Raw genomic sequence first — 57,391 nt, forward strand, 5'->3', positions numbered from 1 at the left:
GCGGGGGCCGGGCCCCGGGGGGGCGGGGGGGGGGGCGCCCCCCCCCCGGGGGGGGGGGGGGGCCCCCCCCCCGGCCGGCCCGGGGGGCGCCCCGCCCCACGCACGCGGGAACGTCAGCACTTCTCGCGCAGCGAGTGCAGATGCTCGCTCGAACGCCGGGCGAAGCTGAGGGAATCGGCCGGGTTGTCGTGTTCGGCCTGCCAGTGGTGGGCCGACCGCTCGCCCCGCAGCCGGGTCACGGCGGAGATGAACCGCTGGTAGTCGATGTCACCGTCGCCCACGTCGGTCATGCGGTAGCCGTAGGTGTTCGCCGGGTCGCTCACCCCGTCCTTGACGTGGAAGAGCGGGTAGCGGTGCGGCTGCCTGAGGACGTAGTCGAGAGGTTCGAACGGTGTGGGCGTGCCGTCGGGCCTCTTGGAGAAGCGGAACTGGCCCGAGTACGCCCAGAAGATGTCCATCTCGAGGAACACCAGGTCGGGGTCGGTCTCGGCGAGCAGGACGTCGTAGAGACGGACCTTGGGATCGTCGGTGGCGAAGGAGAACTCCTCGGAGTGGTTGTGCTGGTAGAACTTCATGCCGCGGGCCCTGGCCGCCGCGCCGTAGGTGTTGAACTCCTCGGCCGCGCGCTTCCACGCGTCGACGGTGGAGCCGTAGCGGAACGGGCCGGAGGCAGTGCCGATGTGCCTGAGGCCGAGGGCCTGGGCGTCGTCGAGGACCTTGGTGAGGTTCTGGGCGAAGGTGTAGGCGTTCGGGTCGTCGGAGTAGTAGCCGACGTGGCTGCCGATGGGCGACAGGCCGTGGTCGCGGGCCAGCCGCTTGAGCTGCGCCAGGGTGATGGGGCCGGCCGAGCCCTGCGTGTATCCGGCGAACTCCACCTCGTCGTAGCCGTACTTCTCCAGTTCGGCGAAGACGGGCGCGAAGCCGAGTGTGGAGACCTTGTCCCGCAGGCTGTAGAGCTGGATGCCGAGCCGCCCGGGAGGCAGGACCGGCCGGCCGCGGCCGCCGGACGTCGCGCCGGTCGTCGTCGCGGCAGCGGGAGTGGCGGCCGCGGGAGTGGCGGCGGCTCCCAGCAGGGCGGCGGCGGCGCCCGCGGCCACGCCGAGCATGCCTCGTCTGGTGAGGCGGTGGGTGAGTTCGGGGTCGGGCTGGGAGATGCGGCTCATGCCTGGAACTCCTCGTGGTCGGAGGGCGTTGTCAGTGGTGAGTGCTTCACTTGTGACCGGTCAGGAGAGACCGGCCAGGCGCAGCAGCAGGGACTTCACATCGGCGGCCGCGACGCGGTCGCCGATGGCGCGGGGGGTGGAGCAGATGAGGAGCGGACCGTCGTCGTCGCTCGCGGGGAGGCGGCCGTGGCTGCCTCGAATAGGTGACGGGTCGAGGGGCACGACCGCCATGCGGTAGCGCATGCCGAGCTTCTTGCGCGCCAGGGCGGTGGCCGCCTTGACCTTGACATAGGGGTCGAGCGGGTCCATGAACAGCTCGGCCGGGTCGTAGCCGGGTTTGCGGTGGATCTCGACGAGCCGTGCGAAGTCGGGTGCGCGGGCGTCGTCGAGCCAGTAGTAGTACGTGAACCAGGCGTCCGGCTCCGCGACGGCGACCAGCTCGCCGGAGCGCGGATGGTCGAGGTGGTGTGCCTTCTTGCCCTCGTCGTCGAGGAGCTCGCCGACGCCGGGCAGATCGGCGAGGACGGCCCGGGTGGCGTCCAGGTCCTCGGGACGGCGCACGTAGACGTGGGCGATCTGGTGGTCCGCGACCGCGAAGGCACGGGACGCCGTCGGGTCGAGGTACTCCATGCCGTCCTGGGTGTGCACGTCCAGCAGTCCGGCGCGGCGCAGGGCGCGGTTGATGTCCACGGGCCGGCTCACCGGGGTGATGCCGTACTCGGACAGCGCGACGACGGTACGGCCTTCCGCGCGCGCCTCGTCCAGCAGCGGGGCCACGGCGGCGTCGAGGTCGGCGGCCGCCTTCAGGGAGCGCGGGTCGTCGGGGCCGAAGCGCTGGAGGTCGTAGTCGAGGTGAGGGAGGTAGCACAGGGCCAGGTCGGGCCGGCGGGTGCGCAGGACGTGCCGGGTGGCGTCGATGATCCAGCGGCTGGAGACGAGGTCGGCGCCGGGGCCCCAGAAGTGGAAGAGGGGGAAGGTGCCGAGCTTTTGGGTGAGTTCGTCGTGCAGGGCCGGTGGCCGGGTGTAGCAGTCGGGCTCCTTGCGGCCGTCGGCGTAGTAGACCGGACGGGGGGTGACGGTGATGTCGGTGTCGGCGCCCATGGCGTACCACCAGCAGATGTTGGCGACCGTGTAGCCGGGGTGGGCCCGGCGGGCGGCGTCCCACAGTTTGTCGCCGGTGACCAGACCGTTGTGCTGGCGCCACAGCAGGACGTCGCCGAGTTCGCGGAAGTACCAGCCGTTGCCGACGATGCCGTGTTCCGACGGGAGGGTGCCGGTGAGGAAGGTGGACTGGGCGGCGCAGGTGACGGCGGGCAGGACGGTGCCGAGCGGGGCCAGGGAACCGGTTCGGGCCAGCGTTTTGAGATGGGGCATGTGGTCGAGGAGACGGGGGGTGAGACCGACGACGTCGAGGACGAGGAGGGGGACGGGGCGTTCCGGTGCCGCGGCGGCCTCGCGGGCGGCCTGCGGGGGGTCAAAGGTCATGGCAGCTCCTTCAGGCCGAGGTCGGTCAGCAGGTCGCGGGCCAGGGCGAGTTCGGCGGCGATGCCGTCGGCGAGCTGGGCCCGGCCGCGGGGGCGCAGCTCCGGCGGGAGGGCCTGCCAGGTGTAGGTCTCGACCTCGAGGTGGCGGGTGAGCGGGTGCGGTCCGCCGACGAGTGAGGTCAGGGCCTCCTTCAGGACGGGGAGGGTGGAGGTGAGGGGCGCGGCGGGAGCGGCGTGCAGCGGGACGTGGAAGTGGGCGCGCCAGGGCGAGGTGTCGGGCAGGGCGCCCTCGGCGAGGGCCTGGCCGAGGTCGTCGGTGCCGTGCCGGCCGGTGGCGACGGGGGTTCCTCCTGCGGGGACGGAGCGGGGTGAGGGGGAGGTGCGCGTCTGGTGCAGGAAGCGGGGTTCGTCGAAGGCGGCGAGGGCCTCGCGGACGGCGGGGAGGTGGGGGTGTTCGGCGTGCAGGGCGGCCGACAGCTGGGCTTTGACGACGGGGAGGCGGGCCGCGGTGAGCGCGTCCAGGGCGGCGTGCGGGTCTTCGAAGGAGGTGGCGAGGTGGCAGGTGTCGACGCAGACGCCGATGCGGGGGTGACCGACGGCGGTGAGCGGGGCGAGGGCGTCGCCGGTGGTCTCGACGATGCAGCCGGGCTCGGGTTCGAGGCCGACGCGGACGGAGCGGCCGGTGAGGTCCGCGAGGGCGTCGAGGCGTTCCGCGAGGGTGAGCAGGGCGGCGTGCGCGGCGTCGGCGTGGGCGGTGGTCCAGGTGGTGCGCCAGCCGAGGGGCAGGGTGGAGATGCTGCCCTCGGTGAGGTCGTCGGGGAGGAGACCGGTGAGGACACGGGCCAGGGCCGTGGTGTGGTCGAGGCGCTCGGGGTCGGCCCAGTCGGGTTTGTACACCCGGTACTTGACCTGCCCGGCGCCGAAGCCCTCGTAGGGGAAGCCGTTGAGGGTGACGACCTCCAGGCCCCGCCGGTCGAGTTCGGCGCGCAGGCCGCGCAGGGCGGCCGGGTCGGTGTCGAGGGCGAGCGCGGCGTCCTTGGCGAGCCACAGGCCGATGCCGAGCCGGTCGCGGCCCAGGCGGCGGCGGACCGGCTCGCAGTGGTCGCGCAGTTGCCCGAGCACGCCGTCGAGGCTCTCGGCGGGATGCACGTTGGTGCAGTAGGCGAGATGGACGGTGGTGCCGTCGGGGTGGCGGAAGCGCATCGCTCACTCACCGCCGCGCAGCACGGAGTTGCCCTCGTGGGTGGGGCCGGGAACGGTCGCCTCGACGGTCAGCCGGCCGCTGAGACCGTAGAAGGAGACGGGGTTGCGCCACAGGACCAGGTCGACGTCGTCCTCGGTGAAGCCCTCGGCCAGCATCAGGTCGGCCACACCGCGCGTCTTGAGGGGGTCGCTGCGGCCCCAGTCCGCGGCGGAGTTCACCAGGACCCGCTCGGGCCCGTGGGCGCGCAGGATCGCGACCATGCGGCGTTCGTCCATCTTGGTGTCCGGGTACACCGAGAAGCCGAGCCAGCAGCCGCTGTCCTTGGCCTCCTTCACGGTGGTCTCGTTGAGATGGTCGACCAGGACGTGCTCCTCGGGCAGCGCGGACTCCCGGACGGCGTCGAGGGTGCGGCGGAGTCCGGCGAGTTTGTCGCGGTGCGGGGTGTGCACCAGCGCGGGCAGTCCGTGGTCGGCGGCGAGCTGGAGCTGGGCGGCGAGGGCGGTGTCCTCCGCGGGGGTCATCGAGTCGTAGCCGATCTCGCCGACGGCCACGACCCGGTCCTTGACGAGATACCGGGGCAGTTCGTCGAGGACGGGGACGCAGCGCGGATCGTTCGCCTCCTTGGGGTTGAGGGCGAGGGTGCAGTGATGGGCGATGCCGTACTGGGCGGCCCGGAAGGGTTCCCAGCCGAGCAGGGAGTCGAAGTAGTCGAGGAAGGAGGCGGGCGAGGTGCGGGGCTGGCCGAGCCAGAAGGACGGTTCGACGACGGCGCGGACCCCGGCCGCGTACATGGCCTCGTAGTCGTCGGTGGTCCGGGAGGTCATGTGGATGTGGGGGTCGAAGATGCGCATCAGGACTCCTTGCCGTGGGGGTGGCCCGGGTCTTGGGGACATGTCCCGTGCGGCGGGGGCACGGGACCGGCGGGGTCGGCGGGACCGACGGGGCCGGCCGGGTCGGTCAGGGCGAGGACGCGGTGCAGGTCCGGCGGTACGGGACGGTCCGCGGCCGTGCGTTCGGCGGCGTAGTCGCCGAGCATGCGGGCCAGTTCGCCGTCGGCGCGGGCCCGGTCCGCCAGGTCCGCCACCGCGTCGACGGGCACCCCCGTGAACAGGCACTTCAGGACGGCGTGGCGCCAGGCGTGGGCGTCGAGGTGGCGGGCTGCGTAGGGGCCGACGGCGGCCGCGAGGAGCCGGGTGTCGTTGGTGCGCAGGGCGTCCTCCAGCAGCGGCAGGGCGTCCGGGCCGGACACGAGGTGCGGCAGGGCGTGCAGCACGGCCCGGCGCTCGTCGGCGGTGCCCTGGAAGTACGCCCGGCTCAGGGCGGCCGGGTCGGCGCTGGCGGCCCGCAGGATGAGCACCCGCGCGGCGTCCGCGTGCCGGCCGCCGCAGCGACGGCCGGCCTCGGCGAGACGCAGTTCCCACACGGAGATCGGACCGTGGGCCCCGGGATGGGCGGCGGCCTCGTCGAGGGCCCGGAGGAACCAGGCGCGGGCCGGTTCCGGCAGGTCGGACACCAGGTGGTCCTGGAGGGCGTCGAGGGGGGTGAGGGCAAGGGCCAGGACAGGGGACAGGGCGGTGGACGTGCTGCCGGGGGCGGTGGTGGTTCCCCGGTGTGACGGTGGCGTGGTCGCCGGGGTGGCGTGGCGGTGGGTCATGGGGTGCTCCCTTCCGGGGTGGCGGAGGGCTCGCCGGGTGGTACGGGCGAGGGGGCCGCCGGGGCCGCCGGGGGCGGCGGGAGCGGCGGGAGCGGCAGGTGCGCGGTCGGCTGTGTGGGGCGTTCGGCGTGCCGGCCCGCCTCCTCGGGGGCGGGCGGGCGACCTGCGGGTGGGCCGGAGCGGCGGCCGTCCGGTGGGGTGGTTGGGCGGCCGTCGGGTGAGACCGAGGCGCGGCCCTCGGCGGAGGCGGCCGGACGGCCGCCGGGTGAGACCGAGGCGCGGCCCTCGGCGGAGGCGGCCGGACGGCCGCCGGGTGAGACCGAGGCGTGGCCGTCGGGTGGGGTGGTCCGGCGGCCGTCCGGTGGGGCGGGTGTTGCCGCGTGGCGGAGGAAGGGGAGGGAGAGTTCGGCCTGCCGGGGTCCGGCGTGGGAGTGCCGGGGCAGTTCGACGACGGTCAGGCCCCGGTATCCGGTGGCCCGGAGCGCGGCGAGGACGGGCGGGAAGTCGATCTCGCCGTCCCCGAACGGGAGGTGCTCGTGGACACCGTGGCGCATGTCCTCGATCTGCACGTGCCGCAGCCAGGGCGCCGCGGCGCGCACGCAGTCGGCGGGAGGCAGCGGTTCGAGGCACTGGCAGTGACCGATGTCGAGGGTGAGTCCGAGCGGCTCGGGGTCGCCGAGAAGGAGGCGCAGACGGTGGAAGTCGGAGAGGGTGGCGAGGAGATGACCCGGTTCGGGTTCGACGGCGAGCGGGACGCCGGCGGTGCCGGCGGCCTCCAGGACGGGGGCGAGGGTGTCCGCGAGCCGCTGCCAGGCGGCGTCCCGGTCGGTGCCGGGCGGCAGGGTGCCGCTGAAGCAGTGCACGGCGTGGGCGCCGAGGTCGCCGGCGATCCGGACGGCGCGGATCAGCAGATCGACCCGGCGGGCCCGGTCGTCCGGGTCGGGGTCCAGGAGGGAAGGGCCGTGCTTGCGGCGCGGGTCGAGGACATAGCGGGCACCGGTCTCCACGGTCACGCCGAGCCCGAGCGCGTCCAGCCGCCGCGCCACGTGCCGGGTGCGGGTGGCGAGGTCCGGCGCGAGCGGATCGAGGTGCATGTGGTCGAGGGTCAGTCCGACGCCGTCGTAGCCGAGGTCGGCGAGGAGGGTGAGGGCGTCGTCGAGGCGGAGGTCGGCGAGGCCGTTGGTGCCGTAGCCGAAGCGGAGGGAGGCAGGGGTGCGGGTGCCCTCGGGAACGACGGCGGGGGCCGGGTGCCGTGGGCTCACGTGACGCTCACCCGCTTCGCGAACCGTCGGGCGAGCGGCGCGAGGGCCGCCGTGAACAGCGCCGTGCCGATGGTTCCGGAGCGGGCGGCGAGGGCGGACTGGAGGGGGATCGTCGCACGGATGCCGGCTCCGACGGCTCGTTGGGTGAGAGGGGGTGACGGGTTGAGTGCGGCATGGAGGTAGGGGCGGGCGACGGTCGCCGCGTAGGCGGCGGTGAGAACCGCGGTCGTCGCGGCGGGAAGGCCGGGGTGCCGTTGACGCGGAGCCGACCGGGCGCGCGGTGCGCGGCGGTGCAGCAGCCAGGTCAGGGCGCCGGTGGTGGCCAGGGCGGCGAAGGGGGCGGCGGGTGTGCCGTCGCGGGTCTCGTGCCGGGACACCGTCGTGACCGCGAGGGTGTGTGTGCTCAGGAGCACGGCCGGGGGGAGGGCCGGGCGGATCCGGCCTCCGGTGGCCGCGGCGCCGAGCAGGAGGTCCAGGCCGCGCGCGGCGGCCATGGCGAACGGGCCGGCGGGGGTGTGTTTCAGGAGGAGGTCGTAGGACCAGACGGTCGCCGCGAGGGGGGTCGCGACCGCCAGGGCGGGGCGGCCCGCTCCGGCGGCCAGGGCGAGGCCGGCGGCGGTGAGGGCGCAGGCGGCGCCCAGCGCGGCGGCGGGCCGGACCCGGCCGGAGGGCAGCGGGCGGTGCGGGCGCTCGGCGGCGTCCTCGTCCCGGTCCGCCCAGTCGTTGAGCGCCATACCGGCCTCGTAGAGACAGAGGGAGGAGGTGACCGCGAGGACGGTGCGGCGATCGGGTCGGCCGGTGGCCGCGGCCGCTCCCGCGAGGGCGTCGCCGGGGACCGTGAAGAGGGCCGGCAGGCGCAGGAGTTCGGCCCAGGCACGCAGGTCGGGGGTGCCGGGGGTGATCGCCTGGCCTGCGCTCATCGTCCGTCCTCGTCGCTCAGCCGGCGGGCGAAGCTCTCCAGTGCCGCGTACTGCTCCGCCAGGGACGCCGGCGCGTCTCCCACCGGGTCCTTGAAGAAGAAGGCGAGTTCGGGGCGGGGGCCAGCCAGGCCCTGTTCGTGGGCGCGGGCCAGGAGGCGGGCCAGGTCCAGGACGAGCGGGGCCGCGAGGGCCGAGTCACAGCCCTGCCAGATGGTCTGGAGGACCATGCGGGTGCCGAGGAAACCGTCGAAGGCGATGTGGTCCCAGGCGGTCTTCCAGTCGCCGAGGGCGGGCACGTCGTCGATGTGCACCCGGCCCTCCGGGACCGTGCCGAGGGTGTCGGCCAGGACGCGTTCCTTGCCGGCGTTCTTGGCCGCGGCGGCCGCCGGGTCGGCCAGGGCGGCTCCGTCGCCACCGCCCAGGAGGTTGGTGCCGGACCAGGCCCGCACGGCGAGGGCGCGCTGGGCGAACATCGGCCCGAGGACGGACCGCAGCAGTGTCTGCCCGGTCTTGCCGTCGCGGCCGGCGTACGGCAGACCGCTCGACGCGGCGAGGGCGGCGAGGGCGGGGTGGTGCAGACCGGTGGAGGGGGTGAAGTTGGCGTACGGGCAGCCGGCGCGCAGGGCCGCCGCGGCGTACAGGGAACTGGGCGGAAGGGCGGGGCCGGTGGGGGCGGCTTCGGTGGAGGCGACGTTCACCACGACGGCGCGGGCCAGGCCGTGGCGTCGTACGAAGTCGCGCAGGTCCGCGGTGAAGGCGGTGATCAGCTGTTTCTCGTCGCGGGTGTCGCCGGGGAGGGGGCCGCCCGGTCTGATCGCGGCTTCGGCGGCGGCGAGTTCGGCCTCGACGGCGGCGGGGAGGCCTGGCGGGAGGACTCCGCCGGCGGCGAGTTGCTCCGCGCGCTTGGGCAGGGGGCAGTCGAGCGTGTCGTGTCCGCCGAAGACGAGGGAGGACAGGGCGGGCAGCGCGCTGTCGGCGAAGGCCGGTGTCTCGGTGACCAGGCCCGTCGGCGGGCGCAGTCCGGCGGTCAGGGCGGCGCAGCCCGCCACGACGGTGGTGGCGACGGAGCCGCGGGCCCCGATCAGCCAGACGCCGACGCGAGGGGGGAGTGGGCGGGGCGCGGACATGGGCGGCCTCCTTGTCGTGCACGAAGCTGGGCGCGGAGAGGTGATCGCGGGGAAACGGGGAGCTGGGCGCGGAGAAGGGGGGCGTCACCGGGAACGGACGTGAAGAGGGCAGGGGCCGAGAGGGCGGCCGGGGCGGGCGCCGGCGCGGAGTGGGGTGCCGAGCCGGGCGGGTGACGGCGGGCGGAGGTCCGGCGTCCTCCGCCCGCCGCCGTTCCGGTCGCCCCCTCCTCAGGGGGCGGGGCGCCCTAGGAGGGCAGTTCCTTCAGCTGGATGTCGCGGAAGGAGACATGGTCGGCGGCGCCGTGGTTCTGCAGGCCGATGTAGCCGTCGGTCAGGCTCCGCTCGGGGTCCTTGTTGGTGAAGTCGTTGATCCTGACTCCGTTGAGGAACACCTGGAGGCGTTCGCCCTGGACCTTGATCTCGTAGGAGTTCCACTGGCCGGGCGGGCGCAGGACCTGGTCACGGGCCTTGGTGTTCGCCGACTTGAACGAGTAGACGGAGCCTGTGGTGCGGTCGGCCGCGTCCGTGGCGTCGATCTGGATCTCGTAGCCCTTGTTCACCGCGGACCAGGGGTCGTCGGAGGCCGGGAAGCCCACGAAGATCCCGGAGTTGTCGTCGCCCCGCATCTTCCAGTCGAGCTTGAGCGAGTACGACTTCAGCTCCTTGGCCTGGTACCAGAGCAGGCCCATGCCGCCCTCGGACTCCATCACGCCGTCCTTGACGACGAACCTGCCGGGGCCGGCCTGCTTCCAGCCGTCCAGGGTCTGGCCGTTGAAGATCTTCCGGTAGTCCTTGCTCGGCTTGCAGTCCGCCTTCACCTGGCCGGTGGCGTACTGCAGGCCGCCGAGCAGATGGCCGCGGAAGGCCTCGTCGGCGTACGACTCCTTGGTGTGACCGCCGCCGGTGTAGAAGGACCGGCCGCCGCCGTAGTTCTGGCACCAGGCGATCGGGTGGTCGCCCTTCATGGTGCCGCCGCTGTAGGTCGTCTCGTCGAGGGTGGCGAGGACCTTGGCCCGCTCGCGCGGGTTGGTGCGGTAGTTGTACCACTCGTCGGTGCGCTCCCAGGTGTCGCCGAGGTGCGCGGTGGACGGGTGGTCGTGGTCCTCGACGCGGACGGTGGCCTTCTGGATGGCCGGGTGCGAGTCGAAGTAGGCGCCGACGAGGCCGCCGTAGAACTCCCAGTCGTACTCGGTGTCGGCGGCGGCGTGGATGCCCAGGTAGCCGCCGCCGTTCCTGACGTAGTTCTCGAACGCTTTCTGCTGGTCGGCGTCGAGGACGTCACCGGTGGTGGACAGGAAGGCCACCGCGTCGTACTTGGCGAGGTTGGCGGTGGTGAACTGCCGGGCCTCCTCGGTCGCCGTGACCGAGATGCCGGCCGGGGCGCCCAGCTCCTTCAGCGCGGCAATGCCCTCCGGGATGGAGTCGTGCCGGAAGCCCGCCGTCCTGGAGAAGACCAGGACCTTCTTGCCGGCCGTGAACGGCTCGGTGGAGAACTCGAAGTCGTCCACGTCGTACAGCGCGCCCTCGCCGCCCCGGAAGACCAGGTAGATCTCCGTGGTCTTCCTCGGCAGCGACCGCAGTGGCACGTCGACGTCCTGGAAGGTCTCCCAGCCGCCGGTCGGCGGGATGTACGCCGAGCCGTGCAGCGTGCCGGTGGGCGAGCCGGTACGCAGTTCGACGAAGCCGCCCGCGCCGCCGGAGGAGGCCCGCACGGTCATCTTCTTCTGCCCGTCGAACTTGTAGGGGCTGAAGGAGATCCAGTCGCCGTCGTGGATGTCGCCGACGGTCTTGCCGCCGTTGGCGCCGGTCTTGTCGATGACCGACACGCCCGACTGGGTGCTGAAGTGCTCGCCCTGGCGGTGCAGCGGCTGCAGGACGGTGCGGGCGGTGCCGGTCAGCGCCTCCTGGCCGTTCGCCCCGCCGTCGGTGTAACTGGCGCCGACGACGCCGTAGATGTTGGCGTTGGGGTCGTGGCCGCCGTCACCGGGGGGCGGCGTCAGGGTGCCCTCACAGCCCGTCTCGCTGGTCAGCTCGTGGGCGTGGGAGTCGTGGCCGAGGCTGTAGGCGACCTTGACCCTGGCGCAGTCGATCCGCTCCTCGGGGTCGGTGACGGTCACCTTGAACGGCACGGGCTTGCCGAACTCGGCCAGGGTACCGTTGCCCGGGACGTCGATCCGCACCTTGGGCTCGGTGTTGCCGACCACGATCCGGACGCTCGCGTTACCGGTGTTGCCCTCGGGGTCCTCGGCGGTGAAGGTGGCGCTGTAGGTGCCGGCTTTCTTGTACCGGTGGGTGGGGTTGAGACCTTCGCCCTTGGTGCCGTCGCCGAAGTCCCAGCCGTAGGTGAGGTCCGTCGAGTCGGCGTCCTTGGCGGAGCCGGTGAAGGAGACCTTCAGGCCGGCCGCTCCGGACGTCTTGTCGGCGCTCGCCTCGGCGATCGGGGAGAAGCCGTCCTCGGCGTTCTCGATGCGGTACAGCGCGGAGTGCTCGTCGCCCTGGAACCAGGAGACGCCGTAGTCGAGGACGTAGAGCGCGCCGTCGGGGCCGAACTCCATGTCCATGATCTGGGTACCGGTCCACGGGAAGTCGTTGATCTTCGCGACCGTGCCGTCGGGTCCGTCCTCGGTCTGTTCGATCCTCTTGATCCAGCGGCGGCCGAACTCACCGGCGAAGAAGTCGCCGTCGTAGGCCTCGGGGAACTTCACGCTGGAGTCGAGGTCGGGGTCGTAGCGGTAGACCGGGCCCGCCATCGGGGACTCGGAGCCGGTGCCGAACTCGGGCAGGGAGCCGCCGTCGTACGGGATCCACGCCGCCTGCGCGGGGGGCAGGTCGACCAGGCCCGTGTTGTGCGGGGAGGTGTTCTTCGGGGCGGCGCAGTCGAACTTCTCGCCGGACTCCTTGGTGGCGAAGTCGTAGTCGACGTAGGCGTCGTTGTCACCGGTGCAGAAGGGCCAGCCGAAGTTGGCGGGCTTGGTGACCTTGGCGAACTCGACCTGCCCCGCCGGACCCCGGTTCGGGTCGGCGGCGCCGGCGTCGGGGCCGTAGTCGCCGACGTAGACGGTGCCGGTCTTGTCGTCGACGCTCATCCGGAACGGGTTGCGGAAGCCCATCGCGTAGATCTCGGGACGGGTCTTCTCCGTGCCCGGCGCGAAGAGGTTGCCCTCCGGAACGGTGTACGAGCCGTCCTCGGCGACCTTGATGCGCAGGATCTTGCCACGCAGGTCGTTGGTGTTGGCGGAGCTGCGGCGGGCGTCGAAGGCCGGGTTGCGGTTCGGGCGGTCGTCGATCGGGGTGTAGCCGTCGGAGGCGAAGGGGTTGGTGTCGTCGCCGGTCGACAGGTACAGGTTGCCGTCCGCGTCGAAGTCGATGTCGCCGCCGACGTGGCAGCAGATGCCGCGGGAGGCGGCGACGTCGAGGACCTTCTTCTCACTGGCCTTGTCCAGCGTGCCGTTGGCGTTCAGCACGAAGCGGGAGAGGCGGTTGACACCGTCGAACTTCTTGAAGTCCTCGGCGGTGCCGGTCTCCGGGGCGTCACCCGCGGGGGTGTCGAGCGGCGGGGCGTAGTAGAGGTAGATCGCCCTGTTGTTCTCGAAGTCCGGGTCGATGCCGACGCCCTGCAGGCCCTCCTCGTCGTGGCTGTAGACGTCGAGCTTGCCGGCGACCTTGGTGACGCCGCCCTGGTCGGTGAGGCGCAGCGTGCCGTCGCGCGAGGTGTGCAGGACGCTGCGGTCCGGGAGCACGGCGAGCGACATCGGCTCGCCCGTCTCGGGCTCGCCCTTGGCGAGCGGAACCTGCTGGAACTGCCCGTCGGCGGCTGCCGGTTCGTCGTGCTCGGGGTGGCCGGGGTGGGCGCCGGCCACGGTCGCCGGGGTGCCCACGGCCAGCAGCAGGCCGGTGAACAGGGCGAGACCGGTGCGAAGTCGGGGTCGACGCCTCATGGCGTTGGTGGATGTGAGTCTGCTTCTGTGCACGAAGTCCCTCCGGGAACGGGGTGGGGCCGTATGGAACAGGTGCGAAGACATGTGGTGCGTGCGGGCGCCGGGGTGCGCCGTCACCCCGGAGGCGTGGGTGTCCTGAACACTTCAAGGACGGTAACCGTGTCCTTCCGGGGCGAACACCCCTTTGACCGGGATCAGTCGGCCTTTTCCTCGACTCAGGACAAAGCGGGATTCGGGCAGGCCGGGTCCAGGGACCGGCGGGTGTGCCGGTCCCCGTCCCCGACCTGCCGTCGGGCGCGGCTCAGCTGTTGAACGCGGCGTCGAAGGACGCGCTGGGCGGCTCGAAGTCGTAGGCCTTGAGGTGTTTCAGTGCCTCGGGGGCGCCCTGGAGCCGGTCCATGCCGGCGTCCTCCCACTCCACGGAGACCGGGCCGCGGTAGTCGATCGAGCGCAGCATCCGGAAGACGTCCTCCCAGGGGACGTCGCCGTGGCCGGCGGAGACGAAGTCCCAGCCGCGGCGCGGGTCGCCCCAGGGCAGGTGGGAGCCGAGGCGGCCGTTGCGGCCGTCGAGGCGCCTGCGGGCCTCCTTGCAGTCCACGTGGTAGATGCGGTCCCGGAAGTCCCACAGGAAGCCGACCGGGTCGAGGTCCTGCCACACGAAGTGACTGGGGTCGAAGTTGAGGCCGAAGGCAGGCCGGCGGCCGATCGCCTCCAGCGTGCGTACGGTCGTCCAGTAGTCGTAGGCGATCTCGCTCGGGTGGACCTCGTGCGCGAACCGCACGCCCTCCGCGTCGAAGACGTCGAGGATGGGGTTCCAGCGCTCGGCGAAGTCCTCGTAACCGCGCTCGATCATGGTGTCGGGGGCGGGCGGGAACATGGCCACCAGGTGCCAGATGGCGGAGCCGGTGAAGCCGACGACGGTGTCGACGCCGAACGCGGCCGCCGCGCGGGCGGTGTCGGCGATCTCGGTGGCGGCCCGCTGCCGGACGCCCTCCGGTTCGCCGTCCCCCCAGATCCGGGCGGGCAGAACGGCCCGGTGGCGTTCGTCGATGATGGCGTCGCAGACGGCCTGGCCGACGAGGTGGTTGGAGACGGCCCAGCAGCGCAGGCCGTACTTGTCGAGCAGGGCCCGCCGGGAGTCCAGGTACGCCGGGTCGGAGAGGGCCTTGTCGACCTCGAAGTGGTCGCCCCAGCAGGCGAGTTCGAGGCCGTCGTAGCCGAAGTCGCGGGCCAGCCGGCAGACCTCCTCCAGGGGGAGGTCCGCCCACTGGCCGGTGAAGAGTGTGAACCTGCGCGGCATGCTGCGAGCCTCCTCAGTCGGCGATCGGGGTGTAGACGGAGTTCTTCGCGGCGCTCTCCTCGACCGCCGCGAGGACGCGCTGGACCTGGAGGCCGTCGGCGAAGGAGGGCTGCGGCCTGCTGCCCTCGGCGATCGCGTGGACGAGGTCGCGGGCCTGGTGGACGAAGGTGTGCTCGTAGCCGAGGCCGTGGCCCGGCGGCCACCAGCCGTCCAGGTAGGGGTGGTCGGGCTCGGTGACGAGAATGCGGCGGAAGCCGGCGTGGCTGCCGGGCTCGGTGGCGTCGTGGAACCACAGCTCGTTGAGCCGCTCCAGATCGAAGGCCAACGAGCCCAGTTCACCGTTGAGTTCGAGGCGCAGGGCGTTCTTGCGGCCGGTGGCGTAGCGGGTCGCCTCGAAGGAGGCGAGGGCACCGGAGGCGAAGCGGCCGGTGAACACGGCGGCGTCGTCGACGGTGACCGTCCCGGTGGCGGTGCCGGTGCCGGTGCCGGTGGCCGGACCCCCGGTCGGTCCGCCGGGCAGCGGCCGCCGCCGTACGAACGTCTCGGTGAGCGCGGAGACCCCCGCCAGCCGCTCCCCCGTGAGGTGCTGTGCGAGGTCGACGATGTGCGCGCCGAGGTCGCCGAGGGAGCCTGATCCCGCCAGTTCCCGGCGCAGTCGCCAGGTGAGCGGGAACTGGGGGTCGTTGAGCCAGTCCTGGAGGTACGACACCCGGACGTGCCGCAGGCGGCCGAGCCGACCCTCGGCGACCATGCGCCGGGCCAGCGCGGTGGCGGGAACACGACGGTAGTTGAAGCCGACCATCGACAGCCGGCCCCGTGCCGCGAACGCGGTCTCGGCGGCACGTGCCATGGCCTCGGCCTCCTCGACCGTGTTCGCGAGCGGCTTCTCGCACAGGACGTGCTTGCCGGCGGCCAGCGCGGCGAGCGCGATCTCGGCGTGGCTGTCGCCGGGGGTGCAGATGTCGACGAGGTCCACGTCGTCGCGTGCGATCAGCGCCCGCCAGTCGGTCTCGGTCGTCGCCCACCCGTGCCGGTCGGCCGCCGCGCGGACGGCCGCGGCGTCACGGCCGCAGAGCGCGGCGAGCACCGGGCGCAGGGGCAGGTCGAAGACGCGGCCGGCGGTGCGCCAGCCCTGGGAGTGGGCGGCGCCCATGAAGGCGTAGCCGACCATGCCGACGCGGAGCGGGGGTTTGCCGGACTCCGCGCCGGCCTCCTCCGGTCCCGCTGACTGCTGCGGCTGTTCCATGCAGGTGTCCTCCTCGTCGTCGTGGCGCGGTGGGGTGGGGCCTGCCTGCCTGCCGGGCGGGTGGCTCGGGGCCGGCCGTCGGTCGGTGTGCGCCTCGCGCGCCGGACCCGACCGCGGTACGGCCCCCGGCGCCGCGTTCCGCGCGTGCGGCACGTGCCGCACGCGCGGCAGGCGGCCGACGCGGCAGCGGGTGCTACGCGGGGCACGCCTCGCGCAGGGGCACGCGCCGCCTGCGGCCCGCCCCGCGCGAGGGCACGGTCGCCGGGACGCGCATGCCCCCGGACGCCCCCGCCGCGAGCCGTGGGCCTCTGCCCCGCGCCCCTCCCGTCGGGCGGAGCCCATGTCTCACCGGAAGCCGGTGGACATGTACTGGTCGACGTTCTCCTTGTCGACCACCGCCGAGTAGAGGGTGATCGATGCGGGGATCTCGTACTCGGCGAGGCCTGTGACGCCCTTGCCCTGGCCGAGGGCACGGGCGAGGTCGATGGCGGAGGCGGCCATGGTGGGCGGGTACAGGACGGTGGCCTTGAGGACGCCGTCGTCCTGCTTGATCGCCTGGAACGCGGAGAGGGCGCCCGCCCCGCCGACCATCACGAAGTCGTCGCGGCCGGCCTGCTCGACGGCGCGCAGCGCGCCCACGCCCTGGTCGTCGTCGTGGTTCCACAGTGCGTCGAACTTCGACTGCGCCTGGAGGAGTTGGGCCATCTTCGCCTGTCCCGACTCGACGGTGAAGTCGGCTGCCTGGCGGGCCACCTTCTTGATGTTGGGGTAGTTCTTCAGGGCGTCGTCGAAGCCCTGGGTGCGCTGCTTGGTCAGTTCCAGGTTGTCCAGGCCGGCCAGTTCGACGACCCGGGCGTCGGACTTGCCCTTGAGTTTCTCGCCGATGTAGTGGCCGGCGTTCAGGCCCATGCCGTAGTTGTCGCCGCCGATCCAGCAACGGTACGCCTGCGGGGTGTTGAAGATCCGGTCGAGGTTGACGACGGGGATGCCCGCGCGCATCGCCTTCAGGCCGACCTGGGTCAGGGCCTTGCCGTCGGCGGGGAGGACGACCAGGACGTCGACCTTCTTGTTGATGAGGGTCTCGATCTGACCGATCTGCTGGGCGGTGTCGTTGGAGCCCTCGGTGATCTCCAGGGTGACGTCGGAGTACTTCCCGGCCCGGCTCTTGGCGTTGTCGTTGATGGCGTTGAGCCAGCCGTGGTCGGCCTGCGGTCCGGCGAAGCCGATGGTGACCTGCTTGCCGGGCTTGTCGTCCGCGGCCGGCCGGGTGTCGGCGGCAGGTTCCTCGTCCTTGGGGTCGTTGCTCGTGCAACCGGTCAGGAGTGCACCGGCCGAGACGGCGGCGGTCCCAAACAGCAGACCTCGGCGACTGGTGAGGCGGCTCGGAAATCTCATCGGCTCTGGCATGGCGGTGAACCCTTTCCTCAGGTCGTGCTCGCGGTACGGCGCTGGACCAGCACGGCGGCGACGATGATCGCGCCCTTGGCGATCTGCTGGACGTCGCTCTGCAGGTTGTTGAGGGCGAAGATGTTGGTGATCGTGGTGAAGATCAGGACGCCGAGCACGGAGCCCACGATGGTGCCGCGGCCCCCGCTGAGCAGGGTGCCGCCGATGATCGCGGCGGCGATGGCGTCGAGCTCGTAGAGGTTGCCGTTGGTGTTCTGACCCGAGCCGGACAGGATGATCAGCAGGAAGGCGGCGACGCCGCAGCACAGTCCGGACAGCAGGTAGAGGTAGAGCCGCTGGCGGCGCACATCGATGCCGGCCAGGCGGGCGGCCTCCGCGTTGCCGCCGACCGCGACCGTGCGCCGGCCGAAGGTGGTGCGGTTCAGCACGAGCCAGCCGATGATCGTCACGACCGCGAAGACCATGACGAGGGGCGGCACGCCGAGGACGTACGCGTCGCGCTCGCCGAGGTCGAGGATGCTGTCGGAGGTGACGATCTGCGTCTTGCCGTCGGTGATCTGCAGCGCGAGTCCGCGGGCGGAGGCCAGCATCGCCAGGGTGGCGATGAACGGGACCATCCCGCCGTAGGCGATGAGGAGGCCGTTGACGAGGCCGCAGCCGAGACCGACGAGGACGGAGGTGAAGAGGATGCCTCCGAAGCCGTACTCCTGGGTGGCGAGCGTGGTCGCCCAGACGGAGGCGAGGGCGACGATGGCGCCGACGGAGAGGTCGATGCCGCCGGAGGTGATGACGAAGGTCATGCCGACCGTGACGACGCCGATCACCGAGGCCTGGGTGAGGACGAGTTGGAGGTTGCGGGTGTCGAGGAACTCGTCGGGTCTGGTGATGCCACCGATCACGACGAGCGCGGCGAGGACGCCGAGCAGTGACAGGGTGCGGACGTCGGCGCGGGCCACCAGGGCGCGCCAGGCGGGGGGTTGGGCCTGGGGCACCTTGTCGGTGCTGTCCCGCGGCGGGGAGACGGGCTGCGTCATGAGGCCGGACTTCCTTCCATGACGAGGTCGAGTACGCGGTGTTCGTCCAGTTCGCGGGCGGGCGCGGTGTGGACCACGCGTCCCTCCCGGAGCACCAGGACCCGGTCGGCGAGGCCGAGGACCTCCGGCACCTCGCTGGAGACGAGCAGCACGGCGAGGCCTTCGTCGGCCAGTCGGCGGACGACCGCGTACAGTTCGGCGCGGGCGCCGACGTCGACCCCGCGGGTGGGTTCGTCGAGCAGCAGGACGCGGCAGCCGCGCAGCAGCCAGCGGGCCAGGACGGCCTTCTGCTGGTTGCCGCCGGACAGGGTCCGTACCGGTAGGGACGGGTTGTCGGGGCGCAGCGACAGTTCGCGGGTCGCCGCGCGGGCCGCGCCCCGTTCGGCGCCGCGGTCGATCCAGCCGCCGCGCGAGAAGCGGGAGAGGGAGGAGACGGAGACGTTGCGGGTGACGGACTCCAGCATCAGCAGGGCCTGGGCCTTGCGTTCCTCGGGGGCGAGACCCAGGCCGGCGCGCACGGCGGCCCGCACACTGCCCGGCCTCAACGGCTTTCCCTCCACCGCCACTTGACCTGCGGTGGGCCGACGGGCGCCGTAGATCGTCTCCAGGATCTCGGAGCGGCCCGAGCCGACCAGCCCGGCGAGTCCGACGATCTCCCCCGGCCGCAGGTCGAGGTCGAGCGGCTCGAACTCGCCCGCCCTGGCCAGCCCGCGCACCTCCAGCAGAGGCTTCCCGCCCGTCGCCGGCGCGTCGGTCGCCGGCCGCTCGGGGAAGACGTACTCGACGTTGCGGCCCGTCATCAGCGCGACGACCTCGCGGGTGGGCGTCGACTTCGCGGGCAGCCCGCCGGCCACCGCCCGGCCGTCCTTCAGCACGGTGACGCGGTCGCCGATGCGGCGGATCTCCTCCAGGCGGTGGGAGATGTGGACGACGGCCACGCCGTCCGCGGTCAGGTCACCGACGATGCGGAAGAGGTTGTCGACCTCGTCCGGGTCGAGGGCGGCGGAGGGTTCGTCCATCACGATCAGCCGGACGTCGTGGGAGAGGGCCCGCGCCATGGAGACGACCTGCTGCTGGGCCGCGGACAACTCCCCCACCAGAGCGGCCGGATCGATCTCCGCGTGCCCGAGTCGCCGCAGCAGGGTCTCCGTCGCCCGACGGGCCGCCCTGGTGCGGACGACGAATCCCGCGGCGGTGGGTTCGTGGCCGAGGTGGACGTTCTCCGCCACCGACAGGTGCTCCACCAGGTCGAGTTCCTGGTAGATGGTGGCGATGCCGAGGCGCATGGCGGCGATCGGCGAGCGCAAGGTGACCGGTTCGCCGCGCCAGCGGATGGTGCCGCCGTCGGGCTGGTGGGCACCGGCCAGCACCTTGATGAGGGTGGACTTGCCGGCCCCGTTCTGGCCGAGCAGGCAGTGCACTTCACCGGCCTGGACGTCGAGGTCGACGCCGTCCAGGGCCCGGACGCCGGGGAACGACTTGGTGATGCCGGACATGCTGAGCAGCGGTGGTTCTGGTGCCATGTGGATTCCCCTCGGCGGGCGTGCGGGCCGGAGTCAGGGCAGAACGCCGGGAACCAGGCGCTCTTGAGGTGGCGCGGGCAGGGGAGGGCGAGGCGGGGCAGGGCGGAGCAGGGCGCTGTGCCGGTGGTGCCGTACGAAACGGGCTGGCGGGTTCGTCGGAGGACTGGGGCGGACGGCCGGTACGAACGGTGGCTACGCGGGTGAGAACAGGTCGCCGGTACGAACGGAGTGACTACGCGGGTGAGAACAGGTGGTCGCTGATGAGGCGGGCCGCGCCGATCACGCCGGCGGTGGGGCCCAACTCGCCCAGGACGATGGGCAGATTGCCGGTCGCCAGGGGCAGCGACTGGCGGTAGACCTGGGTGCGGACGGCGGCCAGCAGGGTGTGGCCGAGGCCGGTCACCCCGCCGCCGATCACGACCAGGCCGGGGTTGAAGAACGAGACGAGTCCGGCGATGACCTGCCCGACCCGGTTGCCGCCCTCACGGATCAGGTCGAGGGCGGTGGCGTCGCCCGCGGCCGCCGCGGCGGCGACGTCGACGGCGGTGAGGCCGCCGTTCGCCTCCAGCCGGGCCGCGAGTTCCGCCGACAGGCCCTGCTGGGCCGCTTCCATGGCGTCGCGGGCCAGGGCCGCGCCGCTGAAGTGTGCCTCCAGGCAACCGCGGTTGCCGCAGGCGCAGGGCCGGCCGTCGGGCACCGCCTGGATGTGCCCGATGTCGCCCGCGCTGCCGGTGGTGCCGCGGTAGACCTGGCCGCCGACGACGATGCCGCAGCCGATGCCGGTGCCGATCTTGACGCACAGGAAGTCGGCGACGGTGCGGGCGACGCCCGCGTGCTGCTCCCCCATCGCCATGAGGTTCACGTCGTTGTCGACCATGACCGGGCAGCCGAGTTCCTGGCTGAGCGCCTCCCGCACGGGGAAGCCGTCCCAGCCCGGCATGATCGGCGGCGCGACCGGTACGCCTTCGGGGAAACGGACCGGCCCGGGGACGCCGATGCCGGCACCGTCGAAGCCCTCGGCGAGTCCCGTCGCCTTCAGCTTCGCTGCCATGGCGAGCACTTGCTCGAAGACCGCGACCGGTCCCTCACGTACGTCGAGGGGCTGGTTGAGGTGTCCGAGCGTCTCCAGTTCGGCGTTGGTGACGGCGACGTCGACCGAGGTCGCACCGATGTCCACGCCCAGGAAACGGAGTTGGGGATTGAGCCGGACGTTGTGCGAACGGCGGCCGCCGCGCGAGGCGGCGAGCCCGTCGGCCACGACCAGCCCCGTCTCCAGCAGCCGGTCCACCTCCACGGCCAGCTTGGACCGCGAGAGGTCGACCTGATCGCCGAGCTGCGCACGGGAGTTGGGACCTCCGTCGCGCAGCAGTCGCAGCAGCCGGGCCTGATGGGCGTTCGCGGGCCGTGCCGTCATGCGTCTCACGAACCCCTCCCCGCCTCGGTCGGCCGCCTGGTGTCGTGCTTTCGAGGGGAACGTAGCAGCGGTCACCGGGAGTGGGAAGAAGTCGTGCACGGATTGCCGTCAGCTTTCTCCACTCACTGGACAAAGAAGTACCCCGCGGCATGTCGACGGCACGCAGGGCACGGGGGCGCGGAGGCAGCGGCAGGGAAGGCAGGGGCAGGGGAGGCAGGGGGTGACAGCGGGGCCGGTCCTGGCGCTGTTGCCGGTCTCCGGGCCCCTGGTGTCGGTCCGGGCGCGGGCACGGGACGGACCCGGGCGCGGGACGGACCCGGGCGCGGGACGGACCCGGGCGCGGGACGGACCCGGGCGCGGGACGGACCCGGGCGCGGGACGGACCCGGGCGCGGGACGGGGCAGGTCCGGGTGCCGTCGGGGCGCGGGCACGGCGCCCGGCTGCGCCCCCTGGCGGGCGCCGCGGATCACTGTGGGCAGGGCAGCGCGGAGCCGACCACGTCACGCTGCACGCCGCCGCCCGGATCCGCGGCACCGCCCGTCACGGGCAGCGTACGACCTGCCCCGCGTACGACAGGTTGCCGCCGAAACCGAACAGCAGGACCGGATCCCCGCTGGAGATCGCGCCCCGCTCCACCAGCTTGGAGAAGGCGAGCGGGATGCTCGCCGCCGAGGTGTTGCCCGATTCGGTGACATCGCGCGCGACCACGGCGTTGACGGCGCCGATCTTCGCCGCGAGGGGCTCGATGATGCGCAGGTTCGCCTGGTGCAGCACGACGGCGGCCAGGTCCTCCGGGGCGAGGCCGGCCCGCTCGCAGGCCTGCCGGGCGAGCGGCGGCAGCCGGGTGGTGGCCCACCGGTAGACGCTCTGCCCCTCCTGCGCGAACCGGGCCGGCTGCCCCTCGATGCGCACGGCGTGCCCCATCTCGGGCACCGACCCCCACAGCACGGGACCGATCCCGGGCTCGGTCCCGACGGGGCAGGTCTCGACCACGGCGGCGCCCGCCCCGTCGCCGACGAGGACGCAGGTGGTGCGGTCGGTCCAGTCGGTGACCTCGGACATCTTGTCGGCGCCGATGACGAGCGCGCGGGTCGCGGCGCCCGCGCGGATCGTGTGGTCGGCGGTGGCGAGCGCGTGGGTGAACCCGGCGCACACCACGTTGACGTCCAGGGCGGCCGGTCCGGGGATGCCGAGCCGGGCGGCGACCCGGGCGGCCATGTTGGGCGAGCGGTCCACCGCGGTGGAGGTGGCGACCAGGACCAGGTCGATGTCCGCGGGGGTGAGACCGGCCGCCGCGAGCGCCTTGGCGGCGGCGTGCCCGGCCAGCTCGTCCACCGGCTCGTCGGGGCCGGCGATGTGGCGCGTGCGGATGCCCACCCGGCTCCTGATCCACTCGTCATTGGTGTCGACCAGTTCCGCCAGGTCCTCGTTGGTGAGTACCTTGGCGGGCTGGTAGTGACCGATGGCGGTGATGCGCGAGCCGTTCATTGGGGGGTCCCCCTCGTTGCCTTGGGTAGCGGGATCCACCAGTCTGATCAGTGACTCACGGGTACGCGGGTACGTGAAGCGACAGGAAACCGGCACCGGGCTTGTCGGCTTCCCGCTATCCCCTGCCGGCGGTGTGCACGTGCCGCGGTGCGGGCCGCAACCCGACACACCGCACGTGCAGGACAATGGGATCATGAAGGTCACCTCGTGGCACGACGGCACGGTGGCCCACGGCGACTTCCGCAGCAAGGGCCGTTTCGGCCACCAGCACGTACAGAACCGGGGCTGACGACATGGGACGAGTCACCGAACGACGCAAGGTGCTCCGCATCCGCGACGGAGCGGTCTCCAGCCGCCCGGACACCCTGGTCGCGGAGGAGCCGCTGGAGATACGGCTCAACGGCAGACCCCTCGCCATCACCATGCGCACGCCCGGCGACGACTTCGCCCTGGCCGCCGGGTTCCTGGTCAGCGAAGGCGTCCTGGCGGAGGGATCCGACCTGCAGAACATCGTCTACTGCGCCGGGGCGACCGCGGACGGGTCGAACACGTACAACGTCGTCGACGTACGGACCGCACCCGGCGTCACCGTCCCCGACATCACCCTGGAGCGGAACGTCTACACGACCTCGTCCTGCGGCCTGTGCGGCAAGGCCAGCCTGGACGCGGTGCGCACGACGACCCGCTGGCCCGTCGCCGACACTCCCCCGCTCCGCGTCGCACCGGAGCTCCTCGCCGTCCTCCCCGACCGGCTGCGCGCGTCCCAGCGCGTCTTCGACAGCACCGGCGGCCTGCACGCGGCGGCCCTGTTCTCCGAGGACGGTGAGCTGCTGGACGTCCGCGAGGACGTCGGCCGGCACAACGCGGTCGACAAGCTGGTCGGCCGCGCCCTCCAGAACGACGGCCTGCCGCTGTCCCGGGCGATCCTGCTCGTGTCGGGCCGGGCCTCGTTCGAGCTGGCCCAGAAGGCCGTGATGGCGGGCATCCCGGTCCTCGCGGCGGTGTCGGCGCCGTCCTCCCTCGCGGTGGACCTGGCGGCGGAGACGGGACTGACGCTGGTGGGCTTCCTGCGGGGCAGTTCCATGAACGTGTACGCGGGCGAGGACCGCATCGCCCTGCGGACGGCGGCCGCGCGGGGCTGAAGGGCGTTGCACGAGGCTGTGATCAAGCAGCCTCGTGCAACACCCTTCAGGGGGTGTCCGACAATTCCCGCCGGGCGCGCGGTGTGCCGCCTCACCGCCGGTCCGTCCCCGGGTCGGTGGCCGAGGAGCGTGACGTCGGGGCCGCCGCCACGGCGTCGGCCGCCCCCGCCGCCGTCTCCGCCCCCGCCTCGGCCCCCGCCTCGACCTCCGCCTCCCCCTCCGCCTCCGGGTCGTGCGAGCGGCGCTTGGCGATGACCGCGCAGACCATGAGCTGCATCTGGTGGAACAGCATCAGAGGCAGCACGGCGAGGGAGGCGTGCGCGCCGAACAGGACGCTCGCCATGGGCAGGCCGGAGGCCAGGGACTTCTTGGACCCGGCGAACTGGATCGCGATCCGGTCCGCGCGGCCGAACCGCAGCGCCTTCGCGCCGTACCAGGTCAGTGCGAGCATCACGGCGAGCAGTGCGGCCTCGACGGCCAGCAGTGCGGCGAGCCGGGCCGGGCCGACCTGGTGCCAGATGCCCTGGACCATGCCCTCGCTGAACGCGGTGTAGACGACGAGGAGGATGGAGCCGCGGTCGACGTAGCCGAGGACCTTCCGGTGCCGGGCGACGAAAGCGCCGATCCAGCGGCGCAGCACCTGCCCCGCCGCGAAGGGCACGAGCAGTTGCAGCACGATCTTCACGAGGGAGTCCGTGGAGAAGCCGCCGCCGCTGTTGCCGAGCAGGGCGGCCGCGAGCAGCGGCGTCACGACGATGCCGACGAGCGAGGAGAAGGAGCCGGCGCAGATCGCGGCGGGCACGTTGCCGCGGGCGATCGAGGTGAAGGCGATCGAGGACTGGACGGTCGACGGGACCAGGGTCAGGAACAGCAGCCCTTGGTAGAGGGGCTCGGTGAGGACCACCGGGACGAGGCCTCGGGCGGCCGTGCCGAGCAGCGGGAAGACCACGAAGGTGCAGGCGAGGACGGTGAGGTGCAGGCGCCAGTGCCTGAGTCCGTCGAGCGCCTCCCGGGTGGACAGGCGGGCGCCGTACAGGAAGAACAGGAAGGCGATCGCGGCCGTGGAGGCACCGGAGGCCACGTCGGCGGCGGCGCCGCGGGCCGGCAGGAGCGCCGCGAGGCCGACCGTCCCGAGCAGCAGCAGGATGTACGGGTCGATCGGCATCCGGCTCGGCCGGCGCAGGCGTTTCACGGTGCTCCACTTGCTCGTTCGTACGGGTGTTGCGGGGCGGGAGGTCCCCGTCCATCGTCCTCCCCGGCCCCGTGATCGGGAATCCGGTACACCGCTCTCACTGTGATCGCGCGCCATGATGACCGGTACGGTGGCCGGTGTGTACGAGCCGTCCCAGCTGCGCACCTTCCTGGCGGTCGCCCAGACCCTGAGTTTCACGCAGGCCGCCCGGCGGCTCGGGCTGCGCCAGTCGACCGTCAGCCAGCACGTGCGCCGCCTGGAGGACACCACGGGGCGGACCCTGTTCACCCGGGACACGCACTCGGTGGAGCTGACCGAGGACGGCGAGGCGATGCTGGGTTTCGCGCGCCGGATCCTGGAGGTGCACGAGCAGGCGACGGCGTTCTTCACGGGAACGCGGCTGCGCGGCCGGCTGCGCTTCGGCGCGTCCGAGGACTTCGTGCTGACGCGGTTGCCGGAGATCCTGGAGGGCTTCCGGCACGACCACCCGGAGGTCGATCTGGAGCTGACGGTGGAGCTGTCCGGCACGCTGCACGAGCAGCTCGCGGCCGGGAAGCTGGACCTGGTGCTGGCCAAGCGGCGCCCCGAGGATCCGCACGGCGAGCTGGTCCGGCACGACGAGCTGGTGTGGATCGGCGCGGACCGGCTGCGGCTGCACCCGGACCGGCCGGTGCCGCTGATCGTCTTCCCGCCGCCGGGGATCACCCGCGCCCTGGCCCTGGAGGCGCTGGAGCGGCAGGGGCGGGCGTGGCGGATCGTGTGCACGAGCGGCAGCCTGAACGGGCTGATCGCGGCGGCCCGCGCGGGCCTGGGCGTCATGGCGCACTCGCGGGGCCTGATCCCGCCGGGCCTGGTACGGGTCCCGGAGCGGGCGGGCCTGCCCGAACTGGGCCGGGTGGAGTTCGTCCTGGTGCACGGGCGGCGGCGTACGGCGGCGCAGGGAGCGGCCGACGCGCTGGCGGCGGCGATCCTGGCGGGCGGCGACCGCCTGCACCGGCGCGGGGCCCGTCCGGCGGATGCGGACCGGGCGCGCGAGCGGCCCTAGGATCTCTCGCTGGGATCATGCCGGGCTCGCGGACCCCGCTCCCTCATCCGGCCTGATCCCAGCGAAAGACCCTAGGCGTATCGATCACGAGCGTCGTCGGCACCGGCGGGCCGCCGGCTCCTCGCGCCCGGTCCCGGCGCCGTAAGCGGGTCGGGCGGATTCGGTGGAGATTACGGGACCGAAACTTACTCTTCCGTCAGTTTTCTGTCCGACCCTTCCGCATGTGAGCCCATTTTCCCGCACTGACCAGCGCGGACGAGAGCGTCGCCCGCTTTCCGACCCCCTCCCGTGCCGCGTGGGCGTGGGGTAGCTTTCACGGCGCTGTGCGGCCATGAGAAGCGGGGTGCGGGGTTTGCGCGAGTTCACCAACCCTCCGTCGGCATCGGCACCGCCGGTGGGCGGTCTGGCCGACGTCGTCTTCGAGCACGCCCAGGACGCCCCGCGGCACGTCGCGCTGGGCCGCAAGGACGAGCGGGGCGGCTGGCGGGACGTGACCTGCGCCGAGTTCCGCGACGAGGTCCTCGCCCTCGCCAAGGGGCTCCTCGCCGAGGGGGTCCGGTTCGGCGACCGCGTCGCGATCATGTCCCGCACCCGCTACGAATGGACCCTCTTCGACTACGCCCTGTGGACCATCGGCGCGCAGGTCGTCCCCGTCTACTCGACCTCCTCGGCCGAGCAGTGCTTCTGGATGCTGTACGACTCCGAGGTCACCGCCGCGGTCGTCGAGCACGAGGAACACGCGATGACCATCGCCACCGTCATCGACCGCCTCCCCCGGCTGCGCCGGCTGTGGCAGCTCGACGCCGGGTGCGTGCAGGAGCTGTACGACGCCGGCGCCTCCATCGAGGACGAGGTGGTGCACCGGCACCGGGAGGCGGTGACCCCCGAGTCGACCGCGACGGTCATCTACACGTCGGGGACGACCGGGCGCCCCAAGGGCTGTGTCATCTCGCACGGCAACTTCATGTTCGAGGCGGACACCGTCATCGAGCGCTGGGAGCCGGTGTTCCACTCCCGGAAGGGCGACGAGGCGGCGACCCTGCTGTTCCTGCCGCTCGCGCACGTCTTCGGCCGGATGGTGCAGATCGCCGCGATCCGCGGCCGGGTCCGCTTCGGCCACCAGCCCCAGCTGCAGGCCGCCGCCCTGCTGCCCGACCTGGCCGCGTTCCGGCCGACGTTCTTCCTCGCCGTGCCGTACATCTTCGAGAAGGTCTTCGACGCGGCGCGCCGCAAGGCCGAGCGGGAGGGCAGGGGCGGGGCGTTCGAGAAGGCCGTCGAGGTGGCGGTGAACCACGCGGAGGCCGTCGAGGCGAAGGCGTGGGGCATCGGCCCCGGCCCCTCGGCGGGCCTGCGCCTGCAGCACCAGCTGTTCGACAAGCTCGTCTACTCCAAGGTGCGCGCGGCCATGGGCGGCCGGGTCCGGCACGCCATGTCCGGCGGCTCGGCGATGGACCGCAGGCTCGGCCTGTTCTTCGCCGGCGCGGGCGTGCAGATCTACGAGGGCTACGGCCTGACCGAGACCAGCGCGGCCGCCACCGCCAACCCGCCCGGACGCACCCGCTACGGCACCGTCGGCCAGGCCATCCCCGGCATGACCGTGCACATCGCGGACGACGGCGAGATCTGGCTGCGCGGCGACAACGTCTTCCAGGGCTACCTCAACAACCCCGAGGCCACCGCCGAGGCCCTGCACGACGGCTGGCTCGCCACCGGCGACCTGGGTTCCCTCGACGAGGACGGCTACCTCACCATCACCGGCCGCAAGAAGGAGATCCTCGTCACCTCCGGCGGCAAAAGCGTTTCACCGGGCCTGCTGGAGGAACGTGTCCGGGACCACCCGCTGGTGAACCAGTGCATCGTCGTCGGCAACGACCGGCCGTTCGTCGCCGCCCTGGTCACCCTCGACCAGGAGGCCGTCGAACACTGGCTCCAGATGCGCGGCAAACCGCAGCCGGCACCCGCCGAGCTGGTGCGCGACCCGGACCTGGAGGCGGAGGTGCGCCGGGCCGTGGTGACGGCGAACACGCTGGTCTCGCAGGCCGAGTCGATCCGCACCTTCCGCATCCTCGCCCAGCCGTTCACCGAGGAGCACGGCCTGCTGACCCCGTCCCTGAAGCTGAAGCGCAGGGCGATCGAGAACACGTACGCCGACGAGGTCGACGCGCTGTACCGGACGTGAGCCCCGGCCGACGGATTCCGGGGTCAGGAATGCACGACGCCCCGTGATCGTTGACCATGGGAGTACCACTTGACGGACAACCGAAGGATCAAGAGCTCGTGAGCAGCAAGGTCCCCCCGATCATCCTGAACAACGGCGTCGAGATGCCCCAGCTGGGCTTCGGCGTCTGGCAGGTGCCGGACGACGAGGCCGAGCAGGCGGTGGCCACCGCGCTGGAGGCCGGGTACCGCAGCATCGACACAGCGGCGATCTACGGCAACGAGGAGGGCACCGGCAAGGCGCTCGCCGCCTCGGGCGTGGCCCGCGAGGACCTCTTCGTCACCACCAAGCTCTGGAACAGCGACCAGGGGTACGACGCGACGCTCCGCGCGTTCGACGTCTCGCTGGAGAAGCTGGGCCTCGACTACGTCGACCTGTACCTGATCCACTGGCCGCTGCCGGCCCGCGGTTCCTACGTCGACACCTACAAGGCGTTCGAGAAGCTCCTCGCGGACGGCCGCACGCGGGCCATCGGCGTCTCGAACTTCCTGCCGGAGCACCTGGAGCGGCTGCTCGCCGAGACCTCGGTCATCCCCGCGGTCAACCAGATCGAGCTGCACCCGCACCTCCAGCAGCACGCCTCGCGCGAGTTCCACGCGGAGCAGGGCATCGCCACCGAGGCCTGGTCCCCGCTGGGCCAGGGCAAGGGGCTCCTGGAGGTGCCGGCGATCGTCGCCATCGCCCGCAAGCACGACCGCACCCCGGCCCAGGTCGTGCTGCGCTGGCATCTCCAGATCGGCAACATCGTGATCCCGAAGTCCGTGACGCCGTCGCGGATCAAGGAGAACATCGAGGTGTTCGACTTCAGCCTGGACACCGAGGACCTGGCCGCGATCAGCGCGCTGAACGAGGACCGGCGCATCGGTCCCGACCCGGCCACGTTCGACATCGGCTGAGCCCGCACCGACTGGGCCCGCACCGACTGGGCCCGCGGCCCGCGCGTGCCGGAGGGCGCCCCTGTTGTCGAGGGGCGCCCTCCGCGCGTCGGCTGGGCTGTCCGACCGGGCGTACGACGACGGTGTTGACGTCGACTCCCTCGGGCCGGCGGATCGCCCGCCCCACGGAGTCGGCGATCTGGTCGGCGGTCAGCAGGTGCCCGGGCGGCAGGCTGCCGTAGCCGTCCCAGAACGGGGTCTCCACCCGGCCCGGCGCGACCAGGGTGACGCCGACGCCCCACTCGGTGACCTGTCGGCGGGTGTTCTCGGCAAGCCCCGTCACCGCCCTCCCCCACTCTCGGCTCCGCTCGAGCGGGCGGTGCCCCCGTCGTCGCCCCGTAGGGGTTGCCCGGGGTGGGCACGAAGCCGGCGACACTGCCGATCGGCACGATCCGGCCGCGGGTCTCCTTGAGCGCGTCGACGGAGGCGCGGACGAGGAGGGCGGGACCCAGCACATCGGTCAGGACCATGTCGGTCCAGCCGGCGGGGTCGGCGACGGAGTCGTGGGTGGCCGTGCCGGCGTTGGCGACGACCGTGTCCAGCCGGCCGAATTCCTTGAGCGTACGGTCGACCGCCGACTGTACGTGGTCGTAGTCGGACGTGCTGCCGACGACCGTCAGCAGCCCCTCCGGCTCACCCAGCTCCGCGGCGAAGGCGCGCAGCCGCTCCTCGCCGCGGCCCGTGACGGTGACCCGGTGTCCCGGTGTCCCGGTGTCCCGCTTCCAGCAGGCGCCGCACGACGGCGGCGCCGATGCCGCTGCCGCCGCCGGTGATGAGGGCGACGGGCGCGGCCGTCGTGTCCGGAGAGCTGTTCATGGTGGGTACCCCCCGTGCGTTGCGCGAAGGGCACCGAGTGCATCACTTGAAGCGCTCTCCAAATCAAGTCCCTTTTCTTTAGAGCGACTTGACCGCGGTGTGCACCGAGTGGGCGGCCAGCACGAACACGTCCGGCCGATGGTGCACGCCCGCCGGGTCCTGCGGGTCGAGCAGCCGGTCGAGCACGGCCCGGTCGTCCGCGTCGAGCGTGTCGCCGAAGACGTCCCGGAGCCGGCCCAGGGAGGCGGCGATGTAGGCGCGGGCCCGGTCGGAGGCCGGAGCCGGCAGGTCGAGCAGGAAGCTGCGGGTGCGGATGTGCTTCAGGCCCGCGGCGCTCAGCAGCGCGGCCCAGTCCTCGGTCTCCTCGACGGCTCCGGGCAGGTCGGCACGCATCCGGGCGAACCACTCCGCCTCCAGTGCGTCGAGCCGTGCCTCCAGGCCGGGACGGCCGAATCCGAGGTCACGCGGCAGGAACCGGCTCGGCAGACCGCCCTCCATGACGGCCAACGTGCCGCCGGGCGCCAGCCGCTCGGCGAACGCGGCGAGGGCGGCACGCTGGTCGCCCAGGTGGTGCAGGCTGCGGCCGGCCCAGATCAGATCGGCGGGGTAGTCCAACTCATCCAGCACGCCTGGCAGTTCACCGGCCAGGATGCCGAAGCGGTCGGCGTGCCCGAGTCGGCCGGCCCGTGCCCGCGCCCGCTCGAGGAGCGGTGCGGAGCCGTCGACGGCCATGACCCGCGCGCCGGGGAACATCTCGGCGAAGAGACAGGACACCACGCCGGGGCCGCTGCCCGCGTCGACGATCAGCCCCGGTTCGGTCACCTCTTTCCCGAGCCAGGACAGGGCCTTCTCGTACAGGGGCATGAACAGCTCGGCCTGGGCCTCCAGATGCGGGGCCATCTCGGCCCAGTCGATCTCGGTGCCGTCCCCGTGACCGTGACCGTGCCCATGCCCGTGCCCCGGACCGTCGTGCCCGTGCTGTCCGTGCTGCTGTTCGTTCTGTTCGTGCTGTTCGTGCGCCATGGTGGTCAGCCTCTCGTCCGTGGTGCCGACAGCGTGCGTCGACGCACCGGCCGGAGGCCATCTCTGTTGCCGGGACGGCAAAAAACGGCAGCCAGTTTCCCGGAGAACGCTGGTTCCCGGGGAACGCCGACCGGCCGCTCCCGGTGGACGGGAGCGGCCGGTAGCGCGCCGGGGGTCGGGTGGTGCGCCCCCGGCGGGTCACGCGGTTACGGCAGCGGCGGGTACGCGTTCTGCATCAGCTGCTGGAACTGCGCGGAGAACCAGTGCCCGGAGACCGGCGCGTTGGGCAGGGCGCCCGACAGGCTGTTGCCGTTGCGCGGGTTGCCCGTGTACGTGGGGTCGCACATCCGGTCGAAGCCCTTGCCCTCGTCGTTCGGGATGGCGCTGCTGGAGCCGTCGGACTCGCCCGGCGGCTTCATCCAGACGTAGGCGTCGATCCCGGCCGCGGGGGCCGCCTGCGGACGTTCACCGAGACCGGCACCGGCCTGGTTGCACCAGTTGCCGATGTGGATACGGCGGTCGTAGCGGCCACCGTTGACGTAGGTGTCGACGCTGGTCGTGGCGCCCGGTCCGGCGGGCCGGGCGGAGCCGCCCCAGCCGTTGCGGGAGGTGTCGATCAGCATGCCGATGCCGGAGTTGAAGCCGGCCGTCACCAGCTGGTTGCGGAAGCCCTGCGCGAAGGACAGCTCGTCGACGTAGCGGTTCCAGTCGACCCACTTCGACTCGCGGACCGACTTGCCGGCCACGTTGTCGTTGATGGTGAAGTTGTTCTCCTTCAGAGCGCTGTAGTTGGCCGTGTTGGTGATGAAGCCGTGGACGTCGTTGACGGTGGCACCCTCGGTGGTCGCCGCCTCCTTGAAGAGGGCGGCGCTGGGGGCGAAGTTGTCGTCCCAGCCGATCCAGCCGTGGTGTCCGGCGTCGATGTAGTTGTAGACGTTGGGCACGTCACCGAGCTTGTTCAGGGCGTAGCCGACGCCCTTCTGGTAGTTGCCGTTGGCCTTCATCACGTCGCACTGCGGGGTGGCCGTGGGCCGGCTGCCGGTGTTGGTGACGAGGTTGGGCAGCGAGTCGATCTCGATGGTGGTGACGATGCGCAGTCCGGCGTACTTGGAGTCGGCGAGGATGGCCTTGATCGGGTCGATGTACTGCGTCTTGTACTTGTCGATCTCCGTCGGGCCCAGTTCGCCGTTGGAGGCGAGGGCGGCGCAGTCGCGTCCGGGCAGGTTGTAGATGACGAGCTGGACGACGAGTTCGCCGGAGCCCTTCTGCTTCAGCGCCTCGTCGAGGTGGGCGCGCAGGCCCATGCCGCCGTTGACACCGTTGATCGCGGCGATGCGGTCGAGCCAGACGCCGGTGGGCTGGTTGGAGATGCGGGTGCCGCCCGGTTCGGCCGCGGCCTTCGCCGACCACTCGGGGTTCACGTACACCTTGGCGCCGGCGTAGGGGTTGTCGACCCTGGTGCCGGGGGTGCCGGGATCGGTCGGGCCGGGGTCCGTCGGACCGGGGTCGGTGGGGCCGCCGCCGTCGACGTTGCAGGTGACGCCGTCGAGGGTGAACGTCGTCGGGAGCGCGTTGCTGCCGCTGTAGGTGCCCTGGAACCCGAAGCTGGTCGAAGCGCCCGTGGCCAGCGTGCCGTTGTAGCTCTCGTTGGCGGCGGTGACGGCCGTGCCGGACTGGGTGACCTTCGCGCTCCAGGCGTTGGTGACCTTCTGGTTCCCGGCGTACGACCACTTCACGGCCCAACTCGACTTGGCGGCCGAGTTGTTGGTGACGGTCACGTTGGCGGTGAAGCCGGTGCCCCAGTCGTTCTGCACCTTGTAGTCCACCGTGCACGGTACGGCGGCGATGCCGGCGTCACCGGGGACGACGGCGAGCGCCGTCCCGGAGGCACCGGCGACCAGCGCCAGCGCGGCGAGTATCGCAGTTCTGCTACGGCTCATGAGTGCGGTGTTCCTTCTCGGTTGCGGGTGTGGGGTGACGCGCTTTTCCTAGGGGTCGTGGTCGTGGGGTGGTGCCGGGGTCAGCCCTTCAGGGCGCGCAGATGATCGCGCAGCCCGATGCCGTACGCGGTGGGTGTCCCGTCGTAGTGCGAGATCAGGGACGGACCGGTGGAGCAGTCCCAGGTGTTCCAGGTCCAGCCCAGGTACGACAGTCCTCGGTCGTCGAACCACTTCATGACCTGGTCGACGAATCCGTGCGAGCAGGTGTTCTCGCCGATCTCCCCCGCCACCAGGGGAACCCGGTCGGCGACGGGGGCGAGCGTGGAGTTCCAGCAGCTCGCACTGGAGCAGGAGTTGAAGTTGTACACATGCCAGGCGGCGGCGAGGTTGCCCGTCGGGTCGGCCGGCTTGTGGGTCAGCCACTGGCTGAGGTCGTTGGCGTAGGCGATCCCGCCGGCGAGGATCACGTTCTCGGCGCCGGTCGACCGTACTGCGTCGACCAGATCCTGCATACCGGCGACCTCGTACCCGATGCCGGGGCAGGTGCCGCCGTCCCGCCAGCACTGCCAGGCCTGGGTGGCCGTGGAGGTCGCGCGGTCCGGATAGGGCTCGTTGAACAGGTCGAACACGACGGCCGGGTCGTTCTTGAAGGTGTCGGCCACCGACTTCCAGAACGCCGGTGTGTACTGCATGTCCGGCATCGGTTTCTGGCAGCTTGCGTGCACGTCGGAGCAGCCTGCCGAGTTGCCCGTGTACTGGCCGTACGTCCAGTGCAGTTCGACGATCGGGGTCATGCCGTGCGCCTCGACGCGGGCCACCAGATCCTTGACCGCGTCGACGTAGTTCAAACCGCCGTATTCGGATCGGATGTTGGACAGGCCGAGCCAGCACTCCTCGTTCAGGGGGATGCGGACGGTGTCGACGTCCCAGTCGGCGATCGCCCGGACGGCGGCGTCGTCGACCGGTCCGTCGAAGATGCCGCGGCCCTGGACGCACATGAACTCGCCGCCGGAGCGGTTGACGCCGAGCAGACGACGGGTGGTGCCGTCGGCGTCCACGAGCCTGTTCCCCAGGACCCGCAGGGCGGGCGGCTCGTCACCGGGATCCGACGGGCCGGTCGGAGTCGGGGTGGGTGTGGGAGTAGGAGGAGTGGAGGTCGGTGTGGAGGTAGGGGTCGGGGTCGGTCCAGGGCCGACGTCGCACGTCGCGCCGTTCAGCTCGAACGTCGTCGGTACGGCGTTGGCAACGGACTTCGTGGCGATGAAACCGGCGTCGACGCTCGCACCGGTGCCGAGGGCGCCGTTGTAGCTCTCGTTCACGGCGGTGACGGCCGTACCCGACTGGGACCACTTGGCGTTCCAGCCCTGCGTGACCTTCTGCCCGTCGGCGAAGTCGAAACTCAGGCTCCAACCACTGATGGCGGCCGCGTGGTTGGTGACCTTCACGGCCCCCTGGAAGCCGGCGTCCCACTGTCCGGTGACGGAGTACTCCACCGTGCAAGCGGGCGTGGCTCCCTGTGCCGTCACGACCGGCAGCGTGGCGCCCAGGGCGAGGGCGACCGTGCCGGCGACGGCTAAAAGTACTGAACGCGGGGGGTTTCGCATGAGCGAGTCCTCACAGCTCGGGCACGTCGGTACGGACGCGTCGACTGATGGAACCGCTCCCACTGGTGCCAACGAAGCTAGCGCCAAGTGACGGCAAAAAACAGAGGGTTGCTGACTTTCTCTCAACCTCGCGTGTCGAACATTTTCGACTCTTCAAGCATCTTGACCGCTCCCACCCGCATCCCCACTATGGGAGCGCTCCCACTGGTTCAAGGCTTGTTGCTCCTCCTCCCCCTTCTCCGAGCCGCAAGGAGGAACCAGCACCATGGATCCCTCACGCAGACGCCGCACGGCGCGGCGACTGTGGACCGCCGTCGTGGCGGCCCTCGCGCTCCCCCTGGCCATGCTGGGCACCAACACGACCCCCGCCCAGGCCGCGGCACTTCAGTGCAGCGTCGACTACAAGACGAACGACTGGGGATCCGGCTTCACCGCGGATCTCACCCTCACCAACCGCGGTACGGACCCGATCAGCGGCTGGACCCTGACGTACGCCTACGCCGGCAACCAGAAGCTGACCAACGGCTGGAACGGCAGCTGGTCGCAGTCGGGCAAGCAGATCACGGTGACCAACGCCTCCTACAACGGGACGGTCGCCGCCGGCGCGGCGGTCGGCACCGGGGCGCAGTTCACCTACAGCGGCAGCAACGCCGCTCCCACGACTTTCTCGGTCAACGGCACCCCGTGCACCGGGGCCCACCAGCCGCCGATCACCGTGCTGACCAGCCCGGCGGCGGGCGCGGTCTACACCCAGGGCGACGCGGTGCCGCTCGCGGCCACCGCGGCCGCCGCGGACGGCGCGACCGTCTCCAAGGTCGAGTTCTACGACGACACGACCCTGCTCGGCACGGACACCAGCGCGCCCTACTCGCTGTCGGCCTCTGGCTTGACCGTGGGCAGTCATTCGCTGGTGGCGAAGGCCTACGACAGCCTGGGCGCCTCCGCGTCGTCCACCCCGGTCGGCATCACGGTCGCCTCGGGGCCGGCCGTGGTGGCCTCCACGACCCAGCTCGCCGTCCAGCAGGGCAAGACGGGGACGTACGAGCTGCGGCTCTCCACCCAGCCGTCGGCCAACGTGACCGTGACGACCGCCCGGACGAGCGGCAACACGGGACTCACGGTGACCGGTGGCGCGAGCCTGACCTTCACCCCGTCGAACTGGAACACCGCGCAGAAGGTGACCGTCACGGGCGACAGCTCCGGCACCGGCGCGGCGACCTTCGAGTCGACGGCGACCGGGCACGCGAAGGCCTCGGTCACGGTCACCCAGATCGGCGCCACCAAGGCGTACGACGCGCGCTTCCTGGAGCTGTACGGGAAGATCACCAACCCGGCGAACGGCTACTTCTCCCCCGAGGGAATCCCCTACCACTCGGTGGAGACGCTGATCGTCGAGGCCCCGGACCACGGACACGAGACCACGTCGGAGGCGTACAGCTACCTGCTCTGGCTGCAGGCGATGTACGGCAAGGTCACGGGCGACTGGACCAAGTTCAACGGCGCCTGGGAGATCATGGAGAAGTACATGATCCCCACCCACGCCGACCAGCCGACGAACTCCTTCTACAACGCGTCCAAGCCGGCGACGTACGCGCCGGAACTGGACACGCCCAACGAGTACCCGGCGAAGCTGGACGGCGGGGTGTCGGTGGGACCGGACCCGATCGCCGGTGAGCTGAAGACCGCCTACGGCACGGACGACGTCTACGGCATGCACTGGCTCCAGGACGTCGACAACGTCTACGGCTACGGCAACTCCCCCGGCAAGTGCGAGGCCGGTCCCACCGACACCGGCCCCTCGTACATCAACACCTTCCAGCGCGGCGCGCAGGAATCGGTGTGGGAGACGGTGCCGCAGCCGACCTGCGACGCCTTCAAGTACGGCGGGAAGAACGGCTATCTGGACCTGTTCACCGGTGACTCCTCCTACGCCAAGCAGTGGAAGTTCACCAACGCCCCGGACGCCGACGCGCGCGCCGTGCAGGCCGCCTACTGGGCGGACGTCTGGGCGGAGCAGCAGGGCAAGGGCAGCCAGGTCTCGGCCACCGTCGCCAAGGCGGCGAAGATGGGCGACTACCTGCGGTACGCGATGTACGACAAGTACTTCAAGAAGGTCGGCAACTGCGTGGGTCCGTCCGCCTGTCCGGCGGGCACCGGCAAGGACGCCTCGCACTACCTGCTGTCCTGGTACTACGCGTGGGGCGGCGCCACCGACACCAGCGCCGGCTGGGCCTGGCGCATCGGTTCCAGCCACGCGCACGGCGGCTACCAGAACCCCCTGGCCGCCTACGCGCTCAGCAGCTACGCCGACCTCAAGCCCAAGTCGGCCACGGGACAGGCGGACTGGGCCAAGTCGCTGACCCGGCAACTGGAGTTCTACCGGTGGCTCCAGTCCAGCGAAGGCGCCATCGCGGGCGGCGCGACCAACAGCTGGGCGGGCCGCTACGCGACTCCCCCGGCCGGGAAGTCGACCTTCTACGGCATGTACTACGACCAGCAGCCCGTCTACCACGACCCGCCGTCCAACCAGTGGTTCGGCTTCCAGGCGTGGTCGATGGAGCGGGTCGCCGAGTACTACCAGCAGACGGGTGACGCCAAGGCCAAGGCCGTTCTGGACAAGTGGGTCGACTGGGCCCTGTCCAAGACCACGGTCAACCCGGACGGCACGTTCCTGATCCCCTCCACCCTCCAGTGGTCGGGCCAGCCCGACACCTGGAACGCCACGAGCCCCGGTGCCAACACGGGACTCCACGTCACCGTCGCCGACTACACCAACGACGTCGGCGTGGCCGCCGCGTACGCCAGGACCCTGACGTACTACGCCGCCAAGTCCGGTGACGCGGAGGCGAAGACGACCGCCAAGGCCCTCCTGGACGGCATGTGGAACAACAACCAGGACGCCCTCGGCATCGCGGTCCCCGAGACCCGCACCGACTACAACCGCTTCGACGACGCCGTGTACGTCCCGAGCGGCTGGACCGGCACCATGCCGAACGGTGACGCGATCAGCGCCTCCTCGACCTTCGACTCGATCAGGTCCTTCTACAAGAACGACCCGTCCTGGTCGAAGATCCAGAGCTACCTCGCGGGCGGAGCCGCGCCCGTGTTCACGTACCACCGGTTCTGGGCCCAGGCGGACATCGCCATGGCCATGGGCTCGTACGCGGAGCTTCTCGAATAAGCCCCCGCTAAGGCTCCGCGTACCGCGCCGGGCGGTCCCCACCCGCACAGGGGACCGCCCGGTCGTCGCATCTCCCCCCCCACACACGATCTCTGACCTCCCCCTGGCCGCCCACGGCCTCATCCGGGCCCACATGGCTTCGCGAGGAAGGACCCCCACCGTGCGAAGAACCCGTATCCTCACGGCCGCGCTGGCACTCGCGGCCGGCCTGCTCGCCGGCACCCCGCCCGTGCTCGCCGCCGGCAGCGCTCCGCCGAAGCCCCTGGCGGCGGAGTCGTACACCTGGAAGAACGCCCGGATCGACGGCGGAGGTTTCGTCCCGGGCATCGTCTTCAACCGCAAGGAGAAGAACCTCGCCTACGCCCGCACCGACATCGGCGGGGCCTACCGCTGGCAGCAGAGCAGCAAGACCTGGACGCCGCTGCTGGACTCGGTCGGCTGGGCGAACTGGGGGCACACGGGCGTGGTGAGCCTGGCCTCCGACTCCGTCGACCCGAACCGGGTGTACGCGGCCGTCGGCACGTACACCAACAGCTGGGATCCGGGCAACGGAGCGGTGATGCGCTCGGCGGACCGGGGCGCGAGCTGGCAGCGGACGGACCTGCCGTTCAAGCTCGGCGGCAACATGCCCGGCCGGGGCATGGGCGAACGCCTCGCCGTCGACCCGAACCGCAACAGCGTGCTGTACCTGGGCGCGCCGAGCGGCAAGGGACTGTGGCGGTCGACGGACTCGGGCGTCACCTGGTCGCAGGTGGCGAACTTCCCCAACGTCGGCAACTACGTGGCGGATCCGAGCGACACCAGCGGCTACACCTCCGACAACCAGGGCATCGTCTGGGTCACCTTCGACGAGTCGACCGGGACGTCGGGCAGCGCCACGAAGACGATCTACGTCGGTGTCGCGGACACGGACAACGCGGTGTACCGCTCGACGGACGCGGGCGCCACCTGGTCGCGGCTGGCCGGACAGCCGACGGGATACCTGGCCCACAAGGGTGTACTGGACACCGTCAACGGTCGGCTGTACATCGCATACAGCGACAAGGGCGGCCCGTACGACGGCGGCAAGGGCCGGCTGTACCGGTACACGACGGCGACCGGTACCTGGACCGACATCAGCCCGGTCGCCGAGACCGACACCTACTACGGCTTCAGCGGGCTGACGGTCGACCGGCAGCGCCCCGGCACGGTGATGGCGACCGCCTACAGCTCCTGGTGGCCGGACACCCAGATCTTCCGCTCCACCGACAGCGGCGGCACCTGGACGAAGGCGTGGGACTACACGTCGTATCCCGACCGCCAGAACCGGTACACCATGGACGTCTCCTCCTCCCCCTGGCTGACCTGGGGAGCCAACCCGTCACCGCCCGAGCAGACCCCGAAGCTGGGCTGGATGACGGAGTCGCTGGAGATCGACCCCTTCGACTCGAACCGGATGATGTACGGCACGGGCGCGACGGTCTACGGCACGGAGAACCTCACCGAATGGGACTCCGGCGGCAAGTTCACCATCAAGCCCATGGTGCAGGGGCTGGAGGAGACCGCGGTCAACGACCTCGCCTCTCCCCCGGCCGGCGCCCCGCTGCTCAGCGCCCTCGGCGACATCGGCGGCTTCCGGCACACCGACCTGGCCAAGGTCCCGTCGATGATGTTCACCTCGCCGAACTTCACCACCACCACGAGCCTGGACTTCGCCGAGTCCAACCCGAACACGGTGGTGCGGACCGGCAATCTCGACTCGGGCCCGCATGTGGCGTTCTCCACGGACAACGGCGCCAACTGGTTCGCGGGCACCGACCCTTCGGGAGTCAGCGGGGGCGGAACGGTGGCCGCGGCGGCGGACGGCAGCCGCTTCGTGTGGAGCCCGGCGGGCGCCGGGGTGCACCACACGACGGGCTTCGGCACCTCCTGGTCGGCGTCGAGCGGCATCCCGGCCGGCGCGGTCGTGGAGTCCGACCGCGTCGACGCCAAGACGTTCTACGGCTTCAAGTCGGGCAGGTTCTACGTCAGTTCGGACGGCGGCGCGACCTTCACCGCGTCCCCGGCGACCGGTCTGCCCAGCGGGGACAGCGTGCGGTTCCAGGCGGTTCCCGGCACGAAGGGCGACATCTGGCTGGCCGGCGGGGCGAGCGACGGGGCGTACGGGCTGTGGCACTCGACGGACGGCGGTGCGAGCTTCACCAAGCTGTCCGGCGTCGAGCAGGCCGACACGATCGGCTTCGGCAAGGCCGCCGCGGGCGCCTCGTACCAGACGCTGTACACCAGCGCGAAGATCGCCGGTGTGCGCGGCATCTTCCGTTCCACGGACCGGGGCGCGAGCTGGACACGGATCAACGACGACGCCCACCAGTGGGGTTGGACGGGCGCCGCGATCACGGGTGACCCGCGGGTCTACGGCCGCGTCTACGTCGCGACGAACGGCCGGGGCGTGATCTACGGCGACACCTCGGACGCCGGAGGCGGAGGCGACGGGGGCGGCGGCACGGACCCGACGCCGTCCCCGACGGGCGCCTGCGCGGTGACGTACACCATCACCAACCAGTGGTCCGGGGGTTTCCAGGCGGACGTGAAGCTCGCCAACACGGGGACGAGCGCCTGGTCGGGGTGGTCCCTGAGCTGGGCCTTCACCGGCGGTCAGACGGTCTCCCAGCTGTGGAACGCCGAGTACGCCCAGTCGGGTGCGTCGGTGACCGCGAAGAACATCGGCTGGAACGGCACCGTGGCGGCGGGCTCCTCGGTGAGCTTCGGCTTCACGGGCAACTGGTCGGGGACGAACGCGAAACCGGCCGCCTTCAAGCTGGGCGAGCAGACCTGCGCGGTGAACTGAGATGCACCGAGGTGGGCCGAGCGGTCACTGAACCGGTGGGGCGCGTGCCGCGAGCGGCACGCGCCCTTCGCGCCGGACCGGTCAGGGCGTGTAGACCGTGGGCCGCGGTGCCGTCGCCATCCCGTCGCCGATGAAGAAGCTCGGGTGCGGCGGCTGGTTGTAGGCGGTGTTCTGCCAGGCCAGGGCCGTGCGGTACTGGGTGTCGTGCAGCAGGGTGGTGATCTTCGTGCCGGTCTCCACCGGAGTGGAGTAGATGCGCAGGGCCGTGTTGTCGGAGGTCGGCCAGACGACCTCCTCGCGCCAGTCGCCGAGGATGTCCCCGGACAGGGACGGGGTGGACTTGGTGCCGTTGTTGGAGTGGACGCCGGAGGCGGTCAGCAGGCGGGTGTCGCCGGAGGTGCCGTACTTGTCGATGCGGGTGCCGTCGAGGAGTTCACGGACGGGGTCGCCGTCCCACCAGGTGACGAAGTTGATGCTGGACGGCTCGCGGCCGAGCGAGGCGCCGGTCGCCGAGCGCAGGGTGGTGTCGGAGGCGGACCAGGCCTCGGCGCCCGCGCTGCCGGCGTAGACGTCGGCGGCGACTCCGCGCCCGTTGTCCGCGCCGGACGCCGTCTGCCACAGGATCTGGCCGGTGCGGGCGTCGGCCATCCAGGAGCCCGGCTTGCCGGTGTCCTCGGAGACCTTGAAGTACTCCAGTCCGGGCCGGGACGGCACGAGGTCGCCGAGGTGGGCCGCGTCGCCGTGGCCGAGCTTGGTCGTCCACAGGCCGCTGCCGTTGTCGTCGACGGTCATCGCGCCGTAGACGATCTCGTCCTTGCCGTCGGCGTCGACGTCGGCGACCGACAGGGCGTGGTTGCCCTGACCGTCGTAGCCCTTGCCGGAGTTGGTGGAGGAGCTGGTGTCGAAGGTCCAGCGGCGGGTGAAGGCGCCGCCCCGCCAGTCCCAGGCCGCGATCACGGTACGGGTGTAGTAGCCGCGGGCCATGACGAGCGAGGGGCGGGTGCCGTCCAGGTAGGCCGTGCCGGCGAGGAAGCGGTCGACGCGGTTGCCGTAGGAGTCGCCCCAGGAGGAGACGGTGCCGCGGGCGGGCACGTAGTCGACCGTGCCCATGGCCTTGCCGGTCTGCCCGTTGAACATGGTGAGGAACTCGGGGCCGGACAGCACGTAGCCGCTGGAGTTGCGGTGGTCGGCACTGGAGCTGCCGATGACCGCGCCGGTGCCGTCCCTGGTGCCGTCGGCGGTCTTCATGGCGACCTCGGCCTTGCCGTCGCCGTCGTAGTCGTACACCTGGAACTGCGTGTAGTGGGCGCCGGAACGGATGTTGCGGCCCAGGTCTACGCGCCACAGGCGGGTGCCGTCGAGCTCGACGGCGTCGATGACCGTGTTGCCGGTGTAGCCGGACTGCGAGTTGTCCTTGGCGTTGGTCGGGTACCACTTGAGGACGAACTCCAGGGCGCCGTCACCGTCGAGGTCGCCGACGGAGGCGTCGTTGGCCTCGTAGGTGTAGGCCACCCCGTCGGGGGTGGTGCCGCCGGCGGGCGGGGTGATCGGCACGTCCTTGTAGCCGGTGCGGAGTTGGACGGCGTGGACGGAGTCGGCCTGCTCGACGCCGCCGACGACCGCGCGGACCGTGTAGTCGGCCTGGGCGGGGGCACCGGAGTGGAAGAAGTTCGTGGAGCCGGTGACCGGGGTCGCGTTGACCTTGGTGCCGGCCCGGTAGACGTTGAAGGAGACGTCGCCCGGGTCGGTGCCGAGCCAGCGCCAGCTGACCAGGTTGCCGCTGTCGGTGTGCACGCTGACGACTCCCCGGTCGAGCTTCTCGACCTGGCGGGCGGTGGCCGCTTCGGCGCTGCCCGAAGCGAGCGTGGTGAGTCCGGCGCCGACGAGCGCGGTCACCGCGATCGCCGCGGCGAGCACGGCGCTCCTGCGCCGCCTGCGGTGTGTGGGGGGACGCAGAGGAGGCTGTTGCGCGGGCGTGGGCGTGTGCGGGTGGGGGTGCTGCACGAGAGGTACCTCCGGGGAGGGCGGACGGGTTCCGCTCTCCCAGTTGCCGCCGCCGGGCCGGAGGTTGCCGGGGTCGTCGGGCGGTTCGTCGGGAAAGCCGCCGCAGCGCCCGGCCGGCGCGGCCCCACGGTCCGGGCCGCGGGCCGCCCCGCGGCCCGGACGGCCCGAGCACCGTTGCGTCCGCGCCGAGCCGGACGGACTCGTCGTGGACACGGAGGTGCTCGCGCCGCGGACCCGACGGGAACGGTGGCCCCGGTCCCCGGTCTCCCCGGCCGTCGGCGTCGGCGCCCGCCGGGAGCGGGGTTCTCGGCCGACGTCGGGGACGCCTGGGTGACCGGCTGGATCACGTGCCTGGATCGCGGGCTTGGAGCACGGGCTTCACGCGTCCGCCGGCGTCCCCGGCTTCCGGTACGCCTTCAGCGTGAACCAGGGGTCGGGGCGGGGCCGGTCCTGGTCGGGCAGCGCGGCCAGGCGCGCGGCGAAGGTCTCCGTGACCGGCTCGCCCGGCGGCAGGGTGACGAACCAGCCGCGTCGCAGGTCGGCGACGGTGCGGCGCGGGCTGCGGCCCTGGCCCCGGCCGGGGAAGCGGCCCCGGCCCGCGGGGACGAGGCCGCGGTCGGCGGCGTACGCGTCGACGAGCGACGCCTCGTCGCAGGCCGCGCGGGGCGGGCGGGAGGCGAGGACGGCGTCGATGTCGCTGCCCACGTTGTGCGAGGCGGCCTTGTCGACGGTGGTGACGTACACGCCGCCGGGCCGCAGTACCCGCGCGCACTCGGCGACGATCGCCCGCGCGTCCGCTTCGGTCGGCGCGAGGTGCAGCAGCCACACACTGCTGACGGCGTCGAACTCCCCGCTGCGGAAGGGCAGTCGGCGGCTGTCGGCACGCACGACGGCACCCGGCAGACGTACCGCGGCCTGGCGGACCATCGCCGCGGCGAGGTCGACGCCGGTCACCCGCAGGCCGTCGCGTCCGGCGAGCCTGCGCGTGACGATGCCGGTGCCGCAGGCGACGTCGAGCAGGCCGCGCGTCCCGTCCGGCAGCAGGGCGAGGACGGCTTCCGCGGCGGCTGCCGCCCGGGGTTCGCCGCCGCGTGAGGCGTCGTAGCGTGCGGCTTCCTCGTCGTAGTCCAGCACGTGGGGCCCCGTCCGGTCCGCCGCGCGTCTCAGTGCGCGCCGTGCGCCGGGGCCAGGTCCCGCACCCGGCGGGCCAGCTCGAAGTCGAGGTCGGTGACGGCGCCGCCCGCGCTGTGGGTGTTCACCGCGAGGGACACCGTGCGGTAGCCGAGGGTCAGCTCGGAGTGGTGGTTCAGCTCCTCCTGGACCTGGGCCACGTGGACGACCAGCGCGGTCGCGGCGAAATGGGAGGCCAGCTCGTAGGAGCGGGTGAGCCGGCCCGCGTCGTGGGACCAGCCGGGCAGCTCCGTGAGCCGGTCGTCGATCTCCTTCTGCGACAGCGGTGCGACGGCCATGACTGGCTCCCTTCCCTGGGGTGGGCGTCGGGTACCCGTCCAGCCTGGTACAGGACGGCCGTGCCGGCCCTGGCCGGAAGGGTTCCCACCGGTTCGGGCCGGCCGCCCTCGGGCCCGGCGCGCGCGGGGGCCGCGGGGCCCGCTCTCCGGCCGGCACCGCCACACCGCCACCGCGGGTCCGCACGGGTCCGCACGGGTCACACGCCGCTGCCGGCCAGCTCCGCTACGGTCGTCCGTATGAGCCTTCTCGCGACCGGCACCCCGGGCTCCGGCTCCGCCGCCCCCGCCGACCGGGGTGTCGGCCCCCTGCTGCGGGCCTGGCGGGAACGGCGCAAGGTCAGCCAGCTGGAACTGGCGCTGCGCGCGGATTCCTCGGCCCGCCACATCAGCTTCGTGGAGACGGGCCGTTCCCGGCCGAGCGAGGAGATGGTGCTGCGGCTGGCCGAGCACCTGGACGTGCCCGTGCGCGAGCGCAACACCCTTCTCGTGGCGGCCGGTTACGCTCCCCGCTACCGCGAGACCCCGCTGGACGATCCGGCGCTGGACGCACTGCGGGCCGGCATGGAGCGCCTGATCCAGGGCTACGAGCCGTATCCGGCACTGGTGGTGGACGCGACGTACAACGTGCTGGCCGCCAACCGCGGCATCACCATGCTGCTGGCGGACCTCCCGGAGTCGCTGCTCGCGCCGCCGCTCAACGCCATGCGGCTGACGCTGCACCCGGAGGGCCTCGCGCCGCGCATCCGCAACCTGCCCGAGTGGCGCGGGCATCTGCTGGCCCAGATGGAACGGCAGATCGCCCTGCACCGCTCCGCGCCGTTGCGGACGCTGTACGAGGAGGTCGCCGCCTATCCGGTGCCGGAAACCACCCCGGAGACCGCCCCGGAGGCCGAACCCGTCGAGGCGGTACCGCACTTCGCGCTGCCGATGCTGATCGAGCACGAGGGCCGGACGCTGTCGTTCGTCTCGTCGATCTCCACGTTCAACACGCCGATGGACGTGACGGTCGCCGAGCTGGCCATCGAGACACTGCTCCCGGCCGATCCGGCGACCGTCAAGTACCTTCACTCGCTGGTGAACTGAGAACACGTCGGATGTGGGGCGGCTTCCGGAGGTCCACAGCACCGCCTTCACACCACTCGCCGTCGTCACTGTGGTCCCCTGCGGTCCCTGTCGTCCCTGTCGGGGCGCAGCCGGAACATGACACACTGACCGGCGTGCTTCGACACGCAGGGGAGACGTGGCGTGAGTGAGAGGCGGCCGGCGCCCACCGTGGGCCAGGTGGTACTCGGCAGACGGCTGCAGGAGTTGCGCGAGGCGGCGGGCTTCAGCCGGGAGGAGGCGGCCCGCGCACTGCGGGTGGCCCCAGCGACCGTGCGGCGCATGGAGACGGCCGAAGTCTCCCTGAAGATCCCTTACGTGCAGGTGCTGCTGGAGACCTACGGGGTGGACGAGGCGGAGACCGGCACCTTCGTCACGCTCGCCGAGGAGGCGAACCGGCCCGGCTGGTGGCAGCGGTTCCACGACGTCCTGCCGGAATGGTTCAGCCTGTACGTCAGCCTGGAGGGCGCGGCCCACCTCATCCGGTCCTACGAACCCCACTTCGTGCCGGGCCTGTTGCAGACGGAGCGGTACGCGCGAGCCGTGCTGGAGGCCGGGACCGTCGGCCGGACCAGCCCGGAGGCCATCGAGCGGCACGTGTCGCTGCGCCTGGCCCGGCAGCGGCTGCTCGAAGGACCCAACCCGCCCCACCTGTGGGTCGTGATGGACGAAACGGTACTGCGCCGGCCGGTCAGCGTCGACACCGACGTCATGTACGAGCAGGTCGACAAGCTGCTGGCGCTGGCGGAGCGCGACCGGATCACCCTGCAGGTCGCGGAGTTCGCGAGCGGCCCGCACTCGGGGACGTCCGCGCCGTTCTCGTTGTTCCGGTTCGCCGAACCCGAACTGCCCGACATGGTCGTCACCGAGTACCTGTCCGGCGCGCTGTACCTGGACTCGCGCAGGGAGGTCTCCGCACACCTGGAGGTCCTCGACCACATGACGACGCACGCCGCGTCGGCGCAGCACACGAGGAAACTGCTGCGTGATGTGCGCGGCGGGTTCTGACCCCGGCCCGCCGAGCCCGAACGCCACCGCGGACGCCGGCCTTCCGGCCGTTCCCACCCGTTCCACTCACCAGGCACCACTCATCACCCACCAGTCGCCAGGAGAAGACCGCGCATGACCGGACCCGAGCCCGAGGCCACCGTCCGCATCGACACCAGCAGGCCGCATCCGGCACGGGTGTACGACTGGTGGCTGGGCGGCAAGGACAACTATCCCGTGGACGAGGAACTGGCCCGCAGGATCCTCGCCGTGGACGGCACCGTGTTACGCGGGGCGCGCGCCAACCGCCGGTTCATGCAGCGGGCCGTGCGCACGGTCGCCGAGACCGGCGTGCGCCAGTTCCTGGACATCGGTACGGGCATCCCCACCGAGCCCAATCTGCACCAGGTGGCACAGAGTGTCGCCCCCGAGTCGAGGGTCGTCTACGCCGACAACGATCCGATCGTGCTGCGGCACGCCCAGGCGCTGCTGCACGGCTCGGCCGAGGGCGCCACCGAGTACGTGCACGCCGATGTCCGGGACGTCGACACCCTGCTGCACCGGGCGGCCGATTTCCTGGACCTCGGCCGGCCGGTGTCGCTGTCCCTGGTGGCGCTGACCCACTACCTGGGCGAGGACCCGGCGGGCGACGACGTGTACGGGCTGCTGAAGCGGTACGTCGACGCGCTGGCACCCGGCAGCCACCTGATCCTCTCCCAGGTCACCCCCGACCTGAACCCGGAGGCGATCGAGAACGCCGCGAACCATTTCCGGCGCGGCGGGACCCCCTTCCACCCCCGCTCGCTGACGGAGTTCTCCCGCTTCTTCGAGGGCCTGGAGCTGCTGGGTCCGGGGGTGATCCCGGTCTCCGGCTGGCGGCCCGACCCCGAGGACGTCGCCCTGCAGGCGGACGGGATCGTGCCGGTGTACGCGGGGGTGGCCCGCAAGCCCTGAGGCCGCCGGGCGCCGGGGCGCGCGGTCCCGGACGCCGACGCGGGTGACCCGTACGGGCGCAGTGAACGGGTGCGCTCCCGCGCCCGCCCCTAGGTTCGGGACAGGGGTGAGCAGAGGGAGCGCCCTGTGACCGACACGCGGAGACCGCCCACCGGACCTCGAACCACCGGACTTCGGTCCACCGGACTTCGGTCCACCGGACCTCGGTCCACCGGACCTCGAACCGCCGCCTCGCAGCCCACCGGCCCGCAGCACCTCGAACCGGGGCACCTCGAACCGGGGCACCTCGAACCGCCGGGCGCGGCAGCGGCCTCGGCCGCACCGCGCGTGCGCCCCGTGAAGGAGGCGTGATGCCCTCGGACGCCGTGCTGTACCAGGCGGCCGCGCTCTGCCTGACGTACCCCGACCACGATCTGTACGCGAGGCTGCCCCTGCTGCGCGAAGCGGCCCCGCCCTTGAGGGAGTTCACCGACCACGCGGCCGTCACGCCACGGGCGGAGCTGGCCGAGCACTACGTGCGGGTCTTCGACTCCGAGGAACGGCACAGCCTGCGTCTGGGCCGGTGGTACGACGAGAGCGACCCGTGCGGCGGTGTCTCCCAGGCCCGCTTCGAGGACTCCTACCGGCGGCACGGGCTGGAGTTCACCGGCGACGAACCGCCCGACTTCCTGCCGGCGGTCCTGGAGTTCGCCGCCCGCACCGGCGACACCGGCCTGCTCACCGGGCACCGCGCCGGGCTGGAGCGGCTGCGCTCCCGGCTCACCGGCTTCGGCACACCGTACGCGTCGGTCCTGAACGCCGTATGCGCCACACTGCCGACCGCGTACGACAGACCGTGGACGGATGGCTGCATCCGGACGACGGAGAACGGACGACGGACGACGGACAACGGGTGACGGGTGACGCCCGGTGGGCGCGGGCGGTCGTCGCGGGTTCACCGGGGCGGGCCGGCCGCCGGAAGGTCACGGTGTGGTTCGTCGCGCAGCCGCACCGCGTGCCACGGCCGGTCGGTGACCAGCACGTCCACCCGGGGGTCGGCGAGGAAGGTCCGCAGTCCGGCGTCGTCGTTGACCGTCCACACCAGGGTGAACAGGCCCTGCCGGGCCGCCCCGCGCAGTACGGTGGCGCGGGCCAGCCGCTGGTGGACGGCGACGCCGTGGGCTCCGCAGGCCCGCAGGCGCCGGGCGGGGAACAGTTCGCTCGCACGGGTCCCGGCCAGCCGGACCGTCGCGACCTCCCGGCGGTCCCGCCCCAGCGACAGGGCGGTGCGCACGCCGGGAAAGCCGCGGGTGATCGCGGCGACGGAACGGTCCTCCAGCGTCGTGGCGACGAACCCGTCCCGGCCGAGCAGCGTCACGGCGAGGTCGATCAACTCCCGCTCGTGGCCCGTCTCCTTCAGGTCCAGATGTCCGATCAGCCTGCCCGCGACCAGCGTCATGACCTCCTCGGCGAGGGGTACGGCGTGTCCGGTGCGCGCGCACAGCTCGGCGTAGGTGAGGCGGGACAGCGGGGGCCCGGTGCCTGCGGCGCGCGGGTCGTGGTGGACGACGAACACGCCGTCGGCGGTGCGCCGGACGTCGAACTCGGCGTACTCGGCGCCCGAGGAGAGCGCGTCCTCGTAGGCATCGAGGGTGGCGGCCGTGCGGTGCTCGCTGCCGCCGCGGTGGGCGGAGACGGCGGGTCGTGTCATGCCTCCTCCTCACGGACGCGGCGGACACGGCCGACACGGCCGACGCAGCGGCCCCGGGCACCCGGCCGGTCGTGCGGTCGGCGCGACCGGCCGGGTGCCCGGCGGCTCAGGCGAGCTTCGCGGACAGGGTGATCGGTACGGCCTTCAGGGCCTGCGAGACCGGGCAGTTGACCTTGGCCTGCTCGGCCGCGGCGACGAACGCGTCGTTGTCGAGGCCCGGCACGGTGCCCTCCACGGTGAGGTGGATGCCCGTGATGCCCTCGCCCGGCTGGAAGGTGACGTCGGCGGAGCTGACCAGCTTGGTGGGCGGGGTGCCGGCACCGGCCAGGGCGTGCGAGAAGGCCATGGAGAAGCAGCTGGAGTGGGCGGCGGCGATCAGCTCCTCCGGGCTGGTCTTTCCGTTCGCCTCCTGGGTGCGGGCGGCCCACGTCACGGGCTGCTCGTCGATGGCACCGGAGGAGTCGAAGGTGACGACCCCGTTCCCCTCGATCAGGCTGCCTTCCCAGACGGTGTGTGCGGAGCGCGTGGTGGCCACGGTTCTTCCTTTCGCATGGTTTTCCCGTACGACGGGTTTCCGTACCCATCCGATCACACTCCCGCTCACCGCACCCGGAAGACCGGCCCCCGGGGGTGAACGGCGGTCGGCGCCCCCGCCGCGCGGGGTGGCCGGGCGGCGCAGCCCGTCGTCCCGCGGCGCGCACCGGCCGGTTCTTCAGGCGGCCCGCTCCCCCGGGACGGTCTCCAGCGGCACCTGGGGCCCGTCCGATTCGCGCAGCCAGCGGCGCAGGACGCGGTGGACCTGCTCGGCGCCGGTCAGGTCGGCGCCGTCCGCGGTCGGCGCGGACAGGGCGAGCGGGGACAGCAGGAACGGTTTCGACTGGGCGCCGCCGAGGCCGCCGTGGGAGCCGATCTGCTCCTCGAAGGCGAGGACCTCGCCGTCGGCGGGGTCGTGGAAGGAGTTGACCATGATGTCGGCGGTGTGCGGGAAGGAGTGGGTGCGGCGCACGGCCTCGACGGCACCCGGCCCGAACCCGGCCAGCGGGCCGGGATCCTCGTCGAGCCGGTCGAGGGGGATCTGGGCGCCGTACGCGCCCAGCACCACTCCGCCGTGCTCCTCGCTGCGGACGAGGAGGAAGCCGATGCCGGGGTGGTTGGCGAGCGTGGTGAGCAGGGCGGGGTGACGGGCGTCGATCTCCTCCTTGCTCATCCGGTGCGGCACGTCCGGGAAGGAGACCAGGCCGAGGTTGCCGGAGGCGAGCACGATCGGCTCCGGGCGGGGGGCGTGGCGGTGCTGTCCGCCGCCCTCCTCGACGGGTCTGTGCAGTGCGGCCCGGACGGCCGCGCGGGCCTCGGCGCCGCTGTGGGTGCGCCGCGCCCGGCGCGGCACGGGCAGCCCGCAGCCGGCCCGGACCAGGTCGGCGAGGGTGAGGCCGTAGCGGGCGCGGAAGGTCTCGCCGGGGCTCTGCCCGTGGTCGGACAGGACGACGATGCGGTACGGCCGCGGGGCGTGCTCGGCGACGTTCTCGACGAGTGCCAGCGAGCGGTCGAGGCGGGCGAGGACCTGCTCGGTGTCGCGGCCGAGCGGCCCGGAGTGGTGAGCGACCTCGTCGTAGCCGACCAGGTCGGCGTAGACGGCACTGCGGCCGGCCAGCATGTCGCCCATCACGGCGGCGACGACGACGTCCCGCTCGACGACGGTCGCGAAGGCGCGGATGAACGGGTACAGGCCGCCGCGGGACACCCGCGGCCGCTGCCCCCGCAGCCGGGCGCGGGTGGACTGGCCGATCTCCCGGCCGCTCTCCGCCACGAAGGACAGGGCGGTGCGGACGGCGTTGGCGGGGTCGGAGAAGTAGGCGAAGTACCCGGCCCGGGAGCGGGTCTCGCGGCTGCGGCGGGTGGCGATGGACAGGACGAGGGCCTGTTCGTCGGCGCCGCCGCCGAAGAGGTTGCCGCGGCTGGCGCCGTCGGCGGAGAGCAGCCCGCCGTCGCCGGTGCGTTCCACGGCGCGGCGCTGGAGTTCGGCGGCGCTGGTGGGACGGTTGCAGACCATCACCTCGCGGCTGTCCTTCTCGTACCAGCGGAAGGCGGGCACGTCGAAGTTGCTGCCGTGCAGGATGCCGAGCTGGCTGGCCCCGGTCTGGCTGGACCAGTCGGTGCGCCACGGGGTGAGGCGGTGGGTGGGGCGGGCCGCCGTGCCCGGTCCGGCGCCCAGCCATCTGGCGACGGTCGGCATCAGGCCCTTCGCGACGGCCGCGGCCAGCACGTCGTGGCCGACGCCGTCGAGCTGGACGAAGACGGTGCCGTGGGTGGTGGGGCAGGCGGGGCCGCGGCCGCGGCGGCGGTCGGCGAGACGGTACAGACGGCGCCGGTAGGCCTCGTCGTCGCGGACGGCTAGGGCGCCGCCGGTGGCGGAGGCGACGGCGGACATCACGGCGGCGACGATGACGGCGGTCTCGGGGGCGGCCTCGCTCTGGCCCGACGGGTTGAGCCGCAGGGCCAGCAGCAGCAGCGAACCGTTGAGGAAGAACACCAGCAGGCCGAGGACGAGCGCCGGCACCAGCAGCAGCAACCGGACCAGCAGCGGCCAGACGAGCGCCGACAGGACGCCGAAGACACCGGCCCCGACGGCCGCGGTGACGGCGATGGTGGTGGCGCTGTCGCCGTCGGGCGACTGGAGCCGGAAGTCCGGCAGGATGCCCGCGAGCACCAGCATCGTGACGGTGGAGACGCCCCACACCGCGACGCTCCGCCCGGCCTGACTGACGGCCCGCCGCCAACGCCCCTGACCCACGCCCCGTACACCTCACGTCCCGGGCCGTCGTCGGTGCGGCCCTGTGCCCCACCACCCTGTCACACGGACGGTCGGCGGCGACGCCCCGAAGGGGGCACGGGGACGCACCGACGTGCGGGTCCGCCGCCGGGGGCGAGGACCGCGCGGGCGGTCAGCGGCCGTCGTACCCGGCCGTCGGCATCGAAAGCCTCCTGTGCACCCGCGCCTTCATCTGCGCGTCGTAGGCAGGTTCGGCGACGCCCACCGTCTCCACCCGCACCCCCCGCCGCGCGCACTCCTCGGCGAACTCGTCCACGGACGACAGGGCGCTCTCCAGGACCCGCCGGCTGGGCGCGACGAAGAGGTCGACGCCGGGCCTGACCCCGTCCCACAGCACGCAGTGGTCCGGCCGCAGCCCGCGCACCAGCAGCTCGCGGCTGACGACGTAGCCCCGTTCCGCGGCCCACCGCGCGCACATCGCGTGCTGGCCGCGGGAATCCACCAGGAAGGGATCGGCGTCCAATTCCTCCAGCGGCGTCAGACTCGCGATCGCCGTGACCCGCACCGGTCCCATGGCGTCCCCCTCACCTCCGGGTTTCGCCGCCGACCCTACTCCTGCCCGTAGGCTTCGGGGGAGTCGCGCGAAGGGGGCAAAGGGGTGCCGGTGGAGATCACGTGGTGGGGTCATGCCACCTGCACGATCACGGATTCGGACGTCCGTGTGCTGACCGATCCCCTGTTCGCCCGCCGGCTCGCGCATCTGCGCCGGCGCCGGGGGGCGCCGCCCCCGCCCGACGCCTGGCGCGCGGACGTGGCGCTCGTGTCGCACCTGCACTCCGATCATCTGCACATTCCCTCGCTGGCGCGCCTCGCGCCGGGCACGCGCCTGCTGGTGCCCCGGGGTGCGCCGCGCGCCGTCCCGGGCCTGCGGCGCCTGGGCCACCTGCGGCTGACCGAGGTGGCGCCGGGTGACGAGGCGACCCTCGGTGACCTGCGCGTACGGGTCGTGCCCGCGCGGCACGACGGGCGGCGGCTGCCGGTCGGCCGGCACCACTCCCCCGCGCTCGGGTACGTCGTGGAGGGCGAGGCGCGGACGTACTTCGCCGGGGACACCGGCCTGTTCGAGTCGATGGCCGAGGAGGTCGGGCCGGTCGACGTGGCGCTGCTGCCGGTGGGCGGCTGGGGGCCGTACCTCGGGGAGGGACACCTGGACGCGGGCCGGGCCGCGGAGGCGCTGGCCCGGCTGGCACCGCGCAGTGCGGTGCCGGTGCACTACGGCACGTACTGGCCGATCGGCATGGACGCCGTGCGCCCCCATGAATTCCACGCGCCGGGCGAGGAGTTCGTGCGCCTGGCGGCCGAGCGCGCGCCGGACGTGGTGGTGCACCGGCTCGGGCACGGGGAGAGCGCGCGCCCCGGGGTCGCGCGATGACGCCGCTGGCCGCCGTCCCGACGGTCATACCGACCGAGTCCACGCAGCAGGCGTTCGGCTACCCCTCCCTGTTCCTGCTGGTGCTGATCGGTGCGCTGGTGCCGGTGGTGCCGACGGGGGCGCTGGTGAGTTCGGCGGCCGTGGTCGCCTTCCACCAGACGGCGCCGTTCGCGCTGGCCCTGGTGTTCGTGACGGCGTCGCTGGCCGCGTTCTGCGGGGACGTCGGGCTGTACTGGCTGGGCCGGCGCGGGATGCGGTCGAAGAACGGCTCGCGCTGGCTGGCGGCGATCCGGTCGCGGGCGCCGGAGGAGCGGCTCGCGCAGGCCCAGGAGAAGCTCGCCGACCACAGCACGGCCGTACTCGTGCTGTCCCGGCTGGTGCCCGCGGGCCGCATACCGGTGATGCTGGCCTGCCTGATGGCCGACTGGCCGCTGCGCCGGTTCGCACGGGGCGACCTGCCGGCCTGCCTGGCGTGGGCGGTGACCTACCAGTTGATCGGCATCCTCGGCGGCTCGCTGTTCCCCGAGCCGTGGGAGGGCGTCGTGGCGGCGGTCGCCCTGACCCTGGTCATCAGCGCGGTACCGGGCCTGTGGCGCAGGCTGCGGGAGCGGTCGACGGGATGAGTGCCGCGGGGCCGCGGACCGCGGGCCGGACAGTGCGACACCGCAGGCGGCGGGCCGCCCCCGGCGACCGGTCGCGCGGCTCCCGGGTGTCCGGGGCGCACCGTCCGCACGCCCCTGAGCCGCACCCGCTCATCCTCTCGCCCGTCCCCCGTCCCCCGTCCCCTCCCTCCGTCCGAGCCGAGCGCAGCGTCACAGCACCCGTGAGCCCCCCACCGGCAGATCCCACAGGTCCTCGCGGGGCAGACCGGCCTTCTCCCAGGCGGCGCGGACGCGGGTGAGGGGTTCGAGGACGGGTTCGGCGGAGAGGACGAAGGTGCCCCAGTGCATGGGTGCCATCCGGCGTGCCCCCAGGTCGCGTGCCGCCCGTACCGCCTCCTCCGGGTCGCAGTGGACGTCGCTGAGCCACCAGCGGGGGTCGTAGGCGCCGATGGGCAGCAGCGCGAGGTCGATCCCGGGGTAGCGCTGTCCGATGCGGGAGAACCAGTGGCCGTAGCCCGTGTCGCCCGCGAAGTGGACGCGGCGTCCGTCGGGGTCGGTGAGGACCCAGCCGCCCCACAGGGTGCGGCAGGTGTCGGTGAGGCTGCGCTTGGACCAGTGGTGGGCCGGTACGAAGTCGAAGCGCACTCCGGACAGTTCGGCCGCCTCCCACCAGTCCAGCTCGGTGACGCGGACGAACCGGCGGCGCCGGAACCAGCGGCCGAGCCCGGCGGGCACGAACACCGGTGTGTCGCGCGGGAGTCGGCGCAGGGTGGGGGCGTCGAGGTGGTCGTAGTGGTTGTGGCTGATGACGACGGCGTCGACGGGCGGCAGGTCCTCCCAGGGGATGCCGACGGGGGTGATGCGGGCCGGGGTGCCGATGATGCGGCGGGACCAGACCGGGTCGGTCAGGACGGTCAGCCCGCCGATCCGCACCACCCAACTGGCGTGTCCCGCCCAGGTGACGGCGACGGTGCGGGTGTCGACGCGGGGCAGCGGGCCGGGCTCGAAGGGCAGTCGCGCGAGGTCGGCGAGGCCTTCCTTCCCGGGCCGCACGGCGCCTTCGCGGGCGAAGCGGGCGAGGGCCCTGAGGCCGGGCAGCGGGGCGGTCAGCCGGTCGTGGAAGGTGCGGGGCCACACCCGGGGTTCGCCCAGCGGGCGCGGCTCGGCGAGCGGCGGGACGGGAGAGGTCACGGGGGACTCGACCGGCGGGGTGCCGGTGTCCCGCACGGGCGTGGGGGTGGTCGACTCGGACTGCTGCGTCATCGAGGAGGCTCCCATCGCTGAGCGTCGTCACGGAGGTCGTCGAGGACCGACCTCAGGTGGGTCAACGCGCGTTGCACGTGTGGCAGTTCCAACGGATCGGGCGACATGAGGCATTCCGTGCGCTGCGCGTGCGTTCCGCCGAGCAGCATGCCCGTGGAGAGCCGTACGCGCAGCGCGCCGAGGTCGTCGCCGAAGCGGTGGCCGCCCGGCGCGGGCATGCCGAGCCGGGCGGTGAGGAGGTCCTCCAGGTCCTGCGCGTCGCCGACGCCCCGCGCGGCCGACTCCTCGCGCAGCGGCCCGAGGTCGACGTACAGGTGGCGGCCGGCGCGCGGCGGCAGGGCGAGGACGCCCGCGGCGACGACGGCGGTGTGCGCGGCGGCGGCCACGCGCGCGTGCAGGCGTACGGCGGTGTCGACACGCGTGGTGACGGGCTCGGGTTCGGACAGCGCGAAGGCGGCGGCCGCGGCGACGGGGGCGGCGACGCGCGCGTCGAGTGCGGTGAGGACGTCGAGCACGCGCGCGTGGAGGTCGTCCCCGGCGGCCGTGGCGGGGAGGCGGGCGACGGCGGCGGGCCAGCCGGTGGGCAGCAGGGCGCCGGCGAGGTCGCTGACGACGGTGACCCGGTCGGGCAGCATCTCGGCGGGGCTGACCAGGACGGTGTCGTGCGGGGCGTGCAGGGTGTCGCGCCAGGTCTCGTCGCTGATCAGGTGCAGGCCCTCGCCGGCGGCGGCCTCCACGGCCTCGTGCAGCGCCTCGGGCGGGGCGACGGTGGCGGTGGGGTCGTCGGCGAAGGACAGCACCAGCAGTCGGGGGTCGCCGCCCTCGGCACGGACCCGGCGCACGGTCTCCAGGAGGGCGTAGGGGTCGGGGACGCCGCCGCACTCGGCGGGGGTGGGCACGTGGAAGACGGGCCGCTCCAGCAGCCGGGCGTACGGCGCCCACCAGGCAGCACAGGGCCTCGGCACCAGGACGTCGCCGCCGAGGGCGGCGGTCAGCGCGACCAGCAGGGCGGGGGCGCCGGGTCCCGCCACGACCCGGTCCGGCCCGGTGGGGGTGCCGCGCCGTTCCCAGTAGCCGCAGGCGGCGTCCAGGAGGGCGCGGCCGCCGCCGACGGGTTCGCCCTCGGGGCGTTCGGCGGCCGCGGCGAGGACGGCGGCGAGGTCGGGCAGCACGGGCAGGCCGTCCGCGGGCAGCTCCGGCCCGAAGCGGACGGGGCCGTGCCCTTCCGGTTCCGTGCCCCGCATGCCGTCCTCCGCGCCGTCGGTGCCTGGTGCCCTGCGCCCTGTGCCGCCGCCGGACTCGTCGTACGGCTGCGGGACCTCGTCCGCGTGCCGGGTGGTGCGGGGCGGGGTGTCCGGGGCCGGGCGGGCTCTCGGGTGCCGAGTACCCCGTGTGCCGTCGCCCCATGGCAGCGGGCCGGGGTCGCGCCGGTCGCCCCGCGGGCGGGGCGGGGTCAGACGCCCGCCGTACGGTCCCGGCGGCGCAGCCGGTGGACGGCCGCGCCGAGTGCGCCGGCGATGAGCAGCCCGCCGGCGACCAGGGCGGGGACGGAGTCGGTGAAGGTGCCGCCGGTGCCGGCGCGTACGCCGTGCTGGACGGCGGCTCCGGGGCAGGCGGCGCCGTGCGACGCGGTGTCGTGCGACGGGGTGTCGCGGGAGGTGGTGCCGTGCGACGGGGTGTCGCGGGAGACGGTGTCGCGGGAGGTGGGGCAGGGCTGGGGCGCGGGGCGGGTGGGGCAGGGGGCGGGGTGACCGGCGGCGCACGGCTGGGGCGGGGGCGTGGCGCAGGCCGTGGGGTGCGCGGGGGCGCAGCTCGGGGCGCTCGGCCCCGCGCCGTCGCCGCTCGCGCCGTCGCCGCCCGCGCCGCTGCCGCCCGCGCTGCTGCCGCCCGCGCCGTCGCCGCCCGCGCGGGGGACGTCGTAGGTGGCGCTCCACGGGCCGCCCTGGCCGCCGGGCGGTGCCGGGCAGGTGCCGTCGACGGTCCAGGCGGAGTCCGTTCCGACCGCGTCGGCCGGTACGTCGAGGTCCGCGGCCGGGGCGATCCGGGCGGTGCCCCGGTAGGCGGGGCCGGTCAGCTCGTCGCCGCCGGGCTCCAGGGTGAGCTCGACGGTGCCTTCCTCGAAGGCGTCCGAGGCGGCGTCGATGGTCCGGGGGGCGGGCGCGCCGAGGGGGTCGCAGGTGACGGTGACGGTGACGCTGCCCCCCGGAGCGGCCGTGGCCGGGCTGATCTCCGCCGCCGGGTCCGCGGACGCGGCCGGGGCGACGCCGGCCAGTACGGCACCGGCCAGGGCGGCGACGGACAGGACACGGGCGGTGGGGCGCATGGGACGGCTCCTTCGGCCGACGGCTGCGAGGCACATGTCCGTGCCTCCCGGCCATCACAGCCCGCGCGGTCCGCCACCGCCCGCGGCCGCGGTCCATTGGCGGGACGGCCGCACCCGATCGGGTGACGGGTGCGGTGGGGAGGGCGTGGCTGTCGAAGGCGTGGCCGGGCTCGGGGTCGTGGCGGTCGACGGCCTCGATCGGGCCGAGGGCGGCGGCCCGGCGCAGGCGCTCGGCGCTCTCGCCCCGGTCGCGGAAGCCTCCGGCGCGGCAGCCGTCCACGAGCGGCCAAGCCTCGACGATCCGCTGACGGGGCGCGCCGCACCGGGGCCGGGGCAGCTCGGTGAGGGTACGGAGAGCGCAGGCGGTGTCGGGCGCGTCGTCGTACGGACGGTGTCTCACGCCCGCCCGGGCCGCCGAACGCCACCGACCCGGCGGTGCCGCCGGTGCCGCCGCACGCGACGTGGGTTCACGGTGAAGGCGCAGGAGTTCCCGCCGGGGCGCGAGCGGAGGTGAGGGCGTCCACGACTTCGGCGGCGGGGACCCGTGTCGGTTCCGGCCCCTCGGGTACGCGGAGGGCCTGCACCCGAGGGAGTGGAGGGAGACATGCAGCGAGGCAGCGACCGGCTGAGTGTCCACCGGGACGACGAGATGAAGCACGAGCTGCAGGGCCTGCTGAGGTCCGGGCACCCCACGCGCTCCGAGGAATGG

42 protein-coding genes and 3 pseudogenes (1 of these 45 cut by a window edge) are annotated in these 57,391 nt (G+C 72.8%); 14 read left to right on the forward strand and 31 right to left on the reverse strand.

The features are described from left to right. Positions 1 to 113: 113 nt before the first annotated feature. The 16 genes and pseudogenes from ACIP5W_RS07670 to ACIP5W_RS07745 all read right to left on the reverse strand — a co-directional run bounded on the left by ACIP5W_RS07670 (position 114) and on the right by ACIP5W_RS07745 (position 22,164). Positions 114 to 1,163 (reverse strand): sugar phosphate isomerase/epimerase family protein, encoded by a 1,050-nt coding sequence (locus ACIP5W_RS07670; protein ID WP_401468234.1) that lies wholly within the window; start codon positions 1,161 to 1,163, stop codon positions 114 to 116. Positions 1,164 to 1,223: 60 nt separating this feature from the next. After that, positions 1,224 to 2,648 (reverse strand): nucleotide pyrophosphatase/phosphodiesterase family protein, encoded by a 1,425-nt coding sequence (locus ACIP5W_RS07675; protein WP_401468237.1) that lies wholly within the window; start codon positions 2,646 to 2,648, stop codon positions 1,224 to 1,226. Then, positions 2,645 to 3,850, reverse strand: a complete 1,206-nt coding sequence (gene eboE / locus ACIP5W_RS07680) for a metabolite traffic protein EboE (protein ID WP_401468240.1) — start codon at positions 3,848 to 3,850, stop codon at positions 2,645 to 2,647. Before eboE ends, ACIP5W_RS07675 begins: the two co-directional genes overlap by 4 nt. Before the next feature lie 3 nt (positions 3,851 to 3,853). Continuing rightward, positions 3,854 to 4,702, reverse strand: a complete 849-nt coding sequence (locus tag ACIP5W_RS07685) for a TatD family hydrolase (protein WP_401468243.1) — start codon at positions 4,700 to 4,702, stop codon at positions 3,854 to 3,856. Continuing rightward, complete coding sequence (locus ACIP5W_RS07690) at positions 4,702 to 5,505, reverse strand: EboA domain-containing protein (protein ID WP_401468246.1); 804 nt, start codon at positions 5,503 to 5,505, stop codon at positions 4,702 to 4,704. Before ACIP5W_RS07690 ends, ACIP5W_RS07685 begins: the two co-directional genes overlap by 1 nt. Before the next feature lie 305 nt (positions 5,506 to 5,810). After that, a pseudogene (locus ACIP5W_RS07695) lies at positions 5,811 to 6,767 on the reverse strand (sugar phosphate isomerase/epimerase family protein); the annotation flags it as partial. Next, on the reverse strand, positions 6,764 to 7,687 hold the full coding sequence (locus ACIP5W_RS07700; RefSeq protein WP_401468249.1) for an SCO3242 family prenyltransferase: 924 nt from the start codon (positions 7,685 to 7,687) through the stop codon (positions 6,764 to 6,766). The gene ACIP5W_RS07700 and the pseudogene ACIP5W_RS07695, both read right to left, overlap by 4 nt. Beyond that, positions 7,684 to 8,814 carry an inositol-3-phosphate synthase gene (locus ACIP5W_RS07705; RefSeq protein ID WP_401468252.1) on the reverse strand — a complete coding sequence of 377 codons (1,131 nt, stop codon included), beginning with the start codon at positions 8,812 to 8,814 and terminating at the stop codon, positions 7,684 to 7,686. The genes ACIP5W_RS07700 and ACIP5W_RS07705 overlap by 4 nt, the downstream gene beginning before the upstream one ends. 245 nt (positions 8,815 to 9,059) lie before the next feature. Next, positions 9,060 to 12,752, reverse strand: a complete 3,693-nt coding sequence (locus ACIP5W_RS07710; protein ID WP_401468254.1) for a ThuA domain-containing protein — start codon at positions 12,750 to 12,752, stop codon at positions 9,060 to 9,062. A 301-nt stretch (positions 12,753 to 13,053) separates the two neighbouring features. Then, on the reverse strand, positions 13,054 to 14,052 hold the full coding sequence (locus ACIP5W_RS07715) for a sugar phosphate isomerase/epimerase family protein (RefSeq protein ID WP_401468257.1): 999 nt from the start codon (positions 14,050 to 14,052) through the stop codon (positions 13,054 to 13,056). A 13-nt stretch (positions 14,053 to 14,065) separates the two neighbouring features. Beyond that, positions 14,066 to 15,298: a Gfo/Idh/MocA family protein gene (locus ACIP5W_RS07720; protein ID WP_401468260.1), complete on the reverse strand. Its 1,233-nt coding sequence runs from the start codon at positions 15,296 to 15,298 to the stop codon at positions 14,066 to 14,068. Between the two features lie 345 nt (positions 15,299 to 15,643). After that, a complete protein-coding gene (locus ACIP5W_RS07725; RefSeq protein ID WP_401468263.1) occupies positions 15,644 to 16,693 on the reverse strand; it encodes a substrate-binding domain-containing protein in 1,050 nt (349 codons plus the stop codon). Positions 16,694 to 16,722: 29 nt separating this feature from the next. Further along, positions 16,723 to 17,739 carry an ABC transporter permease gene (locus tag ACIP5W_RS07730; protein ID WP_401468266.1) on the reverse strand — a complete coding sequence of 339 codons (1,017 nt, stop codon included), beginning with the start codon at positions 17,737 to 17,739 and terminating at the stop codon, positions 16,723 to 16,725. After that, positions 17,736 to 19,262: a sugar ABC transporter ATP-binding protein gene (locus ACIP5W_RS07735; RefSeq protein WP_401468269.1), complete on the reverse strand. Its 1,527-nt coding sequence runs from the start codon at positions 19,260 to 19,262 to the stop codon at positions 17,736 to 17,738. Before ACIP5W_RS07735 ends, ACIP5W_RS07730 begins: the two co-directional genes overlap by 4 nt. 232 nt (positions 19,263 to 19,494) lie before the next feature. Next, a complete protein-coding gene (locus tag ACIP5W_RS07740) occupies positions 19,495 to 20,676 on the reverse strand; it encodes an ROK family protein (RefSeq protein WP_401468976.1) in 1,182 nt (393 codons plus the stop codon). 540 nt (positions 20,677 to 21,216) lie between these two features. Beyond that, positions 21,217 to 22,164 (reverse strand): beta-ketoacyl-ACP synthase III, encoded by a 948-nt coding sequence (locus tag ACIP5W_RS07745; protein ID WP_401468271.1) that lies wholly within the window; start codon positions 22,162 to 22,164, stop codon positions 21,217 to 21,219. A 166-nt stretch (positions 22,165 to 22,330) separates the two neighbouring features. Here ACIP5W_RS07745 and ACIP5W_RS07750 point away from each other — a divergent pair. Both ACIP5W_RS07750 and fdhD read left to right on the forward strand, forming a co-directional pair. After that, a pseudogene (locus ACIP5W_RS07750) lies at positions 22,331 to 22,453 on the forward strand (Fe-S-binding domain-containing protein); the annotation flags it as partial. Between the two features lie 4 nt (positions 22,454 to 22,457). After that, positions 22,458 to 23,306 carry a formate dehydrogenase accessory sulfurtransferase FdhD gene (gene fdhD / locus ACIP5W_RS07755; RefSeq protein ID WP_401468273.1) on the forward strand — a complete coding sequence of 283 codons (849 nt, stop codon included), beginning with the start codon at positions 22,458 to 22,460 and terminating at the stop codon, positions 23,304 to 23,306. 91 nt (positions 23,307 to 23,397) lie between these two features. Here fdhD and ACIP5W_RS07760 read toward each other — a convergent pair whose 3' ends face one another. Continuing rightward, the gene (locus tag ACIP5W_RS07760; RefSeq protein WP_401468979.1) at positions 23,398 to 24,471 is read right to left on the reverse strand and encodes a bile acid:sodium symporter family protein; all 1,074 of its coding nucleotides are present in this window, start codon (positions 24,469 to 24,471) and stop codon (positions 23,398 to 23,400) included. Between the two features lie 166 nt (positions 24,472 to 24,637). Between ACIP5W_RS07760 and ACIP5W_RS07765 the strand changes: the two genes are divergently transcribed. From ACIP5W_RS07765 to ACIP5W_RS07775, 3 genes are all read left to right on the forward strand, one after another. Beyond that, positions 24,638 to 25,543: a LysR substrate-binding domain-containing protein gene (locus tag ACIP5W_RS07765; protein ID WP_401468982.1), complete on the forward strand. Its 906-nt coding sequence runs from the start codon at positions 24,638 to 24,640 to the stop codon at positions 25,541 to 25,543. A gap of 352 nt (positions 25,544 to 25,895) precedes the next feature. After that, positions 25,896 to 27,722, forward strand: coding sequence for an AMP-dependent synthetase/ligase (locus ACIP5W_RS07770; RefSeq protein ID WP_401468275.1), 1,827 nt, complete (start codon positions 25,896 to 25,898; stop codon positions 27,720 to 27,722). Between the two features lie 98 nt (positions 27,723 to 27,820). Next, the gene (locus ACIP5W_RS07775; RefSeq protein WP_401468277.1) at positions 27,821 to 28,657 is read left to right on the forward strand and encodes an aldo/keto reductase; all 837 of its coding nucleotides are present in this window, start codon (positions 27,821 to 27,823) and stop codon (positions 28,655 to 28,657) included. 91 nt (positions 28,658 to 28,748) lie between these two features. On the opposite strand, the pseudogene ACIP5W_RS07780 reads toward ACIP5W_RS07775, so the two are convergent. The 4 genes and pseudogenes from ACIP5W_RS07780 to ACIP5W_RS07795 all read right to left on the reverse strand — a co-directional run. Next, positions 28,749 to 29,512: pseudogene (locus ACIP5W_RS07780) on the reverse strand (SDR family oxidoreductase); the annotation flags it as partial. Positions 29,513 to 29,590: 78 nt separating this feature from the next. After that, positions 29,591 to 30,535 carry a methyltransferase gene (locus ACIP5W_RS07785; RefSeq protein WP_401468280.1) on the reverse strand — a complete coding sequence of 315 codons (945 nt, stop codon included), beginning with the start codon at positions 30,533 to 30,535 and terminating at the stop codon, positions 29,591 to 29,593. 206 nt (positions 30,536 to 30,741) lie between these two features. Beyond that, positions 30,742 to 32,475 (reverse strand): glycoside hydrolase family 6 protein, encoded by a 1,734-nt coding sequence (locus ACIP5W_RS07790; RefSeq protein WP_401468283.1) that lies wholly within the window; start codon positions 32,473 to 32,475, stop codon positions 30,742 to 30,744. An 80-nt stretch (positions 32,476 to 32,555) separates the two neighbouring features. Further along, the gene (locus ACIP5W_RS07795) at positions 32,556 to 34,079 is read right to left on the reverse strand and encodes a cellulase family glycosylhydrolase (protein ID WP_401468286.1); all 1,524 of its coding nucleotides are present in this window, start codon (positions 34,077 to 34,079) and stop codon (positions 32,556 to 32,558) included. A gap of 265 nt (positions 34,080 to 34,344) precedes the next feature. Here ACIP5W_RS07795 and ACIP5W_RS07800 point away from each other — a divergent pair, with 265 nt between their 5' ends. Both ACIP5W_RS07800 and ACIP5W_RS07805 read left to right on the forward strand, forming a co-directional pair. After that, complete coding sequence (locus ACIP5W_RS07800) at positions 34,345 to 37,260, forward strand: glycoside hydrolase family 48 protein (RefSeq protein WP_401468289.1); 2,916 nt, start codon at positions 34,345 to 34,347, stop codon at positions 37,258 to 37,260. Positions 37,261 to 37,420: 160 nt separating this feature from the next. Further along, the gene (locus tag ACIP5W_RS07805; protein ID WP_401468292.1) at positions 37,421 to 40,087 is read left to right on the forward strand and encodes a cellulose binding domain-containing protein; all 2,667 of its coding nucleotides are present in this window, start codon (positions 37,421 to 37,423) and stop codon (positions 40,085 to 40,087) included. Between the two features lie 81 nt (positions 40,088 to 40,168). Here the strand turns inward: ACIP5W_RS07805 and ACIP5W_RS07810 are convergent, their stop codons facing one another. From ACIP5W_RS07810 to ACIP5W_RS07820, 3 genes are all read right to left on the reverse strand, one after another. Beyond that, positions 40,169 to 42,091 (reverse strand): rhamnogalacturonan lyase, encoded by a 1,923-nt coding sequence (locus ACIP5W_RS07810; protein WP_401468295.1) that lies wholly within the window; start codon positions 42,089 to 42,091, stop codon positions 40,169 to 40,171. A 378-nt stretch (positions 42,092 to 42,469) separates the two neighbouring features. Beyond that, positions 42,470 to 43,225 (reverse strand): class I SAM-dependent methyltransferase, encoded by a 756-nt coding sequence (locus ACIP5W_RS07815; protein ID WP_401468298.1) that lies wholly within the window; start codon positions 43,223 to 43,225, stop codon positions 42,470 to 42,472. 29 nt (positions 43,226 to 43,254) lie between these two features. Continuing rightward, positions 43,255 to 43,560, reverse strand: a complete 306-nt coding sequence (locus ACIP5W_RS07820) for a 4a-hydroxytetrahydrobiopterin dehydratase (RefSeq protein WP_401468301.1) — start codon at positions 43,558 to 43,560, stop codon at positions 43,255 to 43,257. Between the two features lie 237 nt (positions 43,561 to 43,797). Between ACIP5W_RS07820 and ACIP5W_RS07825 the strand changes: the two genes are divergently transcribed. From ACIP5W_RS07825 to ACIP5W_RS07840, 4 genes are all read left to right on the forward strand, one after another. Further along, positions 43,798 to 44,643: a helix-turn-helix domain-containing protein gene (locus tag ACIP5W_RS07825; protein ID WP_401468304.1), complete on the forward strand. Its 846-nt coding sequence runs from the start codon at positions 43,798 to 43,800 to the stop codon at positions 44,641 to 44,643. A 162-nt stretch (positions 44,644 to 44,805) separates the two neighbouring features. After that, positions 44,806 to 45,669, forward strand: a complete 864-nt coding sequence (locus ACIP5W_RS07830; RefSeq protein WP_401468307.1) for a helix-turn-helix domain-containing protein — start codon at positions 44,806 to 44,808, stop codon at positions 45,667 to 45,669. A 114-nt stretch (positions 45,670 to 45,783) separates the two neighbouring features. After that, positions 45,784 to 46,602, forward strand: coding sequence for an SAM-dependent methyltransferase (locus ACIP5W_RS07835; RefSeq protein WP_401468310.1), 819 nt, complete (start codon positions 45,784 to 45,786; stop codon positions 46,600 to 46,602). Between the two features lie 350 nt (positions 46,603 to 46,952). Then, positions 46,953 to 47,498, forward strand: coding sequence for a nitrate reductase molybdenum cofactor assembly chaperone (locus ACIP5W_RS07840; protein ID WP_401468313.1), 546 nt, complete (start codon positions 46,953 to 46,955; stop codon positions 47,496 to 47,498). 38 nt (positions 47,499 to 47,536) lie between these two features. Here ACIP5W_RS07840 and ACIP5W_RS07845 read toward each other — a convergent pair whose 3' ends face one another. From ACIP5W_RS07845 to ACIP5W_RS07860, 4 genes are all read right to left on the reverse strand, one after another. Next, positions 47,537 to 48,292, reverse strand: a complete 756-nt coding sequence (locus ACIP5W_RS07845; RefSeq protein WP_401468316.1) for a glycerophosphodiester phosphodiesterase family protein — start codon at positions 48,290 to 48,292, stop codon at positions 47,537 to 47,539. A 106-nt stretch (positions 48,293 to 48,398) separates the two neighbouring features. Continuing rightward, positions 48,399 to 48,827: an OsmC family protein gene (locus ACIP5W_RS07850; RefSeq protein ID WP_401468319.1), complete on the reverse strand. Its 429-nt coding sequence runs from the start codon at positions 48,825 to 48,827 to the stop codon at positions 48,399 to 48,401. 177 nt (positions 48,828 to 49,004) lie between these two features. Beyond that, positions 49,005 to 51,083 carry a phage holin family protein gene (locus tag ACIP5W_RS07855; protein ID WP_401468322.1) on the reverse strand — a complete coding sequence of 693 codons (2,079 nt, stop codon included), beginning with the start codon at positions 51,081 to 51,083 and terminating at the stop codon, positions 49,005 to 49,007. A gap of 151 nt (positions 51,084 to 51,234) precedes the next feature. Beyond that, on the reverse strand, positions 51,235 to 51,636 hold the full coding sequence (locus ACIP5W_RS07860; RefSeq protein ID WP_366061483.1) for a hypothetical protein: 402 nt from the start codon (positions 51,634 to 51,636) through the stop codon (positions 51,235 to 51,237). Positions 51,637 to 51,720: 84 nt separating this feature from the next. On the opposite strand from ACIP5W_RS07860, the gene ACIP5W_RS07865 reads away from it, so the two are divergent. Beyond that, positions 51,721 to 52,494: an MBL fold metallo-hydrolase gene (locus tag ACIP5W_RS07865; RefSeq protein WP_401468325.1), complete on the forward strand. Its 774-nt coding sequence runs from the start codon at positions 51,721 to 51,723 to the stop codon at positions 52,492 to 52,494. Next, positions 52,491 to 53,117 carry a DedA family protein gene (locus ACIP5W_RS07870; protein ID WP_401468328.1) on the forward strand — a complete coding sequence of 209 codons (627 nt, stop codon included), beginning with the start codon at positions 52,491 to 52,493 and terminating at the stop codon, positions 53,115 to 53,117. Before ACIP5W_RS07865 ends, ACIP5W_RS07870 begins: the two co-directional genes overlap by 4 nt. A 189-nt stretch (positions 53,118 to 53,306) precedes the next feature. Here ACIP5W_RS07870 and ACIP5W_RS07875 read toward each other — a convergent pair whose 3' ends face one another. The 3 genes from ACIP5W_RS07875 to ACIP5W_RS07885 all read right to left on the reverse strand — a co-directional run bounded on the left by ACIP5W_RS07875 (position 53,307) and on the right by ACIP5W_RS07885 (position 56,682). Continuing rightward, entirely contained in the window at positions 53,307 to 54,359 is a 1,053-nt protein-coding gene (locus ACIP5W_RS07875; RefSeq protein WP_401468331.1) for an MBL fold metallo-hydrolase, read from the reverse strand. Next, the gene (locus tag ACIP5W_RS07880; protein WP_401468334.1) at positions 54,356 to 55,603 is read right to left on the reverse strand and encodes an aminotransferase class I/II-fold pyridoxal phosphate-dependent enzyme; all 1,248 of its coding nucleotides are present in this window, start codon (positions 55,601 to 55,603) and stop codon (positions 54,356 to 54,358) included. Before ACIP5W_RS07880 ends, ACIP5W_RS07875 begins: the two co-directional genes overlap by 4 nt. Positions 55,604 to 55,812: 209 nt before the next feature. Further along, on the reverse strand, positions 55,813 to 56,682 hold the full coding sequence (locus tag ACIP5W_RS07885; protein WP_401468337.1) for a hypothetical protein: 870 nt from the start codon (positions 56,680 to 56,682) through the stop codon (positions 55,813 to 55,815). 604 nt (positions 56,683 to 57,286) lie between these two features. Here ACIP5W_RS07885 and ACIP5W_RS07890 point away from each other — a divergent pair. Further along, positions 57,287 to 57,391 carry the start of a DUF2795 domain-containing protein gene (locus tag ACIP5W_RS07890; protein ID WP_401468339.1) on the forward strand. The gene runs 270 nt beyond the window's last position, so only the first 105 of its 375 coding nucleotides appear in the window; it begins with the start codon at positions 57,287 to 57,289; the stop codon falls past the right edge of the window.

The sequence above is a fragment of the Streptomyces sp. NPDC088766 genome (assembly GCF_044750845.1).
Classification (GTDB): domain Bacteria; phylum Actinomycetota; class Actinomycetes; order Streptomycetales; family Streptomycetaceae; genus Streptomyces.

What these genes read in the sequence shown, in the direction of transcription:
- ACIP5W_RS07710 (WP_401468254.1), bottom strand. Translation starts at nt 12,752, where the DNA reads ATGAGGCGTCGACCCCGACTTCGCACCGGTCTCGCCCTGTTCACCGGC.
- ACIP5W_RS07715 (WP_401468257.1), bottom strand. Translation starts at nt 14,052, where the DNA reads ATGCCGCGCAGGTTCACACTCTTCACCGGCCAGTGGGCGGACCTCCCC.
- ACIP5W_RS07670 (WP_401468234.1), bottom strand. Translation starts at nt 1,163, where the DNA reads ATGAGCCGCATCTCCCAGCCCGACCCCGAACTCACCCACCGCCTCACC.
- ACIP5W_RS07835 (WP_401468310.1), top strand. Translation starts at nt 45,784, where the DNA reads ATGACCGGACCCGAGCCCGAGGCCACCGTCCGCATCGACACCAGCAGG.
- ACIP5W_RS07745 (WP_401468271.1), bottom strand. Translation starts at nt 22,164, where the DNA reads ATGAACGGCTCGCGCATCACCGCCATCGGTCACTACCAGCCCGCCAAG.
- ACIP5W_RS07785 (WP_401468280.1), bottom strand. Translation starts at nt 30,535, where the DNA reads ATGGCGCACGAACAGCACGAACAGAACGAACAGCAGCACGGACAGCAC.
- ACIP5W_RS07760 (WP_401468979.1), bottom strand. Translation starts at nt 24,471, where the DNA reads ATGCCGATCGACCCGTACATCCTGCTGCTGCTCGGGACGGTCGGCCTC.
- ACIP5W_RS07690 (WP_401468246.1), bottom strand. Translation starts at nt 5,505, where the DNA reads ATGACCCACCGCCACGCCACCCCGGCGACCACGCCACCGTCACACCGG.
- ACIP5W_RS07705 (WP_401468252.1), bottom strand. Translation starts at nt 8,814, where the DNA reads ATGTCCGCGCCCCGCCCACTCCCCCCTCGCGTCGGCGTCTGGCTGATC.
- ACIP5W_RS07870 (WP_401468328.1), top strand. Translation starts at nt 52,491, where the DNA reads ATGACGCCGCTGGCCGCCGTCCCGACGGTCATACCGACCGAGTCCACG.
- ACIP5W_RS07725 (WP_401468263.1), bottom strand. Translation starts at nt 16,693, where the DNA reads ATGAGATTTCCGAGCCGCCTCACCAGTCGCCGAGGTCTGCTGTTTGGG.
- ACIP5W_RS07840 (WP_401468313.1), top strand. Translation starts at nt 46,953, where the DNA reads ATGCCCTCGGACGCCGTGCTGTACCAGGCGGCCGCGCTCTGCCTGACG.
- ACIP5W_RS07720 (WP_401468260.1), bottom strand. Translation starts at nt 15,298, where the DNA reads ATGGAACAGCCGCAGCAGTCAGCGGGACCGGAGGAGGCCGGCGCGGAG.
- fdhD (WP_401468273.1), top strand. Translation starts at nt 22,458, where the DNA reads ATGGGACGAGTCACCGAACGACGCAAGGTGCTCCGCATCCGCGACGGA.
- eboE (WP_401468240.1), bottom strand. Translation starts at nt 3,850, where the DNA reads ATGCGCTTCCGCCACCCCGACGGCACCACCGTCCATCTCGCCTACTGC.
- ACIP5W_RS07795 (WP_401468286.1), bottom strand. Translation starts at nt 34,079, where the DNA reads ATGCGAAACCCCCCGCGTTCAGTACTTTTAGCCGTCGCCGGCACGGTC.
- ACIP5W_RS07735 (WP_401468269.1), bottom strand. Translation starts at nt 19,262, where the DNA reads ATGGCACCAGAACCACCGCTGCTCAGCATGTCCGGCATCACCAAGTCG.
- ACIP5W_RS07820 (WP_401468301.1), bottom strand. Translation starts at nt 43,560, where the DNA reads ATGGCCGTCGCACCGCTGTCGCAGAAGGAGATCGACGACCGGCTCACG.
- ACIP5W_RS07860 (WP_366061483.1), bottom strand. Translation starts at nt 51,636, where the DNA reads ATGGGACCGGTGCGGGTCACGGCGATCGCGAGTCTGACGCCGCTGGAG.
- ACIP5W_RS07800 (WP_401468289.1), top strand. Translation starts at nt 34,345, where the DNA reads ATGGATCCCTCACGCAGACGCCGCACGGCGCGGCGACTGTGGACCGCC.
- ACIP5W_RS07875 (WP_401468331.1), bottom strand. Translation starts at nt 54,359, where the DNA reads ATGACGCAGCAGTCCGAGTCGACCACCCCCACGCCCGTGCGGGACACC.
- ACIP5W_RS07685 (WP_401468243.1), bottom strand. Translation starts at nt 4,702, where the DNA reads ATGCGCATCTTCGACCCCCACATCCACATGACCTCCCGGACCACCGAC.
- ACIP5W_RS07880 (WP_401468334.1), bottom strand. Translation starts at nt 55,603, where the DNA reads ATGCGGGGCACGGAACCGGAAGGGCACGGCCCCGTCCGCTTCGGGCCG.
- ACIP5W_RS07845 (WP_401468316.1), bottom strand. Translation starts at nt 48,292, where the DNA reads ATGACACGACCCGCCGTCTCCGCCCACCGCGGCGGCAGCGAGCACCGC.
- ACIP5W_RS07825 (WP_401468304.1), top strand. Translation starts at nt 43,798, where the DNA reads ATGAGCCTTCTCGCGACCGGCACCCCGGGCTCCGGCTCCGCCGCCCCC.
- ACIP5W_RS07740 (WP_401468976.1), bottom strand. Translation starts at nt 20,676, where the DNA reads ATGACGGCACGGCCCGCGAACGCCCATCAGGCCCGGCTGCTGCGACTG.
- ACIP5W_RS07730 (WP_401468266.1), bottom strand. Translation starts at nt 17,739, where the DNA reads ATGACGCAGCCCGTCTCCCCGCCGCGGGACAGCACCGACAAGGTGCCC.
- ACIP5W_RS07675 (WP_401468237.1), bottom strand. Translation starts at nt 2,648, where the DNA reads ATGACCTTTGACCCCCCGCAGGCCGCCCGCGAGGCCGCCGCGGCACCG.
- ACIP5W_RS07885 (WP_401468337.1), bottom strand. Translation starts at nt 56,682, where the DNA reads ATGCGCCCCACCGCCCGTGTCCTGTCCGTCGCCGCCCTGGCCGGTGCC.
- ACIP5W_RS07790 (WP_401468283.1), bottom strand. Translation starts at nt 32,475, where the DNA reads ATGAGCCGTAGCAGAACTGCGATACTCGCCGCGCTGGCGCTGGTCGCC.
- ACIP5W_RS07700 (WP_401468249.1), bottom strand. Translation starts at nt 7,687, where the DNA reads ATGAGCGCAGGCCAGGCGATCACCCCCGGCACCCCCGACCTGCGTGCC.